This window comes from Streptomyces sp. NPDC048664 (assembly GCF_040650555.1).
Lineage (GTDB): Bacteria > Actinomycetota > Actinomycetes > Streptomycetales > Streptomycetaceae > Streptomyces.
The window spans coordinates 170,031-226,700 of record NZ_JBEZHK010000005.1; the positions used below are offsets into that span (position 1 = coordinate 170,031).

Sequence of the window (56,670 nt, forward strand, 5' to 3'; positions counted from 1 at the left end):
ATGCTGCGCCCGCCGAGTCCCACATCCGCGCGGGCGGAGCCTTGAACACCGTACGTCCGCCGCCGTCGACAGCCGCGAGGTTCCCCAACGGACCCTCATGGACCTCAAGACCCTCCGTCTTCAGGCCGAACGTGAGCTTCTTCAGCTCCTCTCCAGCCGCAGCCTCAGGGGTCTTGACAACGAACACCGGCTGGAAACTCTCCGGCGTCGCCGTCACCTTCAGGTCGACACCCGGCAGCACATCGGCATACACGGCGCTCGCACCCTCCAGCGCCGGCACCGGCAGCTCACCCGGCCACGTCAGCGCCAGGGACCGGCCCTGATCGGCGATGCTGGCCAGCGGCACCGCGCGCCCGCCACCGGAGAACGACATCTCCGCCGCGGCCGCCTTCGGACCCACCGAACCGTCGGAACGCTTCTCCAGCGTCGCATCCGGTGCCTGCCATCCACCGGACGGCTTCGCGACCCGCACCGGGACCACGGACTCCTCCAGCGTGAACGTGTAGCCATCAGGGTTGGCGTACACCGTGGTCCGCTCCGTACGCTCCCCCGACACCTCCACCCGCTGACCGGACTGGCGAGCCTGCGCCAGTGCCTCCTGCCCCTGAGGCAACGGTGAAGCCTCCGACTCGGCAGCAGCGGCGGTCGCCTGCTGCGCCGGTAGCACCAACAGCGTTGCCACCAAAGGCAACACCGTCACCACCACACCCGCCAACTCACGTCGCCCTCGAACTCGACGCCTCACAGCGTCACGACGAGCCCACCCCAGCAACACCAAACCCGCCCCCGAGTTCATAAGTTATGCATAAACTTCACAACATCCAACCCATAGGCAAAGGATCTGTCAAGGACACGCCATCTCGACCGGACTGACCACGTTCCCACCGCGCACAGGCGCGCTGCCCGCATAGCGGCACCACCGCAGCCCGTCGCGCCCAATTGTCCGGAGGCGGTCGAAAAGGATGAGCAGATGTTGCTCGGGGCTGGTGCAGGTTCGGGTGACAGGTCGGTCACGCGGCCTGGAGGGCCGGTGTGGTCATGACGGTCTCGAATTCGACTGGTGTCAGCCGGCCGAGCGCAGCTTGTCGACGGCGCCGGTGGTAGGTCCTCTCGATCCAGGACACGATCGCGATCCGCAGTTCCTCGCGGGTGGCCCAGGTCCGGTGGTCGAGGACGTTCTTCTGCAGCAGGCTGAAGAAGGATTCGATGGCCGCGTTGCCGCCGGCTGCCCCGACCCTCCCTGTCGATCCGACCATGCGGTGCCGGTCGGGGGCCCGGACGCACTTCCGGGACCGGAACTGCGAGCCGCGATCGCTGTGCGGGATGCACCCCTCGATGTGTCCACGCCGGGCCACGGCGTGATCCGGCGACGCGCTTCCCGCAGTTCCGCACTCTCCTGGCTGGAGATCCCGGGCTTGGACCCGTCATTGATGTCCACCCGGCGCATCCACTTCCACAACGTCATCGAGTGGACCCCGAAATCAGTGGCCACCCGCTCGACCGTCACCCCGGGCCGCGGTTCCTCGCGACTCGCACGACGTCCTGGCGGAACTCTTCCGGACAGGGCTCGGTCACAGCGACATCCTTCCCACCCGCCCCTCAGGGCAAGGCAGTTCAGATGTCAACCATTCGTGCAGCAGACCCGCCGACCACTGGCAGGCATCGACTTGATCAAGCCACTGACGCACGACAGGTCAGCAAGTAGCGCGGGTGACCGAGCAACTCGTCCGCCCGGCTACTCGCGCTCCGGATACGCCACAGACCTACGCCGCAGCGGCGCTTGAGGCTGCTCGCGGCTGCGGGTCGGGGGGCCTGCCCCATCATCCGATCGATCACGATCCGGATGACTACCCGCTCAGGGTCCGGAGCCGGCATACGCCCGTATCGCTCTCCGTACATAGCAACGACCTCCGCGACTTCCTCAGCATCGGTGGAGACTTCCACCGCACCTTCGAGAGCTGCCCACCTGCCGCCCTCCACCTGACACATCGCGACTGGGGCGGCATCACCGTCCGCACGAACCTTGGGATCGACGAACCCCTCGCCCCTTGATCCACCCCGGCGGCCATTGCTGTCCGTGACCGTTGGCAAGGTCGCGGAGTCGTTCCGCCGCCCCCTTGTCGTCGAAGGTCCCCCGCTGCCGACCCCCCGATCAGGCGCCGCCGGCACACCACTTGACGGTGCAGGAGCAAGCTCCGCCCTGGAGCCGGTTCGTCACAATGAGGCCATGGAGGGAATCGCACGAGGGCTCGGTGTGTCGGCCGTATGTCGTTCGCCGCGACGGTGCTAGCGTGAAACCTGCGTTTCCGCAGGTCACGACGTTCCCTGAGTGGGGCGGGTGGGACTCGAACCCACGGCCGACGGATTATGAGTCCGCTGCTCTAACCGGCTGAGCTACCGCCCCGTTACGGCGCGCCGCGCACAGGTGTGCGCGCCGTCTGCCGCAGCATAGCCGCTCATACGATCTCCTGCCTCGGCTGGGGCGGCTACTCATGACCTTGAAGACTCCGCCGAGGGCGCGACGGTTCCTGCGGGCATGTGTCGGGCATGAAAAAGGACCCCGGAGGGTCCTCGTTCTGCAAGCTCCCCCGACTGGACTCGAACCAGTAACCTGCCGGTTAACAGCCGGCTGCTCTGCCAATTGAGCTACGGAGGACCGAGCTCCCCCGACTGGACTCGAACCAGTAACCTGCCGGTTAACAGCCGGCTGCTCTGCCAATTGAGCTACGGAGGAATGCCTCGTTGCATCGAACGTACCTCCCTGGGTATCCGCCAGGGGGCGCTCGCTCGCTGCGACACATACATTAGCGCAAGCAGGGGGGTGCTCCGCCAATCGGTACCTCGCGCCGCGCGCCCCCGCACGGGACGGACACGGACGCAGGCGAGACACAAAGGGAAGGGTGGCCACCATGCGCTATCGGCTCACGTTTGTCACCGGGCTGGTCCTGGGCTACGTACTGGGCACGCGCGCCGGGCGGGAGCGGTACGAACAGCTGAGGAAGGCCGCCCGGCAGTTCGCGCAGAACCCGGCGGTGCGCAACACCGCCGAGACCGCCGCCCAGCAGAGCCGCGAGATCGCGGGCAAGGCGATCCACACCATGAGCCACAAGGTCGGCGACCGCATGCCCGACTCGGTCGCGGGCCGCGTCCGCTCGCTGCGGGAGCGCAACGCGAACGGCAGCGTGGACGACGACTGGGGCACCAGCAACACCTGAGCGACGCCCGGGGCGGCGGACAGGAGCGTTCACCCCCCTGCGTACGGCAGAATTTCCACCATGGGGATAGTCGCCGGGTTGGACAGTGCGTCCGATTTCACTCGTATCGTCGTCTGCGACGCGGACACAGGTGCCGTACTCCGGCAGGGGTACGCACCGCATCCGGTGGAGAGCCCCGAGGGGGGCGGCCGCCTCTCCGACGTCGATCCGCAGGCCTGGCTGCTGTCCCTCGGGGAAGCGGCCGGCGGCGGTCTTCTGGAGGGCGTGCAGGCCATCGGGGTCTCCGCCCAGCAGAACGCGCTGGTCCCGCTCGACGGCCAGGGTTCCGGCGTGCGGCCCGCGCTGGTCGGCGCGGACAAGCGGGCCCAGGTGGCGGCGGCCGAACTCGTCGACGGTCTCGGCGGCCGGCAGGCCTGGGCCGAGGCCGTCGGCTGCGTGCCGCAGGCCGGACAGCCCGTCACCAAACTGCGCTGGCTCGCCAAGGCCGAGCCCGACAACGCGCGGCGCACCGCCCTGCTGATGCAGGCCCACGACTGGCTCGTGTGGCAGCTGCTGGGGCGGCCCGCGCGCAGGACCACGGACCGCGGCGGCGCCTCGGGCACCGGCTACTGGTCGGCGGCGACCGGCACCTGGCGCCCGGACCTGGTCGAGCTGGCGCTCGGCCATCCCGCCGCCCTGCCCGACGTGCTCGGCCCGTCCGAGGCGGCCGGCATGACCCCCGAGGGCCTGCTGATCTCCGCCGGCACCGGTGAGACCATGGCCGCCGCCCTGGGCCTCGGCATCCGGCTCGGCGACGCGGTCGTCTCGCTGGGCGCCTCCGGCTCCGTGATGGCCGTGCACCCCGAGGCCCTGGTCGACTCGACCGGCATGATCACCTCACTCGCGGACGCCACCGGCATGCACCTGCCCGTGGTGACCACCCTCAACGCCGTGCGCACCCTGCGCGGCGCCGCCGAACTCCTCGGCGCACCCGACCTGGAATCGCTGTCCGACCTCGCCATGAAGTCGACGCCCGGCTCCCACGGGCTCGTCATGCTGCCCTACCTGGAGGGCGAGCGGACCCCCAGCCTGCCGCACGCCGCGGGCACCCTGTCCGGGCTGCGGCGCGAGTCGATGAAGCCCGAGCACCTGGCGCGCGCCGCGTTCGAGGGCATGCTGTGCGGGCTCGCGGACGCGCTGGACGTCCTGCGCGGGCGCGGGGTGGACGTGCAGCGGGTCTTCCTGCTCGGGGCCGCCGCGGAACTGTCCGCCGTGCAGACCGTGGCGCCCGCGCTGTTCGGCGCGCAGGTCGTGGTGCCGCAGCCCGCCGACTACGCGGCGATCGGCGCGGCCCGGCAGGCGGCCTGGGCGCTCGGCGTGTCGCAGGGCGCCCTCGATCCGCGCACCCCGCCCGCCTGGCAGGGCGCCGCGGCCCAGGTGCTGGAGCCGGGCGAGGATCTGGCGGTCGGCCAGGCGGTGCGCCAGCAGTACGTGTCGGTCCGGGAGCAGACCCACCCCGGGGCATTCCGGGCATAGCGCGCGAAACGTCGCCCTTGGTCCATTAATGGGTTGAGGTAACGCGGGTGGGGTGTCCGACGATAGGGGGGTGGTGCACCACCCACCGCCACGCCGTCCGTGACGACTCCGAGAGATCTCGCGTGCTCATACGACTCCTCAGGGCCCACCTGCGCCCGTACAAGAAACACATCACCCTGCTGGTGCTGCTGCAGTTCCTGCAGACCTGCGCCACCCTCTACCTGCCCACCCTCAACGCGCACATCATCGACAACGGCGTGGTGAAGGGGGATACGGACTACATCCTGGCCTTCGGCGGCCTGATGATCGGGATCTCGCTCTGCCAGGTCGTCTGCAACATGGGCGCCGTCTACTTCGGCGCCCGTACCGCCTCGGCGGTGGGCCGGGACATGCGGGCGGCGATCTTCGACCGTGTGCAGTCCTTCTCCTCCCGTGAGGTGGGCCACTTCGGCGCGCCCTCGCTGATCACCCGCACCACGAACGACGTCCAGCAGGTGCAGATGCTGGCCCTGATGACGTTCACCCTGATGGTGTCGGCGCCGATCATGTGCGTGGGCGGCATCGTCCTGGCGCTCGGCCTGGACGTTCCGCTGTCCGGCGTCCTGGTGGCCGTGGTCCCGGTGCTGGGCGTCTGCGTCACGCTGATCGTGCGCCGGCTGCGTCCGCTGTTCCGTTCCATGCAGACCCGTCTCGACACGGTGAACCGGGTGCTGCGCGAGCAGATCTCCGGCAACCGGGTCATCCGCGCGTTCGTCCGCGACGACTACGAGAAGGACCGCTTCCGGGGCGCCAACGGCGAGCTCACCGAGGTCTCCCTCGGCACCGGCCGCACGCTGGCGCTGATGTTCCCCCTCGTGATGACGGTCGTGAACCTGTCGTCGATCGCCGTGGTCTGGTTCGGCGCGCACCGCATCGACAGCGGCGGGATGCAGATCGGTGACCTGACGGCGTTCCTCGCGTACCTCATGCAGATCGTGATGTCCGTGATGATGGCCACCTTCATGTTCATGATGGTGCCGCGTGCCGAGGTGTGCGCCGAGCGCATCCAGGAGGTGCTGGAGACGGAGTCGAGCGTCGTGCCACCCACCGCGCCGGTGACCGAACTGCGTCGGCACGGCCATCTGGAGGTCCGCGGCGCCGGGTTCCGCTACCCGGGTGCCGAGGAGCCGGTGCTCCGGTCCATCGACCTGGTGGCCCGGCCCGGCGAGATCACGGCCGTCATCGGGTCCACCGGCAGCGGCAAGTCGACCCTGCTCGGGCTGATCCCGCGCCTGTTCGACGCCACCGAGGGCGAGGTGCTCGTGAACGGCGAGCAGGTCGACCGGGTCGAGCCGCGGCTGCTGGCCAGGACGGTCGGGCTCGTCCCGCAGAAGCCGTACCTGTTCGGCGGTACCGTCGCCACGAACCTGCGGTACGGCAATCCGGACGCCACCGACGAGGAGCTGTGGCACGCGCTGGAGGTGGCGCAGGCCAAGGAGTTCGTCCAGAAGCTGGAGAACGGCCTCGACTCCCCCATCGCCCAGGGCGGCACCAACGTGTCCGGTGGTCAGCGCCAGCGCCTGGCCATCGCCCGCACCCTCGTCCAGCGGCCGGAGATCTACCTGTTCGACGACTCGTTCTCCGCGCTCGACTACGCGACCGACGCCGCCCTGCGCGCCGCGCTCGCCCGGGAGACCGCCGAGGCGACCGTCGTGATCGTCGCCCAGCGCGTGGCGACCATCCGGGACGCCGACCGGATCGTGGTCCTGGACGAGGGCCGGGTCGTCGGCACCGGACGCCACCACGAACTGATGGCGGGCAACGAGACCTACCGGGAGATCGTGCTCTCCCAGCTCACGGAAGCGGAGGCTGCCTGATGGCCGGGCCCATGCGCATGATGGGCGGGGGCGGCCCCGACCAGCGCTCGATGGACTTCAAGGGGTCCGGGAAGCGGCTGCTCGCCCAGTTCAAGCCCGAGCGCGCCACCATGTACGTCATGCTGGCGTGCGGTGTGCTCAGCGTCGGACTCTCGGTGGTCGGGCCGAAGATCCTCGGCAGGGCGACCGACCTCGTCTTCGCCGGGATCATCGGCCGCCGGATGCCGGCGGGCCTGACCAAGGAGCAGGTCCTGGCGTCCATGCACCAGCGGGGCCAGGGCGGCATGGCCGACATGCTCTCCGGCACGGACTTCACCCCCGGCAAGGGCATCGACTTCACGGCCGTGGGCGACGTGCTGCTGCTCGCGCTCGCCACGTTCCTGGTGTCCGGACTGCTCATGGCGGTCTCCACCCGGCTGTCCAACCGGGCCATCAACAAGACGGTCTACCGGCTGCGCGAGCAGGTGCAGGCGAAGCTGTCACGGCTTCCGCTGTCGTACTTCGACCAGCGGCAGCGCGGTGAGGTGCTCAGCCGCGCCACCAACGACATCGACAACATCGGGCAGACGCTCCAGCAGTCGATGGGCCAGCTCATCAACTCGCTGCTGACGATCATCGGTGTGCTCGCGGTCATGTTCTGGGTGTCGTGGATGCTGGCGCTGGTCGCGCTCGTGACCGTGCCGCTCTCGTTCGTCGTGGCCACCCGGGTCGGCAAGCGCTCGCAGCCGCACTTCGTGCAGCAGTGGCGCACCACCGGCAAGCTCAACGCGCACATCGAGGAGATGTACACGGGGCACACGCTGGTGAAGGTGTTCGGCCGGCAGGACGAGTCGGCGGCGCAGTTCGCCGAGCAGAACGAGAAGCTGTACGAGGCCGGGTTCAAGGCGCAGTTCAACAGCGGTGTGATGCAGCCGCTGATGATGTTCGTGTCGAACCTGAACTACGTGCTGGTGGCCGTGGTCGGTGGGCTGCGGGTCGCCTCCGGCGCCCTGTCCATCGGTGACGTGCAGGCGTTCATCCAGTACTCCCGGCAGTTCTCGATGCCGCTGACGCAGGTCGCCTCGATGGCGAACCTGGTGCAGTCGGGTGTCGCCTCCGCCGAGCGGGTCTTCGAGCTGCTGGACGCGGAGGAGCAGGACGCCGACCCGGAGGAGGGTCTGCGACCCGAGGAGCTGCGCGGCCGGGTGGCGCTGGAGAACGTCTCCTTCCGCTACGACCCCGAGAAGCCCCTCATCGAGGACCTCGCGCTGAAGGTGGAGCCGGGGCACACCGTCGCGATCGTCGGCCCGACGGGCGCCGGCAAGACGACGCTGGTGAACCTGCTGATGCGGTTCTACGAGGTCACCGGCGGGCGGATCACGCTCGACGGCGTCGACATCGCCAGGATGTCCCGCGACGACCTGCGGGCCTCGATCGGCATGGTCCTCCAGGACACCTGGCTGTTCGGCGGCACCATCGCCGAGAACATCGCCTACGGCGCCTCGCGCGAGGTCACGCGCGGGGAGATCGAGGAGGCGGCGCGGGCCGCGCACGCGGACCGGTTCGTCCGGACGCTGCCGGACGGCTACGACACCGTGCTCGACGACGAGGGCAGCGGGGTGAGCGCCGGTGAGAAGCAGCTCATCACCATCGCCCGGGCGTTCCTGTCCGACCCCGTGATCCTCGTCCTGGACGAGGCCACGAGTTCGGTGGACACCCGCACGGAGGTCCTGATCCAGAAGGCGATGGCGAAGCTGGCCCACGGCAGGACGTCGTTCGTGATCGCCCATCGCCTGTCGACCATCCGGGACGCGGACACGATCCTGGTGATGGAGAACGGGTCGATCGTGGAGCAGGGCTCGCACACCGAGCTGCTGGCCACGGACGGGGCGTACGCCCGGCTGTACAAGGCGCAGTTCGCGCAGGCCGTGGCCGAGGTCGACTGACCGGCCTCTCGCCGGCCCGTCGCCGGCTCATCGCCTGAGGGGCCGCTCCGCTGTCGGGGCGGCCCCTTCGTCGGCATCTCAGTCCAGGTAGCCCCGCAGCTGGTCCGCGAAGGCGTGGTCGCGGAGCTTGTTGAGGGTCTTCGACTCGATCTGGCGGATCCGTTCGCGGGTCACCCCGAAGAGCCGGCCGATCTCCTCCAGGGTGCGCGGGCGGCCGTCCACGAGTCCGTAGCGCAGCTGGACCACCTTGCGCTCGCGCTCCCCGAGCGTGGAGAGGACCGCTTCCAGATGTTCCCTCAGCAGCAGGAACGCGGCGGACTCGACCGGGCTCGCGGCGTCGCCGTCCTCGATGAGGTCGCCGAGGGCCACCTCGTCCTCCTCGCCCACGGGGGCGTGCAGCGAGACGGGTTCCTGCGCGAGTCGCAGGACCTCGCTGACCCGCTCGCCGGTCAGGTCGAGCTGGGCGGCGACCTCCTCCGGCGTCGGCTCGTAGCCCTGCTCCTGGAGCATGCGGCGCTGCACGCGGATGACGCGGTTGATCAGCTCCACGACATGGACCGGGACGCGGATGGTACGGGCCTGGTCGGCCAGGGCGCGGGACATGGCCTGGCGGATCCACCAGGTCGCGTAGGTGGAGAACTTGTAGCCGCGGGCGTAGTCGAACTTCTCCACGGCCCGGATCAGCCCGAGGTTCCCCTCCTGGACCAGGTCGAGCATGGTGAGCCCGCGGCCCACGTACCGCTTGGCGACGGAGACGACGAGGCGCAGGTTGGCCTCGATCAGCCGGCGCTTGGCCATCCGGCCCATGACCACCAGCCGGTCCAGGTCCTGGGCGAGTCGGCTGTCCAGGTCGGGCGTGCCGCCGAGCTTCTCCTCGGCGAAGAGCCCGGCTTCGACACGGCGAGCCAGCTCGACCTCCTCGGCGGCCGTGAGCAGGGGGATGCGGCCGATCTCGCGCAGATACTGGCGGAAGAGGTCGGCGGAGGGGCCGCCGGTGTCGGCGCGCGCGCCGCGTTCGGCGCGTTCGACCTGCTCGGCGTGGTCGAACCGATCGGCGCGGTCGGCGTGTTCGGCGCGTCCGGTGTGTTCCGCGAGGGGGGCGGCGGGCTCGTCGTCGTGCTCCTCGCCCTCGGCGTCGATGCTCTCCACCTCCCCGGCGGGCGGTTCGTCCGGCTCCGGGCCCCGCTCGGGGTGGTGCGCGGACTCCGGTCCCAGGGGGCGGACTCCGGTCTGTGTGAGGGTCTGGGTCTGCACGGGGGCGACCTCCAGGGATGTCGCTGCTGTGGCAGGCGGCAGTGGTGGGTAGGGGGCGGGGCCCACCGCACTCCAGTGTGGGGTACGACACATCGCGCCCACGAGGGGCGTGCGGCCACTTTTTGAGTCCGGTCCGTGACCGGGCGGTTACCCGGGCGGGAATCGTGGGGGCCGTGGGCACCCTCGCGACGGTCGCGCATATGCCGACTGCCCGTGACCTGACGGCCACTCCGCTCGTTCGATCATCAGATGGACCGGTCTCGGACATCGAGGACATATCCACGACATGGGGAAAGGGTCGATCGGGCAGGATGGGGACCATGAGCGAGTACGACGAGCTGCGGCATCGACTTGAGGCGGTCGAGACACGCGTGGACGAGGTCGCGCAGCAGCAGGCGTCGACACGGCGCCTCGCCGTCGGCGCCGACCAGGACGTGGCGGCCCTGCAGCAACAGCGCCGCGCCGACATGCAGGTGATCCGCGCCCTGCGGGACACACAGCTCGAACAGGGCAGAACCCTGAAGCAGCACGGGGAACTGCTGGGCGCGCTCGTGGCCGGGCAGGTCGAGCACGGCAGGATCCTGGAGGAGCACAGCAGGGTCCTGGGGGAGCACGGCAGGACTCTGGAGGAGCACGGCGGGCTGCTGCGGTCCCTGGCCGAAGGTCAGGCTCAGCACAGCGAGATGCTGCGGTCCCTGGCCGCGGGCCAGACCGCCATCCTGGAGCGCCTGGGGCTCACCCCCGCCGTGCCGAAGCAGGGCCACCAGTAGCGCCCCGGGCGACGGTCCGCTACAGCGCCGCCGCTCCTCGTTCCCGCAGGGCCTGGTCGTACTGCCTGAGGACCCACAGCTCGTTCTCCACGGCGGACAGTTGCGCCGGATCCGCGTGGGAGCCCAGGCGGGCCAGGCTGCTCTGGACGTCGCGGACGCGGCGCTCGACCGCGCGGCGGCGGACGGCGACGAGCTGGGCACCCGCGTACACCTCGTCCGCCTCCTTGCGGAGCAGCATCGCCTCGACCGCCAGTTCCGTGACCATGGAGCGGACCGTGTTGTCCGGGGCCGCCTCGCGCACCCGGATCAGGTACTCCTGCGGGTCCTGGACGCCGTACTCCGCGCCCCCCGCCTCCAGGATCGCCTGGCGTACGGCCGCGTACGGCGCCGCCGTGAACTCGTCCACCCCGTAGGCGTCGAACGCCGGCGAGACCAACTCCGGTCGCTGGAGGGCGAGTTTGAGCAGTTCGCGCTCGGTGGCGTAGACCGGGTTGCGCAGGGTGAGCGCCGGGCCGCCCGCCGCGGACGGCCGGGACGCCCCCTGGTACTGCTGCGCGGACCGCTGCCCGGCGGGCGCGGGGCCCTTGCCGCCCCGATCGCGCGCCCAACGGGCCAGCTGCGCGACCCGCTTGACCACGAACTGTGTGTCGAGGATGCCGAGCATGCCGGCGAGCTGGACCGCGACCTCGTGCTGGGCGCCGCTGTTCTTGATCCGGGCGACGACGGGCGCCGCCTCGTCCAGCGCGGCGGCACGGCCGGCCGGGGTCTCCAGGTCGTAGCGGCCGACGATCTGGCGCAGCGCGAACTCGAAGAGCGGGGTGCGCGGCTCGGTCAGCTCGGCGACCGCGTCGTCGCCCTTGGCCAGCCGCAGCTCGCAGGGGTCCATGCCGTCCGGCGCGATGGCGATGTACGTCTCCGCGGCGAACTTCTGGTCGTCCTCGAAGGCGCGCAGGGCCGCCTTCTGACCGGCCGCGTCACCGTCGAACGTGAAGATCACCCGCGCCGAGCCGTTGTCCATCAGCAGACGCCGCAGGATCTTGATGTGCTCGCCGCCGAAGGCCGTGCCGCAGGTCGCGATGGCGGTCGTGACGCCCGCGAGATGGCAGGCCATGACGTCCGTGTACCCCTCGACGACGACCGCCCGGCTCGCCTTGGCGATCTCCTTCTTCGCCAGGTCGATGCCGTACAGCACCTGCGACTTCTTGTAGATCGCCGTGTCGGGGGTGTTCAGGTACTTCGGTCCGTTGTCCGCCTCGTACAGCTTCCTCGCGCCGAAGCCGACCACGTCGCCGCCGATGTCGCGGATCGGCCACATCAGCCGGCCGCGGAAGCGGTCGATGGGACCGCGGCGGCCCTCCTGGGAGAGACCGGACAGGAGCAGCTCCTTGTCCGAGAAGCCCTTGCCGCGCAGATAGCGGGTGAGGTGGTCCCAGCCCTGGGGGCTGTAGCCGACGCCGAAGTGGACCGCGGCGGCCTGGTCGAAGCCGCGCTCGGCCAGGAAGGCCCGCCCCGTCTCGGCCTCGGCGCCGGCACCGAGCTGCTCGGCGTACCACTCGGCGGCGATCTTGTGGGCCTCGATCAGGCGGATACGCTCGCCGCGCTGGTGGGTCGGGTTGTACCCGCCCTCCTCGTACCGCAGCGTGATGCCCGCGCGGGCGGCCAGGCGCTCGACGGACTCGGAGAAGGAGAGGTGGTCGACCTTCATCACGAACGTGATGGTGTCGCCGCCCTCCTGGCAGCCGAAGCAGTGGAACAGGCCCTTGCTGGGGCTGACCTGGAAGGAGGGGGACTTCTCGTCGTGGAACGGGCACAGGCCCTTGAGGTTGCCGCCGCCCGCGTTGCGCAGCTGGAGGTACTCGGACACGACGGCGTCGATCGGGACCGCGTCCCGTACCGCCTTCACATCCTCGTCATTGATCCGCCCTGCCACGCAAAGATTCTACGGCCCCCCACCGACACCCCAGGGCCCCGCGTGCCGCCGCGCGCCCGTCACGCCGAGAGGCGCTCCCACGACACCCCGGGATCGGCCAGGGCCTCCGCGTCCACCCGCTTCCGCGACCGGATCAGCTTCTGGATCGGCTCTGTGACGTCCCACACGTTCACGTTCATCCCCGCGAGCACCCTCCCCTCCTTCAGCCAGAACGCGATGAAAGCGCGCTTGCCCACGTCCCCGCGGATCACCACCTGGTCGTAGGACCCCGGCGGCGCCCAGCCGGAGTACTCCATCCCCACGTCGTACTGGTCGGAGAAGAAGTACGGCACCCGGTCGTACGCGACCTCCTGGCCGAGCATCGCGCGCGCCGCGGCGGGCCCGCCGTTCAGCGCGTTCGCCCAGTGCTCCACACGCAGCCGGCCGCCGAACAGGCCGAGCGGGAAGGACGCCACGTCCCCGGCCGCGTAGATGTGCGGGTCGGACGTGCGCAGCCCCGCGTCCACCGCGATGCCACCGCCGTGCGCCCGGTCGGCCAGCTCCAGTCCCGCGCTCTCCGCGAGGGCGACCCGCGGCGCGGCGCCGATCGCGGCGAGCACGTCGTGCGCGGGGTGCTCCTCGCCGTCGTCGGTGCGGGCGGCCAGCACCATGCCGTCCTGGCCGATGATCTCGGTCAGCCGCACCCCGAAATGGAAGCGCACGCCGCGCTCGCGATGCAGCTCGGCGAAGACGTTGCCCAGCTCCGGGCCGAGGACCGAGTGCAGCGGGGTCGGCTCGGGCTCGATCACGGTGACCTCGGCGCCGTACTCGCGGGCCGCCGCCGCGATCTCGAGGCCGATCCAGCCGGCGCCCGCGATCACGAGGTGGCCGTTGTCCCGGCCCAGGGAGGCCAGGACGTTCTTGAGGCGTTCGGCGTGGGCGAGGCGGCGCAGATGGTGCACTCCGGCCAGGTCCGTGCCCGGGATGTCCAGGCGGCGGGGCTCGGCGCCGGTCACCAGGAGCAGTTTGTCGTAGTGGACGAGCGTGCCGTCGTCACCGAAGCGGACCGTACGGGCGTCGCGGTCGATGGCGTCGACGCTCTGGCCGAGATGCAGTTCGACGTCGTTGCGCGCGTACCAGGCGGGCTCGTGGACGAAGACGCTGTCGCGGTCCTCCTTCCCGAGCAGATAGCCCTTGGACAGGGGCGGCCGCTCGTAGGGGTGGTCGCGTTCGTCGCAGATCAGTATCACGCGGCCGGTGAAGCCCTCCGCTCGGAGCGTCTCGGCCGCTTTCGCGCCGGCGAGACCGCCTCCGACGATGACGAATGTCTGATCCGCGTCGACCACTTGATGCCTCCTCGTAAGGATGTCGCCACTTCGGAGCCTCCCGCACCGGACGTGGTGCGGGAAGAGGGGGTGGCCCGATCAGGCCACGCGAGGTCACCTCCAGGTCCGGGTCACGTACGTCCGTGTCCCGTCGTCTTCCCGCCACGGCCGTGTCTCATCCCGCCGCTGTGGTGAGCCGGGCGTGCAGGGAGCGCGCCGAGGCGTCCGTCAGCGACGCTATCTGGTCGACGATCACCCGTTTGCGGGCGCGGTCGTCGGCCGCCTCCTGGAACAGGGCCTGGAACTGCGGGTCCAGACCGTCGGGCGCGCGGGCGGTGAGCGCCTCGGCCAGTTCGGCGACCACGACACGCTGGTCGGCGCGCAGTAGCTCCTGTTCGGCGCGCTGCATGACGTACCGGTCCGCGACCGCCTTGAGGACCGCGCACTCCACGCGGCTGCGGCGCGGTACGACGAGTTCGGCGCCGTAGCGCGTCAGCCGCCCGCCGCCGTACGCCGCCCGGGTCGCGGCCTCGGCGGCCAGGCAGAAGCGCCCGATGAGCTGGCTGGTGGCGTCCTTCAGCCGGGCCTGGGCGACCGCGGAGCCGTCGTAGCCGCTCGGCCACCACTCCTGGGCGAGGAGCCGGTCCAGGGCCTCGGCCAGTTCACCGGGGTCGGTGTCCGCGGGCGCGTACCGCTCCCGCGCGACGGCGAAGACGTCCTGGCGTTCGGGCTCGGAGAGCAGGCAGGAGGGGTCGATGTGGCCGGCGTGCAGGCCGTCCTCGATGTCGTGCACCGAGTAGGCGACGTCGTCCGACCAGTCCATGACCTGGGCCTCGAAACAGGTGCGCCGCCCGGGTGCGTCCGCGCGGACCCAGTCGAAGACGGCGCGGTCGTCCTCATAGACCCCGAACTTGCGCGAGTCCGGGTCCTTGGGGTGACCGCCGCGCGGCCAGGGGTACTTGGTGGCGGCGTCCAGGGCGGCGCGGGTCAGGTTCAGGCCCACGCTGACGAGTTCGCCGGTGCCGTCGGCGCCGCGGACGAACCGCTTCGGTTCGAGGCGGGCGAGCAGGCGCAGGGACTGGGCGTTGCCCTCGAAGCCGCCGCAGTCCCGCGCGAACTCGTTGAGTGCCTGCTCGCCGTTGTGGCCGAAGGGGGGATGGCCGAGGTCGTGGGACAGGCAGGCGGCCTCGACCAGGTCGGGGTCGCAGCCGAGCGCGGCGCCCAGCTCCCGGCCGACCTGGGCGCACTCCAGCGAGTGGGTGAGCCGGTTGCGCGGGGTCGCGTCCCAGTCCGGGTTGCGGCTGCCCGGGGTGACGACCTGGGTCTTGCCCGCCAGGCGGCGCAGCGCGGCCGAGTGCAGCACGCGCGCGCGGTCGCGCTGGAAGGCGGTACGGCCCGGCCGCTTGTCGGGCTCGGGCGCCCAGCGCTCGATGGCCGCCGCGTCGTACGCCTCGGCCCCGGACGCGGAGCGGGCCGTGCCGTTCTCGGTGCGCGCGGTGGTCTCACGGGCCTTGGGTGCGGTGCCGTCCATGCACCGACAGTAGACGCAGGCGGTGACAATCGGGACGCGGGAGCCCCCGCACCGGAGCGGCGCCCTCCACCCCGGCCGCGCCTCGCGAGGGGTTCACTCCCCTGGCTGCCCGGGTCCAGGCAGGCACCCAGCGGATCGCCCCCGCCGACCCGGTGTCGCGAGGGGTGGTGCGGTCCCTCGCGGCGCCCGGTACGCTCCCCCAGGCTCTTCGAGCAGCTTCCGGCCACGGCACGCACCAGGAGCGCCAGGAACGGCACGGCCCGCCCCCCGTCCGGGGCTGATCGCCACCGGCGCGGGCGGCGGCCCTCAGGCTGATACCGGGGTGGCCGCCGCCGACCGTTCCCAGGTCGCCCGGGCCTGGTCGTAGCGGTGCACCACGAGGCGGGCCAGCGCCGGATGGGCGCCGAGCGGTTCGGCGGCGATCCAGGGTGCCGCCGCGGCGCACGCGGCGGCGAGGCGGCCGGGTGCGGCGAAGCAGGAGGCGACGGCGATCCGGTGGCGTCCTCGGGCGGTGAGCGCGCGCACCGCCTCGGGCACCGTGGGCGTGGCGGCGGACGCGTAGGCGGGGACGACCGGGACGCCGAGGCGTTCGGCGAGCAGCCGCGCGGTGCCGCGGGTGTCGGCGCCGGAGTCGGGGTCGCGGGGACCGGCGGCGGCCAGGACGACGGCGCTCGCCCGGCGGCGCGTCTCGCTGAGCGTGGTGGGCCAGCCCGCCTCGACCAGGCGGGCGTAGAGGGCCTCCACCAGCAGCGGGTGCGGGCCGAGCGGGGGCGCCGTGACCGTGTCCGCGGGTGCCGCCGCGACGGCCTCGGGGATGTCGTGCGTGACGTGGCGGCCCCGGGTGAGGAGCAGCGGCACGAGGACGGCGCGGCGGGTGCCGAGGCCGGCGAGGGTGCCGGGGAGCGAGGGCTCGTTCCGTTCGAGGTGGCCGAGGTGGACGGACAGGCGGGGCCGCAGTTCGCGGACCCGCTCGGCCAGGGTGCGCACGGTCCCCCGGTCGCGCGGGTCCCGGCTGCCGCGGGCGACGAGGACGAGCGCGGGCGGGGTCGGGGGCGGTGCCTTTCGCCGGGTTCCGTCGAGGGACACGAGGCTGAGCCGGCTGCCGAGTTCGGTGGTGATCCTGTCCATCAGCTGCGCCGTGGTGGCCAGATGGGCGCCCGGGAGCGGGCCGGGCAGCGGGCCCGGGATCGCAGGGCGGGCGTGGGACTCGTCGTACGGGGGTTTCGACGCCGTCATGGACCGATCCTGGCGGTACGAGGTTGCCGTGCCGTTGCGCGACCATGACCGTGTTGTGTTCCGTCGCGTCACGTCCCGGGCGGGAAAGGCGGGAGCCCGCGCGAACCGGATCCCCCCCGGGCCGCGTCCCACACCCCGACAATGGTGGGGTGAACGATGTGGGGGGACACGACACGATGGGCCGGTCACGCCTGAGTATCGGCAGACGGGTACGCGCACGGCTGCGGGGACGCGGTCCGTGGCTGCCGCGCACCCGGACCGGTCGGCGCCGGGCCGTGCAGGGCGTCGTCCTGCTGTGCGTGCTGGCGCTGCTGCCCGCGACCTGGCTGTTCCTGACCACCGGCGGTCGGCTGCGCACCACCGAGGACGCGCCGCGCACCGACGTCGCCCTGGTCTTCGGCGCGGGCCTGTGGGACGGCGAGCCGTCCCCGTACCTCGCCCGCCGCCTCGACGCGGCCGCACTCCTGTACCGGACGGGCCGGGTCAAGGTCGTCCTGGTCACCGGCGACAACAGCCGCGAGGACTACGACGAGCCGGACGCGATGCGCGCCTACCTGACGCGGCATGGCGTGCCGTCCGGGCGGATCGTCCGCGACTACGCGGGCTTCGACACCTGGGACTCCTGCGTCCGGGCGAAGAAGGTCTTCGGGGTGGACCGGGCGGTCCTGGTCAGCCAGGGCTTCCACATCCGCCGCGCGATCGCCCTGTGCCAGGCGGCGGGCGTGACCTCGTACGGGGTCGGCGTCGAGGACAAGCACGACGCGACCTGGTACTACGGCGGCACCCGCGAGGTCTTCGCGGCGGGCAAGGCGGCGCTCGACGTGCTGTTCGACCCGGATCCGCGCTTCCTGGGCCCGAAGGAGCGGGGCGTCACCGAGGCGCTGGCGACGGCGCGGCGCCGATGACGAATTCCACGGAACTGACGCCGGCCGAGCGCCGGGTCCGGGAGGCGTTCCCGCTCGGCGAGAGGGTCGACTTCGGCGAGGACGCCGACGACGACCCGGCGGCGGGCGCGTCCTGGGGCCCCGAGCGGACCCTGCGGGCCGAGGTGCTGCGGGCGCTGCTGCTGGGCGGCCCGGTGCGCCCGGACCGCACGGCCGGACTGAACGTGCGGGGCGCGCGGATCACCGGCGTCCTCGACCTCAAGTACGGCACGGTCCCCCACCCCGTCCGGCTGCGCGCGTGCCACTTCGACGAGGTCCCGGACCTGTACGGGGCGCGGGCGGTGACCCTGGTGCTGACCGACTCGGTGCTCCCGGGGCTCACCGCCGGCAACCTCCGCGTCGACAACGTGGTGCGCATCACCTGCTGCCGCATCCGGGGGCCGGTGCGGCTGGCGGGCGCGCGGATCGCGGGCGCGGTGTTCGCCAACCAGGCGCGGCTGGGCACTCCCGGCGAGCCGGCCGAGGAGCCCGTCCTCCAGCTCAACCACGCCGACGTGGGTACGGACCTGTGGGCCGAGGGGCTCGTCTGCCACGGCCGGCTGCGGATGAACGGCACCACCGTGGGCGGGCAGGTGAACCTGACGGACGCCCACCTGTCTGCTCCCGGCGACGTCGCCCTGCACGCCGAGACCCTGACGGTCGGCACCGACGTGCACGCCATGGGCCTCACCGCCCAGGGGCAGATCAATCTCAGCGGTGCCCGGATACCGCGCCATCTCAGCTTCAACCGGGCCCGGTTGTCCCACCCGGGCGGACAGGCGCTGCGGGCCACCAGCAGCGTCATCGGTGAACTGTGGATGCGGGAGGCGGTCCCCGTGGTGGGCGAGGTGACGCTGCGCCGTGCGCAGGTGGACGTGCTCCATGTGCCGCCCGGGGCCTGGCCCGGACCGGTCGGCTTCGAGGGGTTCGGCTACCGCGTCCTCGAACCGCGTCTGCCCGCCGCCCAGCGGCTGCCGATGCTGGAGCGCGAGGTGGCCGGATACCTTCCCTCCGTGTACGAGCAGCTGGCCGCGGCGTACCGCACCGTGGGCGACGACGCCGCCGCGCGTGCCGTGCAGTTGGCCAGGCTGCGCCGCCACCGCGGCACCCTGCCGTGGTACGCCCGGCTGTGGGGCCTTCTCCAGGACGCGGCGGTCGGGTACGGCTTCCGGCCGCTGCGGGCCGCGGGCTGGCTGCTGTTGCTGCTGTGCACGGGCACCGCCGCCTTCGCCCTGCACCATCCGGCCGCCCTGAAGCCGTCCGAGGCACCGGAGTTCAACCCCCTCTTCTACACGCTCGACCTGCTGCTGCCGATCATCGACTTCGGCCAGGAAGGCGCGTTCGCGCCGCGGGGCTGGTACCAGTGGCTGTCGTACGCGCTGATCGTCATGGGCTGGATCCTGGCGACGACCATCGCGGCGGGTGTCACCCGCTCCCTCAACCGGCAGTAGCTCACCGGGTCCCCTGGGCGCGGGCCAGCCAGTCCCCGCCCTCGATCGGCCGGCCGTGGGCGCGCAGGCGGGCCGCGACGGAGGGCGCCGCGACGTACACCCAGGCCCGTACGCGCCTGCCGTCGCCGGACGTCACCTCGCGCTCCACCCGCTCGTAGAGGTTGACCGAGCCGCCCGGCTCGTACTCCTCCAACCGGTCCAGGCAGGCGAGCAGTTCGGGGTAGGCCTCGGGCAGCGCGGTGACGATCTCGCCGTGGACCGTGCCGGTGGCCCGCTCCACGGCGTACGGGTAGCCGGGGCCGTCGTACAGCGCCGCACCGGACAGCGCCCCGGGCTCCTCGCGGTGGACGCGGCCGCGCAGGAAGAGGTCGTGGTTGGGCTCTCCCGGGCGCAGCGTGCCGTAGACGAAGAACGGCAACGGCGGTGCCGCGTCCTCGTGTTCGTGTTCGCTCATCATCGACCCCTGTGTCCCTTTCGTCCCGCTCGGGCGGTGGTTTCACGCCTCCACCAAAGCGTCACGGACCGATTCTCGCCAGACACAGCTCTCCACGCACATCTCCTCGAACGAGCTATGGACATGACATATGAGCGTCCCTTGAAATCGGAGGACGCCAGGGGTCGCCACCCCTGCCCCCACCAGCGCCCCCACGTGGGCCGTGCCCCCCGCGGCCCAGCGCGCCCTTTTCGAGGAGACCGATGAGTCGGATACGGCACCTGAGCACGTCCCGTCTCGCCGCCGCCGGCACCGCCGCGACCACCGCGGTCCTGCTGGCCGCGGTCTACGCCCCGGTCCCCGGCGCCGCCGCGGCCAGCCGGCCCAGCCGGGCCACCGCGATCGACAACGCCGCGACCGCGCTGCTGCACCAGGCCGCACGCCTCGGCCTGACGGCCGCGCAGGACACCAGCGTGCGCGACGTCGTCGTGGACCCGGACGGCAGCCAGCACGTGCGCTACGACCGAACCTACCGTCACCTCCCCGTCCTCGGCGGTGACTTCGTCGTCCACCTGGCGCCGAGCGGCTCCTTCCGCAGCGCCGACCGGGCCGTCAGCCGCGCCATCTCCGTGCCCACGACCACCCCCACCGTGCAGGCCCCCAAGGCCGCCGACCTGGCCGCGGCCGCGCTGCGCGCCGCGAACGCGGGCGAGTCGCTGAAGAGCGTGACCGCCGCACCCCAGCTGGTCGTGGACGCCCTGCACGGCGCGCCCCGACTGGCCTGGCGCACCGCCGCGAAGGGCAAGGACTCCCTCGGCAACCCCGTCGCCCGCACCGTCCTCACCGACGCGCGCACCGGGCACCAGATCGACGCCTGGGACAGCATCGAGACCGCGACCGGCGACGGCAAGTCCCTCTACAGCGGCACGGTCCCGCTGGAGTCGACGCAGTCCGGATCGACGTACCAGCTCAAGGACGCCACCCGCGGCAACACCTACACCGGTGACGCCGCCAACAAGACCGACCTGTGCTTCCTCACCATCTGCCTCTTCCGCGCCCCCGCGACCCTCTACACCGACACCGACAACCACTGGGGCACCGGCGCCGACACCGACCGCGCCTCGGCCGCGGTGGACGCGCAGTACGGCACCAACGAGACCTGGGACTACTACAAGAACGTCCACGGCCGCAACGGCATCGCGGGCGACGGCAAGGGCTCGTACAACCGGGTCCACTACGGCTCGAAGTACAACAACGCCTTCTGGGACGACGGCTGCTTCTGCATGACGTACGGCGACGGCGACGGGACGACGTTCGGACCGCTGGTCGCGCTGGACGTGGCGGGCCACGAGATGTCGCACGGCGTGACGTCGAAGACGGCGGCGCTGACCTACTCCGGCGAGTCCGGCGGCCTGAACGAGGCGACGTCCGACATCTTCGGCACGCTGGTGGAGTGGTACGCGAACAACTCCTCCGACCCCGGTGACTACCTCATCGGCGAGAAGATCGTCCGCTCCGGCTTCGGCAAGCCCGCCCTGCGGTACATGGACAAGCCGTCCAAGGACGGCAACTCGGCGGACTGCTGGAGCTCCTCGGTCGGCAACCTCGACGTCCACTACTCCTCCGGCGTCGCGAACCACTTCGCGTACCTGCTCGCCGAGGGCAGCGGCGCGAAGACCATCAACGGCGTCTCCTACGACTCCCCCACCTGCAACGGCTCCACGGTGACGGGGATCGGCCGGGACAAGCTCGGGAAGATCTGGTACCGGGCGCTGACGGTCTACATGACGTCGTCGACGAAGTACGCGGGCGCGCGCACGGCGACACTGAGTGCGGCGAAGGACCTCTACGGGGCCGGCAGCGCCGAGTACAACGCGGTGGCGGCGGCGTGGAGCGCGGTGAACGTGAGCTGATCCGGACCCGCCGGGTGCGGGACGCGGGAGTGCGGGGCTGCGCCGGTGACCGGCGCGGCCCCGCACGTCTTTCGTCTCCGTACGGGAGGTAAGCCCTTCGGCCGCGCACCCGGAACTTGCCGGTCGCACCCCCATGACCTGCCGGAACGGCGTCATGTTCACCCGTAGGGACCGTGCTCCCCGCACCCGTTCACCGTAGCCCCGACAGGCCGCCGGCATGCGGGCCTCGGCCGCCGCCCCGAACCTCGGAAGAGCAAGGGCGCGACCGAGACAGCGGCACACTGGGGGTGCCGCGGGCCGGGCCCTCCCGGAGGAGCACCACCATGCGACGAACGGCCCGCCTGCTCACCGGCTCCGCGCTCGCCGTCGTCGTCGCGGGGCTCACCTCCGTGTCCGCGTACGCCGCGGACACCACGGGCCTCGAGGTCTTCCCCGCGACCGCCGTGCCCGGCGCCGAGGTCACCGTCAACACGGCGGCCTGCGGCGCGGACGGTTCCGCGGCCGGGGACGCCACCGCGGTCGGGGCGGGCACGTTCACGCTCGTGCCCAGCACCCACGAGCAGGACGCGATCGGACGGTTCCGGGTGCCGCCCGGCGCCCAGCCGGGGACGTACGAGATCGTCGCGAAGTGCGCGGGCACCCGGCAGGCGACCGTGTCCGGCGACCTGATGGTGTCCCTCACCGCGCTCAAGGACCCCGCGCTCCCGCGAGGGAGCGTGCACACCGGGATCGGCGGCACGCTCGGCCCCGACCCCGTGAAATCCGCGGCCGGCGTGGCGGCCCTCGCCATCGCCGCCGCGGGCGGTACCTGGCTCCTGCACCGCCGTGTCAGGGAGGACAGGACCTGACGGCCCCGCCCGACGCCGGTACCGCCCCTCCCGCTCCCCCTCCGGGTCCGATGCCCCTCGCGGCCCGGAGGGGGCCCGATCCCTGAGGAGAGCGACGTGCGCAAGGTCGGCATATCCGGCACCCTCGGCGACACCGCGATAGCGACCCTCACCGTGGCCGCCCTCGGCTCCGGCATATGGCTGCTGCACAGCGGCACCGCGCCCAAGGCGCCCCCGCAGCCACCGGCCGCGCAGGCGGTGACGGCGACGGCGACGGGCGGGCAGGGTTCCGGGGCGCCCGCGCTGCCGCCCTCGACCCCGGACCGCATCCTCATCCCCTCGATCCGCGTCGACGCCCCCCTGACCGGCCTCGGCCTGACCGGCACCGGCCGCCTCCAGGCCCCGGTGGCCACGAACCGCAACCTCGCGGGCTGGTACCGCGGCGGCGCCACCCCCGGAGAGACCGGCACCTCCCTCGTCGCCGGCCATGTCGACACCGCGACCGGCCCCGCCGTCTTCTACAACCTCGGCGTCCTGCAGAAGGGCAACACGATCGACGTGCACCGCCAGGACGGCTCGACGGCCGTCTTCACCGTGTACGCGGTGCAGGTCTTCCAGGACAGCAACTTCCCCGACCGGACGGTGTACGGGGCCGCGGACCGCCCCGAACTCCGGGTGATCACCTGCGGAGGCGGCTACTCACGCGGGACGGGCTACCAGGGCAACGTGGTCGCCTTCGCCTACCTCACCGGCCGCCGCTGACGACGGCGGGAAGGCGGGAAGGTCGGACAGGCCCTACGCCTTGAGCCCGTCGTAGACGACCCCCGTCAGCTCCTCGGAGGCGGCCCAGAGCCGCTGCCCCTTCGCGTCGTCCAGGGTGCGGGGCGCCCGCCAGGACGGGGCGGGAGCGCCGCGCCACATCGCGAAGGAGGGGCCGGTGAAGGAGTCGGGGCGGACGCCGGGCGCGGTGGCGGCGTACAGCGTGGGCAGGGCCCCCGACTCGGCCGGCTGGGCCAGGACCCGGGTACCGAGACCCAGCACCCGCTCGGCGACCCGGCGCCCCTCGGCCCGCGGCGCGGCGGTCATGAGATTGGTGGAGGAGTATCCGGGGTGAGCGGCCGCCGCGACCAGGTCGGAGCCGCCGGCGCGCACCCTGCGCGCCAGTTCGTGGACGAAGAGCAGGTTGGCGGTCTTGGACCGGCCGTAGGCGGCCCAACGCTGGTAGCGGCGCTCGCTGTTGAGGTCGCCGAAGTCGATGTCGGCCAGGACGTGCATGAAGCTGGAGACGGACACGACGCGGGAGCCGGGCGCGGCGAGCAGCGTGGGGAACAGCAGTCCGGTGAGCGCGAAGTGACCGAGGTGGTTGACCCCGAACTGCGTCTCGAACCCGTCCGCCGTCGTCCCGTACGGCAGGGCCATCACCCCGGCGTTGTTGACGAGCAGATCGAGCCGGCCGTACGGAAACCAGTCGGCGAACTCCCGCACCGAGGCCAGGCTTCCCAGATCGAGCGGCGCGAACTCGACGTCGGCGCCGCTCACTTCCCGCCCGACCCGCGCGACGGCCTCCCGCCCCCGCTCCTCACTGCGGCAGGCGAGCACCACCCGGGCCCCGGCACGGGCGAGCTCCCGCGCGGCGACATACCCGATCCCGCTGTTGGCCCCGGTGACCACGGCCGTACGACCACCGAGCCCAGGAATATCGCGCACGCCCCAACCGGCCACCGACAACCCCCTCCAGAGACAACGGTGCCCCACCCTACGGCGCCGCTCCACCCGAGAGAAGGCACGCGGGCAGCGTCCGGCGAACGGGGCCGTCCAGGGCTTCCCGACTCAGCGGAACTCGTGGACCACCCGGATCTCGCCGACGATGTGGGCGTTGAAGTCGTCCAGCTCCTCGGCCGGAACCCAGAGTTCGAGGATAGTCCGCCCGCCGGCCTGTTGGACGGGATACCTGCTCAAGAACGTCGATTCGACCTCGAACCGGGTGACGAAACCGGCGCCGTCGTGCTTCACGTTCCAGTCCCGCGCGATCCTGACCGCGTAGTCCTCGTTGAGGACCGGGTAGAAGATCGGCTGCTCGGGCAGCCGGGGCGGCCAGGCCCGCCAGTTCAGCTCGCGGACCAGATCCAGCTCCTTGGGGCCGGTGGGGCGCCACAGGGTCGTCGTCGCTTGTCGGCTGGTCATCTCGTCTCACTCTGAACGCGGGCCGTCAGTACGGCGGATCGGGAAGACCGGACCCTACCGGCTCCGTGAACCCGCCAGCCACGCGGTTTCCGCACCGCCACCCACCCCGTGACCAGCGGCTACGGGATAACCCTTGCCCGCGAGAGTCACGGACTCCAGGGCGCCTGCCGAGCTTTCGGCGCTCGCGGCCCCACCGTGTGCGCGGTGGGGCCGTTCGGCAGCGGCTAGTCCCAGCCGCCGAGCAGACCGGAGTTCAGCTGCGTCTGGCAGATGTTGTAGCCGCCGGAGGCGTGGCCCTTCTTCGTCTTGCCACCGATGGTGACCGAGCAGTTGATGTCGCCGGACCCCTGGAGCTGCGCCGTGACGCTGTAGTACATGGCGTCCTTGTTCACCGGCAGGGTGGCTTCGAACTTGCCGTTGGCGAACTTGCCGTTGCGGTTGTCGGTGTCGGAGCCGTACGTGATGTCGAGCGATCCGAGAGCGCCGGCGGGCGCGGTTCCCCACACCTTGAACACGACGGATTTGCTGTCGCTGTCCTTCTTGGTGTCGGCGGCGTCGCTCTTGCTGCCGCTCTTGTCAGTGCCCTTGTCACCGCTCTTGTCGGCGGCCGCCTTCTCCTGCTTGGGCGCGGAGGTGGCCGACTTGGAGTCGTTCGACTTGTCGGAGCCACCAGCGGAGACTGCGGCGGCGACACAGATCAGGACGACGACCCCGAGGCAACCCAGGCCCGCGATCTTGCCCTTGCCCCTCTTCTTCGGCGGCTGAGGCGGCGGCGCGCCCCAGCCCTGCTGCGGATCGGGCTGCTGCTGATGCGGCTGATAGCTCACGGAGTCCCCTCGCTGCATGGCTCAAATGTGCGTGACTCGTGAATATTCTGTGCAGCTGCACGCCCGAGGCGACTTTACTCAATCGTGACCATGCTCGAAGCAACGTGCGCCTGCCAGACGGCATCCGGATCCGACAGTGCGGCTGGCGGCCTACTCCGCCACCGACAGCAAGCCGCACGGGGCGACTCACGACGGGGGGATGTTGCCTGATGCGGCACTAGAGCTCGTGGTCCCGGGCCAGTTCCTCCCAGGGAACGCCGCGAAGCGCGCGGTCGGCGTTCTCCTCCGACGGGACATCCGGCACGGGAGCGGCCTTCGCCGGGGCGGTGCGGGCTCGCGGCACAAGCATGGCTGCGGCCTCGGCGAGGGCGAGGTCGGTCTCGGGGAGCAGGCTCGTGTACGTGTCGGCCGTGATGGTGATCGAGGAGTGGCCGAACATCTCCTGCTTCTCGCCGGTGCGCTTCCAGTGAAGGTGATGAGCTGCTGGGAGATCGCGGCGTGCAGCGAGGCCCGCAGAGTGGAGCTGACGTCCACTCAGGATACGCAGCTCGCGCTTCCCGAGTGGACACGGAGCCCACCCACTCGGTGAACCCTGAACGCGGCCTCCCGCGGAGGCGCTCACCTCGCCATGGCGAGGTCCAGGGCAGCGTGGCGGATGAGGCGCTGGCAGACGGCCTCGGCAAGCTCCACGGGTTCTTCGCCCGTCAAGCGGACGTCGATCGCCAACCCGCCATCGGGAGAGAAGGCGCGGGCGCGCACGGTGTAGGTGACGGTGTTTCCGTCCTCGCGCGTGGTGCAGTACCCGGCGAGCGGGGCGTTGCAGAAGCCGCCCATCTGCCGCAGGACGAGGCGCTCGGCCTCGGCCTCGATTCCTGTCTCCAGATGGTGGAGTTTCGCGATCAGCCTGCGGATCTCCAGGTCGTTTTCGCGGGTCTGGAGGGCGATGATGGCAGCGCCGAGGGGCGGGCAGATGATCTCTGGGCTGATCCGCTCGTTGATCCGGTGGCGCAGGCCGAGGCGTTCCATGGAGCAAGAGGCCAGGATCAGCGCGTCCACGTCGTTCTGAAACAGTGCTCGCAGGCGGTCGCTGACCGGGCCGCGCAGGGGCACGACGTCGAGGTCCGGGCGGTAAGCCCGTAACGCGGCGGCGCGCCGCAGGGAAGCTGTACCCACGGTTGTGCCCGGAGGCAGCGTGTCGAGGCGGAGGTCCGGGTCGCGGGTGACCAGGCAGTCGCGGATGTCGTCGCGGCGCAGGTAGGCGGCCATCGAGAGGCCCGGGGCATCGTGTGTCGGGGCGTCCTTGAGGCAGTGGACCGCTACGTCGATCTCCCCGGAGAGGAGCGCGGCTTCGATCCCCTGTGAGAACACGCCTTCCTCTGCCAGTGCTGCCCGGTTCTCCTCACGGTCGCCCCCTTCGCCAGAGAAGGGCCGCAGGACCATCGGGACGGGCGCGAGGGCAGCGAGGATGGGTGCGGACTGAGACAGGGACATCAGCGAGGCACGTGCGCCGATACGCAGGGGCGTCATTCGAGGTTTCTCCTTTGGTGACAATCCGTCGGAAAGTGCATGGTTTCGTTGGACGTACGATGGATCGCCAACGAGCCTTGTAGGGCAAGGAGTTGATCCGAATGGGCGATGTGGTGCGCGTCGGTTCCCGAGCCAGCAAGCTGGCCCGGACGCAGGTCACGGAGTGGCTCACGCCGATCGCCGAGCGGTTCCCCGGTGTGACGTTCAAGCGGGAGATCATCCTCGAAGGCGGGGACCAGGATCGCGTGACCCCGACCCTCGCCGAGGTCGCCAAGACAGCCGGTGGGAGCGCCTTCTCCACGAACCAGGAAGCGGCCCTCGTCACCGGGCAGGTCGACGTGATCGTCCACTCGCTCAAAGACCTCCCCACCTCCGTGCACGAGGGCACGCTCCTGCTGACGACCCCCGGCCCGCGCGAGGACGTACGCGACGTGCTGTGCGGATCGACGCTGGCCAGCCTGCGGGAAGGCGCGCGGGTCGGCACCGGAGCCCCGCGCCGGGTCGCGCAGCTCCTCGCCCTGCGACCGGACCTGGACGTGGTGCCGATCCGGGGGAACGTTCCCGGGCGGCTCGCCCGGACGACCAAGGGCGGCCTCGACGCGGTGATCCTCGCGGCAGCGGGCCTGAATCGGCTCGGCCTGATGCCCGAGATCCACGAGGTCCTCGACCCTGCCCTCTTTCCCCCGTCTCCCGGTCAGGGCGCGCTCGGCATCCAGGTCCGCGCCGACTCTCCAGCCGCCGCACTCCTGGCACGGACCGGAGACCCACAAGCCGACGCGTGCGTACGCGCCGAACGCGCCCTGCTGGCCGAACTGCACGGAGGCTGCTCCGTCCCGGTCGGAGCCTGGGGCCGGATCGGGCCCGACGGACTTCTGCACCTCTCCGCCGCAGTGACCTCCCTGGACGGCGCCCAGCAAGCCACTGCGGCCGGAGAGGGGTTGGCCGACGACCCCGAGAAGCTTGGCGCCTCAGTCGCGGCCGACCTCCTCTCCCAAGGCGCGGCCGACATCCTGACGTCGATCAGGAGGCCCTGAGCTCGCGGCAGATCTCCAACGCGCCATAGGTGATGATCCGGGAGGCACCCGCGCGTTTGAGGACGGTGTACGCCTCGATCAGCCCCGTCACGTCCCGTCGTCCGTCATCGCGGCGGTCGGTCAGGCGCAGATACTCGCCCGACACCGAGAACGGCACCAGGGGAACGGGGATCTTGTCCTTCAGGTGGACGAGGGTGTCGACGGTATGCAGGGCCGGCTCTGTGAGGATCATGTCCGCGCCCTCATCGACCATCTCCCGCGCCACATGGACAGCCTGCTCGGGCCGAGCAGGGTCGATCTGGAACACGCGGGCGCCCGAGCGAGGAACGGCACCCATAGACTGCCTGTAGCCCTCATACAGGGACGACTCGAAGATCAGGTGCGGCATCACGCCCACCGCCTGGTGACCGGCCGCGTCGAGGGCCTCGCGTACGGCGCGCACGGAGCCCGGGATCATCGCCGCCGGACCCACGATGTCCGCCCCGACATCAGCCTGTGTCACAGCCTGGGCAGCCAGGACCCCGATCGTCTCCTCCAGGCCCATCTCCCCCCGCTCGTCGGGGAGCCAGCATTCACCGGAGTCGTTGTGCGAGCAGACGCACGTCTCCGTCATCACGAGCACGCCAGGGGCAGCCTTCTTCGCAGCAGCGATGGAGCGGGCCATCAGACCGGTGGGAGACACGCCCTGCGATGCGCGAGCATCCCTGACCCTGGACCCCGCGAAGATCTTCACCGACTTCACGCCGAAGGACGCAAGAGCCTGAACGGCCTCGGATACTCCCCGCACGGTCAGCGTCGGCATCGGACGCGGCTTCGTATCGTCGTCCTCCCGCATGAGGAAGACCATGGCCAAGTCTGCGGGGGTCAGTCTGGGGCCGTCGAGGAAGCTCCGGACGGCTAAGCGGTGGATGGGCATTGCTCCTCCTGGAAGATCCAAACCGATGGCAGTGTGCGTGGGTTCCTGGCCCCGCCCCGGCCGTGCCGCCCGTCCCGAGGGAGAACGACAGAGCGATCAGCAGCGCCGTCCGGAGCGGTTGCCAGATGATCTGCGGTCCGCTCTACGCCGCGAGGACGTCGCGCACGTCGAGCGACTCCGCGCTGTCGTCGTCACCCTCGTCGGGCGTGCCCGGCGCGGCCTCGGCACACCCGGTGTCGGTGTCGGCCCTCTCCGCCTCGGGCTCGTCGGCCTTGGTGATCCTCGGCATTCGCTGCCCCTTTCTTCTCGTTGGTCCCGGCCCGGATGAGCGCGGGAGATGCCCGTACGTCGCCACGGAGCAGGCTCCGCCCTGACTGAGCTGCCGGCCGCGATGGGTTACCGGCGCCCCGGGATGCCCCCACCGGAGCGGAAATCGTGGTCGCGTCGGACGCCGATGATCAGCGCAACCGTGAGCGCCGAAGCGGCGGCGGACGTGTGCCCGGCGGACGCGCGTGGGTCGCGCCGAGCAGCAGACGATCAGCGCGGGTGCCCGCTGCGAGGTATGCCTCGACCGCCTGCTCCGTCCCGTTGCCGAGCGGGTCGAGGCCGAGTGCGATCACGACGGGGCCGCCGGGTGCGACGAAGGCGCACCACAGGGGACCGACAGGAGCCTTCAGCATGAAGTCGCAACCACGTACGTCGAGCAGCGCGGTTCCACGCCCTCGTATGCGCAGACGCGACCCGAGGTCGGGGATCTTCGCAGACGCGGGAGCGAGATCAAGGGCGTCGGCCAGGCCACGCATGTCGGCCTCGATCGTCTCCGCGGTTTCGTCCTGGCGCCGGGCTGGGGGGTGCACGAGCATCAGGAAGGCGAGTGGGCCGTTGACCGTGACGTCGATCCAGGCCATGACCTGAACGGTTGCGAGCAGACCCGCGGTGAGGGGAGCGGGTCCCGCCGTCCGAGAAGTGGTCAGCATGGCAGGGGCTCGCGAACGGGCATGGAGATGAGCACTTTGAACTCAACCCAGACGATCTTGCCGAGCCCGTCCCGAGGAGCGGTCCCCCAGTCGTCCGCGAGAGCGGCAACGAGGACAAGGCCGCGCCCAGACAGATCATCGTCCTCCGGCGATCGAAGCTGCGGTCGGTTCTCGCCGGCGTCGTGCACCTCGATGCGCAGGAGGGTCTCGTTCACGATCACTCGTACGCAGAAGAGGTGACCGGCAGGGGTGCCGTGCTGCACCGCATTGTTGGCCAGCTCGGACACGCAGAGCGTGATGTCATCGATACGGTCGCGGAGTTGCTCGACGGGAAGTGCGGCCCGGATGAAAGCGCGCGCCTTGCCGACGGACGTGGCCGCACGGTTGAACTGGATTTCGCTCTGCTCCTCCACGCGTCCTCGTCTCCTTCCTGCTGGAGTGACGCCGCCGGACTGAGGGGCGGCGGGCGAGCGTGTTACTCGCGGGGGTGGGTGATGTCGCTCCGTGCCGGGTCCCCGCCGTAGATCCACAGCAACGGGTCTGCTTGAAGATCGTTGGTAGAAGCGAGCGCAGGTCGCGCGGTGCGGTCTGCTGGAGCAGATCCACAGAACCGCTCCCAGCCAGACGGAACCAGAGCAGAATTGGGGCGAGGGTGGGGCAACGATGGGGCGCACCCGGGCTCTACCAGGGATGTCGGTGCGCGGTGAGAACCGAGAACGACCAGGGAGAGATGACCCATGGCAGTGAAGAGGCACGCACTTGTGCGACGCCGTCGTGCCCTGGGCTACACCCAGGAGTCCCTTGCTGAAGCTCTTGGGGTTGAGCGTTCCACGGTCCGGCGCTGGGAGTCAGCCGAGTCGAGTCCCCTCCCGTTCCAACGTCCCCGCCTGGCACGACTCCTCCGCGTCAGCATCGACGAGCTGGAAGACCTGCTGACGTCGGCGCCGGCGACGGCATCCAGACGCACGGAGCGCGTGAGCCACGCGCTGCGGAACCCAGCGGAAGTCGACCTGATCGTGGCCGCAGAGCTGCGTTCCACGATGGAGAACCTGACGGACCGATACGACACCGTCCCCTCCGCGACACTCCTCGCCGACGCCGGGCAACAGCTCAACCAAGTCGCCCTCCTCGCGGATCAGGCACCCGCCGGACGCGTGCAGCGCGAACTACGCGCCCTGCAAGCGGACGCAGCTACGCTCATGGGCCAGCTGATCTGGGATGCGTCACAGCGGCGCGACCACGAGTCCGCGCGCGCCTACTACGCACAGAGCCTGGAAGTGTCGCGCCATCTCCAGGATCGCGCGGCCGAGGGGCATGCTCTGCTACGCACCTGCTACGTCGCCTTGTACGGAGCGAACGACTACCGCCAGGGCCTCGAAATTGCCCTCCAGGCAGCGCAGACCACCCGGAAGACGAGCCATGCCCTGACAGGTCTCGCACTGCTGCACGCTGCTGAGGCCCACGCGTTCCTCGGTGAACACAGCGCATGTGAGCGCGCTCTACTGGGTGCCGAGAAGCACCTGGAGCGCTCCGACGGGGCCGACGCCGCCCACGAACTGTTCACCCCGACCCACTTCGGGCGCCTCGCTGGCTCCTGCTACCTGTCACTCGGGATCTACGACAAAGCTCAGCGGTTCTTACGAGACACCGCCACCCACATGCAGCGTCGCCGCAAGTCACGCACGATCGTCCTGGGCAATCTCACGCTGACCGCGATCCGCCAAGGCGACCTCGATGCCGCGCTCGCTGTGTTCAACGAAGCCGTCGATGAACTCCACGGAACACGGGGAGGTGGTGGAATGAACATCGTCTTCCGTGCCGCACGCGAACTACGTCCCTGGCGAAGCGAGAACGCGGTGCAGGAAGCCCAGGATCGCCTGATGGCACTGATGGAGGCGGCATGAGCGAGAGCCAGATGTTCGCGGACGCGGACCGCGAGAAGCAGCGGGTACGCGAGCGCGTGTGGGATGCCCTGGACGCCGACGGCGCCGCCCACGACGTCACCGTCTACGGTCGCATCCCCGACTTCAAGGGATCCCAGGAAGCAGCCGCAAGACTCGCCGAGCTACCAGCCTGGAAGCACGCCACGGTGATCAAATCCGTGCCCGACAAAGCCCAGCTCGCCGTACGCGCGCTCGCGCTGTCCGAAGGCAAGACCGTCTTCATGGCCGTGCCCAAGCTCGCCGACCCGCACCCCTTCTACCTCCTTGATCCCGAAGCCCTCACCATCCCGCCGGCCGAAGCAGCCTCCAGTCAAGCCGCCGCTGACATCGCCCCCAAGGTGGGCGTGGATGACCTCCGGCCGGTGGACATGGTGGTGCTGGGCAGCGTCGCCGTGAACCGAGCAGGAGTGCGCATCGGCAAGGGGGCCGGCTACTCCGACCTGGAGTTCGCGTTCCTCACCGAAGCCGGACTCATCGGCAAGCACACCCTCGTCGTGACCACCGTCCACGAACTACAGGTCCTCGACGAAGAACTGCCCGCGACCACGCACGACGTCGGTATCGACCTCATCGTGACACCCGAGCGGACAATCACCTGCCCCTCGCCTCACCGGCCATCCGGACTGATCTGGGACCACCTGGACCGACGAAAGATCGCTTCCATCCCAGTACTCGCAGCGCGCGCCCCGCGCACTGACGGATAGATCGGGCAGGCCAGGGCTTGCTGCACAAGGCCACCACGGCACTGCGCGAGCGCTACGCGTACTTGGTCACGGTGCCGTCATCGTGCACTTCGCCCCAGAGGCGCTCCGACCATCGGCTGACCAGCCCGGCCGGCGCCCGTGCCGCGCATACAGCAATCAGCCCTCTGAGGTCAGATAAGGGGTTCATCATGGCTAGTGCCATCAGCCGAACGCCCCAACTTGTTGGAACCTGTAGACCGCACTGAGTCCGCGCTCTACTGTGTGACTGTAACCACTGAGCGTGCAGGGGGGTACATAATTAAGCGCGAGGTGCTAAAAGAATTTACGCTCGGAAAACGAGTGGCCGAGGACGAAGTCGATGAGCTTTCGACTTATTTCGTCGAGACAGAGCAGTGGAATCGCGTATGGCGCGGTGATGTAGACGTCGTATATGGCCCCAAGGGGTCGGGCAAGAGTGCAATCTACTCGACACTCGTCGCACGGGAAGATCAGCTGTTCGATCGCGGGATCCTAATCCGAGCCGCCGAGTCGCCGCGGGGAAATCCCGTCTTTAAGAGCCTAGTCGAGGACCCCCCGCTCGGAGAGCTTGAGTTCATGGGCCTATGGAAACTCTATTTCCTAGCTCTGATCGCAGACGCCTTTGAGGAATATTCGGTTCAAGGTGAAGATGCCAAACGGCTCATTAGGGCCCTGAACGATGCCCACCTTCGCCCGGGCGAGAGAATTTCACTTCGCACTCACGTCAAGAATGCACTGGATTACGTCCGCAGGATCTTCCATCCGACGGAGATGGAGCCGACGCTTGCGATCGACCCAGCAACAGGTGCAATCACTAGCCTCGGCGCAAGAATCAAATTCAACGAGCCAAGTTCAACCGAGCGCGCCAAAGGCGACATCTACATTGACGAGCTTTACGCGGCAGCGGATCGCGCCTTGGCGGATGACAATGTAGACATCTGGCTCCTTTTGGATAGGCTCGACGTAGCCTTCACAGGAAGTCCCGAATTCGAAAAAAACGCCCTTCGGGCGCTATTTAAGGTCTACCTGGACCTCAACGATCTCCAGCATGTCCGTCTCAAAATCTTTTTGCGGACCGACATATGGAAGGCAATCACTAGCACGGGGTTCAGAGAAGCCAGCCACATCACCCGCGAGCTGGTTCTGAAGTGGGATAGGGCTGCCTTGCTCCAGTTGGTGGCTCAACGCCTCGTCCGGAATCCACGCCTCGTCAAGCACTACAACGTATCGCCTGAAGACGTGAAGGCCGACACCCAGGAGCAAGCCAAGCTATTCAAGAGGGTCTATCCCCTCCAGGTCGAGGGCGGGCCCAACAAGCCCCAGACGTTCGATTGGTGCCTGAGTCGCACTCGTGACGGCAGCCGACTGACCGCCCCGCGCGAGTTGATTCACCTGCTCAGCGAGGCACGCGACGTCCAAATGAAGTGGCTAGAGATCGGCGAGGTAGAGCCAGAAGGCGAACCACTTTTCCAGCGCGGCGCTCTAAAGGAAGGCCTTCCGGCGGTATCAGATCTTCGCCTACAAAAAACCCTATACGCCGAATATCCGCATCTTCGAACGTACCTGGAGATGCTGGAAGGGCAGAAAACTAATCACAGCGTGAGGAGCTTGGCCAGCATCTGGAGAGAACCAGAAGCGAAGGCCAAGGAAATCGCACTAAGATTGGTAGATATCGGCTTCTTCGAGAAGCGGGGCACGTTCATCGACCCAGAGTTCTGGGTGCCTTTTCTGTATCGACCTGCATTGAACTTGGTGCAAGGCACCGCAGAAGGAGTAACGGTCGAGGTAAATGATGAAATCGAAGAGAAAGCCTAGCTAAGCCTGAGAGTGACTCAGGCACGTCAGCTCGTGCCGGCTGGCGCGGCTTGCCCTGGTCGACGGCACTGGCAGCGTGGTGGAGGCCAGTGGGGGTGCAGCGAGACATACGCGCGCCTGGTCGATCGGCGCGCCCATCGTCGTGGCTGACTGTCGTCGGCTGAGGCTCGTGCCACAACGTCGAGAGCCCCGCTGCCTAATCACGGCAACGGGGCTCGACTCGTCACGGTGGCCCGCGACCCGTTCGCTTGAGCATCACCGGCGCCTCCCCTCAAGCATCCGGAGGATGCGTTCGGCAAGGAGGCGTGCATCTCGTCTACGAGCAGGCATGCGCGACCAGACAGCCGGCAGGAAGACCGCAGCTATCACGATCAGTGGCAGGCCCAGCAGGAAGACAACGATCCACCAGGGGGCGGCTGCGATCGACGCCGACACAGCTCCTGTGGTCAGTGCGATCAGCAACCTGCGGGTCACGGGTCGATGGTGCTGGCCATCGCACATAGTCCTTTCGAGTCGACCGGAGTTGGCGGCCTCCAGTTCGGGGTGGTCAGAGCTCCGTGCCGTGACAGGCGGCGACGCGAAGCAGAGAGGCCAGGGACCGATAGTCAAGTCCGCGAGTTCCGTACGAGAGCTTGGCCTAGCCCTTGATCGGTAACTCGTGCATGGACATGCCGTTTGGTATAAGCACTTCCGCTCAGGATTCTGCACTGCGGCGCAGAGTAGAGAGGACACGTCCTGGTCTCTGTTACGGAGTTGTGAAGCTCCACCAACTCCCGCTGAGCGTATGGGTCCGCCAAAGTCCTCACCTAGCGGTGTGGTGGCCTCGCGAGGTCAGTGCCTCCGCGCGTCGAAGCCTTGCGACTGCACCACAACCGCACCAGGTCGGGCGGTGAATCACGGTCAAAGCAAGCAAGCACCACATGCCGATGCCCCAACCGTTTACGCAGGTCAGTGGCGAGACCGCCCAGAATGGATCTCAGCTTCCCAAGCTGCGTCACCTTGGACACAGCAGAGGCCTTGGCACCGGAAACCGGCATCAAGGCCCCTCCGGTCGTCAGCTCAGACAGGAAGCAGCAGACCAGCCGCGGAACCTTCTGCGACCGCCGCGGCCACCATCAGAACGGCCTCAATTGACTTTCGCATTTTACTCATGGTGCTCTCCCTTCGAGTAGCGCGGGCAGTTGCGTTACCTGACATAGTGCTTCCTAGGACCAGTGCAACGAACCTCAGTGCCAACGCGGCCGAAGCGAGTACGAGGAAGGGCGCAAGGGGAATCGAACCCCAAACTCCTGCCCCTAGTCTCAACTGACGACGCGCCGAGCATACATGGCCACCCACCACGAGTGTGGGCGAACAGTGCCGTCCAGAACAGCCGTGCCAGGTCGTGCGGGGAACAGCGGGTACCGAAGCGGGAGGCATGTGGCGATTGAGGCGCTCCGCCGCAGGTCAACAAAGCATGCCCGGCCGGAGAACCCAAGCTTCCCAAGCTGAGAGCGTCATGCAAGATCGAGGCTAGGAGACTTCGACAGTCTTGCCGAACACAGCATGGACCAGACTGGCGTCTCCGGTGTAAACCCTCATGCGCTGCACGCTCCCGTCGGCAAGCGTGAGATCGAATCCGGCAGTGCCCATGGATTTGTGCTTGGCCGCAGGGGCGATAGTGGTGGTGGCAAGCGGGATCGTCAGCGCATCCTTGCCGAGCTTGGATTCCCATGTGGCGTCCGCGGAGTTCGACAGACGCAACTCGCCCCACTGCGCCTTGACTCTGCTGTCCGGGGTGACGAACAGTGCACGTAGCCGGAGTTCGATGCCCTGGTGGAAGTCGGCAACGTCCTTCGCCGAGCTGACCGGGGCCTTACGGATAGCGGCTACCCAGCGGAAGAGCGGAGCCGTACTGCCAAAGGATGATCTGGAGGAGATTGTCACGGGCGCATGCTCGCACTTCGCGCACCTGCTCTACAAGCGGCGTTAGCCGCAGGCTTGCAGGGCCCCCTAGCAGCTGCCTCAGTCTGTCCGCCGCCGGTGCGGACATCGTCAAGTGAGCCCGACTTGTCGTCTCCTCGCGTCATCTGCGTGCGATGCCAGTCAGGGAATCACGGGAGAGGACAGAGGCAGCGACGTCCTGCCGTAGGTCAGCGAAGCGGCGTGCGGCAGCTGACACCAGTGGCTGACACCAACAAGCACGAACGGCAGCGGCCGGCGCTGGCTCTCAGGGGACGATTGACCGAGGAGCAGGCCCGGTTGACCGACGTCGACGGTCCCTGTCATCGACCTGATAGGGACGAGGCCAGACCTCAAAGCCTTGACCCAAGTAGGGCCGTCGGCTTTCGTGGCCGCCCGTCGTCTTGACTCAGCCATAGAGAGTGGTATGCGCGCTAGGCTCGGCTGACAGCACCGAAACCGGGGGTACGTGTGAGCCAAGCAATGCGGTTACTTGAGTGTCCACAGTGCGAGAAGACGTCCCTTTTCGACGAATGGGTCATAGATTGCGACGGTCGACCAGACCTCGCTGACCGCCAAGCTGACTTCAGGCTCTGGGGGTGCCTGGCGTGCGGACAACCCCAGCTCTGGAACGAGCCCGACGATTCCGCCGACTCAACCGGGCCTCAGCGGTTGTGGCCTCAGGTTTCCGCACTTGCTCCGGGCATCCCATCCTCGATAGCGCGCGAGATGGTGGAAGCGCGCGCGTGCTTCGATGCCAAATTTTATACAGCAGCTGCCGTCATGGTCCGCCGTACGCTGGAAGGCATGTGCGTCGAGCAGGGCACGCAGAAGAAAGCCCTCTTCCAGGCCCTCCAGGAGCTCCGCGATAGCGGGAAGATCGAAGGCCGCCTCTTCGAGTGGGCACAGGCCTTGCGGGTGCTAGGCAACCAAGGCGCGCACTTCAGCGAGGAATCGGTGAGACGGGAAGACGCAGCGGATGCGTTGTCGCTTGCCGAGGCTCTACTGAACTACATCTACGTCTTCACAGCTAAGTACGAGGAGTTTCAAAAACGTAGGCAGGCGTCAGCGAACTGAGGTCTGACATCTACAGGTGACATCAACGACGCCAGACAGAGCTGTACGTCGGCGTCTCTGTCCGATCGCCGCACCAGTCGACGGCAGCCGCCGGAGCAGACTCAGATCGAACTCCTCAAGCGGTGCTCATCCAGCTGCCGTGGGTGTCTGCCCAAACCCCTCGCCGCAGCTCTGTTTCCCCCAGGTGTCCGCCGGCGCCTGGCGGTACACGGAAGGCCGCAGGTGGTAGAGGGTGAACAGTCTCCGGGCCGACCGGTGACCAACGGCGACCGCTGATGACCAACAACCACAAGGAGGGCGCGGCCGTACGCCGCGCCCTCTTCGTGTATCCGCCCTGCTAGATCCAAGTGTCGAGCCACACCTGGAGGGCACAGCGAGGGCACAACAGCTTCGGACTGGTCCGGCAACAGCCAACGCCGCCAAACATCGTCTCGCCTGTTCAGCGGCTCAACTGGACAGTCTCCGCAACTGATGCAGGAGGAGGCGGCACCCCCGCACAGGGTGCCGCCTCCTCGACGTGCCGGGAGTGGGGGCCGGTTCGTGAGGGTGGAGAGGACCGGCCCGGTCCCGGGAGGCCCCTGGGTGGGGCCTCTCCTTCTGGTGTGGCTCAGGTTCAGCGGTGGTCGCTGCCCTGGGACTGGGACGCCGCCCGGCCGGCCTCCAGGCGGGCCACCGGGATGCGGAAGGGGGAGCAGGACACGTAGTCCAGGCCCACCTCGTGGAAGAAGTGCACCGACTCCGGGTCACCGCCGTGCTCGCCGCAGACGCCGAGCTTGAGGTCGGGGCGGGTGGCTCGGCCGGCCTGGGCGGCCAGCTTCACCAGGGAGCCGACGCCGTCCCTGTCGATCGTCTCGAACGGGCTGACCCCGAAGATGCCCTTCTCCAGGTACGCCGTGAAGAACGAGGCCTCCACGTCGTCGCGGCTGAAGCCCCACACCGTCTGCGTCAGGTCGTTCGTGCCGAAGGAGAAGAACTCCGCGGCCTCCGCGATCTGGCCGGCGGTCAGCGCGGCGCGCGGCAGCTCGATCATCGTGCCGATCGCCAGCTTCAGCTGCGTACCGGTGGCGGCCTGCACCTCGGCGATGACCCGGTCCGCCTCCTCGCGCACGATCTCCAGCTCCTGGACCGTGCCCACCAGCGGGATCATGATCTCGGCGCGCGGGTCGCCCTTGGCGGCCTTGCGCTCCGCGGCCGCCTCCGCGATGGCCCGCACCTGCATCGTGAACAGGCCCGGGATGACCAGGCCCAGGCGCACACCGCGCAGGCCCAGCATCGGGTTCTGCTCGTGCAGCCGGTGCACGGCCTGGAGCAGACGCAGCTCGTTCTCGTGCGGCTCCTGGCGGGACTCGGCGAGCGCCACACGCACCGACAGCTCGGTGATGTCGGGCAGGAACTCGTGCAGCGGCGGGTCCAGGAGCCGGACGGTCACCGGCAGCCCGTCCATCGCCTCGAACAGCTCCACGAAGTCCTGCTTCTGGAGCGGCAGCAGCTCCTTGAGGGACTCCTCGCGCTCGGTCTGGGTGTCGGCCAGGATCAGCCGCTCGACCATCTCGCGCCGGTCGCCGAGGAACATGTGCTCCGTGCGGCACAGACCGATGCCCTGCGCGCCGAAGCGCCGTGCCCGCAGCGCGTCCTCGGCGTTGTCCGCGTTGGCGCGCACCCGCAGCCGCCGCTTGCGGTCGGCGAACGCCATGATGCGGTGGACGGCCTCGACCAGTTCGTCCGCGTCGTCGGCGCCCGCGTGCATGCGGCCCTCGAAGTACTCCACGACCGGGGAGGGAACGACCGGCACCTCACCGAGGTACACCTTGCCGCTCGACCCGTCGATCGAGATGACGTCGCCCTCCTCGACCACATGGCCGCCGGGCACGGTCATCCGCCGCCGCTTGGTGTCGACCTCCAGCTCCTCCGCGCCGCACACACAGGTCTTGCCCATGCCGCGCGCGACCACGGCCGCGTGGGAGGTCTTGCCGCCGCGCGAGGTCAGGATGCCCTCGGCCGCGATCATGCCGTCCAGGTCGTCGGGGTTGGTCTCGCGGCGCACCAGGATGACCTTCTCGCCCGAACGCGACCACTTCACGGCCGTGTACGAGTCGAAGACCGCCTTGCCGACCGCCGCGCCCGGCGAGGCCGCGATGCCCCGGCCGACCTGCTCGACCTTCGCCTTGTCGTCGAAGCGCGGGAACATCAGCTGCGCGAGCTGCGCGCCCGTCACCCGCTGGAGTGCCTCGGCCTCGTCGATCAGCCCCTGGTCCACCAGCTGCGTGGCGATGCGGAACGCCGCGCCCGCCGTGCGCTTGCCGACGCGCGTCTGGAGCATCCACAGCTGGCCGCGCTCGATGGTGAACTCGATGTCGCAGAGATCCTTGTAGTGGTTCTCCAGCGTCTCCATGATCTGCATCAGCTGGTCGTACGACTTCTTGTCGATCTGCTCCAGCTCCGCGAGCGGGACGGTGTTGCGGATGCCCGCCACGACGTCCTCGCCCTGCGCGTTCTGCAGGTAGTCGCCGTACACGCCCTGGTGGCCGGAGGCCGGGTCGCGGGTGAACGCCACGCCGGTGCCGGAGTCGGGGCCGAGGTTGCCGAAGACCATCGAGCAGACGTTGACCGCGGTGCCCAGGTCGTGCGGGATGCGCTCCTGACGGCGGTAGAGCTTGGCCCGGTCGCCGTTCCAGGAGTCGAAGACCGCCTTGATGGCGAGGTCCATCTGCTCGCGCGGGTCCTGCGGGAAGTCGCGGCCCGCCTCGGTCTTGACGATCTTCTTGAACTTGGTGACCAGCTTCTTGAGGTCGGCGGCCTCCAGCTCGGTGTCGACCGTGACCTTCTTGGCCACCTTCGCCGCGTCCAGCGCGTCCTCGAACAGCTCGCCGTCGACGCCCAGGACCGTCTTGCCGAACATCTGGATCAGACGGCGGTACGAGTCCCACGCGAAGCGGTCGTCGCCGGCCTGCTTCGCCAGACCCTGGACAGACTTGTCCGACAGGCCGATGTTCAGAACGGTGTCCATCATGCCCGGCATCGAGAACTTCGCACCGGAACGCACCGAGACCAGCAGCGGGTTGTCGGCCTGGCCGAGCTTCTTGCCCATCCGCTTCTCCAGCGCGTCGAGGTGTGCACTCACCTCGTCACGCAGTGCGGCGGGCTCCTCACCACTGTCGAGGTAGACCTTGCAGGCCTCGGTGGTGATGGTGAAGCCGGGAGGGACGGGAAGACCCAGGTTGGTCATCTCGGCGAGGTTGGCACCCTTGCCGCCGAGGAGGTCCTTGAGGTCCCTGTTGCCCTCGGTGAAGTCGTAAACGAACTTCACGTCCTCAACGCTGTTCTCAGCTACGTGGGTGTCTTTGTTTTCCGACACGGTCTCGACTCCTCGAGGACGCGATGGCTGCCCTGACGTCGAGGAACATACCCAGATCGAAGGCGCCTGGGTACGTCTACTTGTGCGTCATGCGCATGTAACCACTCGTCCGCCACCGGATTGAAAGTCAAAGCACGGCAACGGTTCACCCCTCCATGTTTTCAACTCTTGAACACAAGACTCCCCTCAGGCCCAGTTTTGCGCTCATCTGAGCGTCATTTGTCACGTCTGAGTTCGATCGATGAACGATCATCGAGTGGCACTGAGTGCCAACCTTTGAGAAGTGCAGCCACCCAAGATCTGCTCATCTGAGCGCTATCCCTATCAAGGGTGGCGAGAATCACGCCTCGCGAAGGGCCGGAATTTCATCATGCGGACCCGTCCTGAGACCGTCGCGGACCCTCGGAGCGTTCGCCGTCCGCCGGCGGCTCCCGATCAGCTTCCCGATCGGCTTCCGATCGGCTTCCGATCCGGGTTGACCTGGGGTTTGCCGGGTGTTTGCCGGGCTCTGGGGTGACCTGGTGAACGTGCGCGGCCGCTGCCCCGTACGGGAGGGCGGCGGGCCCTCAGCCTCCCCAGCGTGGCCCGCCTCCTACGCCACGGGCTTCGCACGGAAGGACCCTCGGGTTGCCTCTCAACACAGAACAGGCCGAAAAGCCGGACTCCGCCCCGGCCCCGGCCGACGACGAGAGCCCCGGCGCCGACACCTCGGCAACGGAGCGGCCCAAAGGGACCCTCGCGGGGACACCCGAGGGGAGGGAAGAGCCCGGCCGGACGGCCGAAGGGGCGGACGGCTCCGAGGGGGCGGCCTCCGAAGGGGCGGAAGGGCCCGACGGGACGGCCGAAGGGACGCGCGAGTCCGAGGTCGAGGCCGACGAGGTCAAGGCCGAGGCCGATGCCGATGCCGGTGGGCGCGGCGAGCCCGGGAGCACGTCCGCGAAGGCGGCGGAACCGGCGCACGCGCCCGAGGAGACGACGGGGCCCGAGGCCACGCCCGGAGGGGCGAAGGCGGACCCCGAAGCCGCGCCCGGAGAGACGGCCGATCTCGAGGCCACGCCCGAGGAGACGAAGGTCGACCCCGAGGCGACGAAGGCGGGCCCCGCAGTCGATCTCGAAGACACGAAGGCCGACGCCGAAGCCGCGCCTGAAGAGACGGCCGACCCCGCAGCCACGCCCCCGAAGACGACCGCCCCCGAGGCGACGCCCGAAGGGACGAAGGCCGACACCGAAGCCATGCCTGGAGAGACGAAGGCCGACCCCGAAGCCACACCCGAAGGGGCGGCCGATCCCGAGGCGACACCCGCGGAGACGGCCGACCCCGAAGCCACGCCCGTGAAGGCGGCCGGCTCCGAGGGCGCATCCGAGCAGGCGGCCGGCTCCGAGGGCGCATCCGAGCAGGCGGAGGGTTCCGTGAGTGCGCCGGCCGGACGGTGGCGCCCGTTGCGTGCCTGGCGGGCCGCTCACCCCACGGCCACCCGCGTGATCGGCGTCGTCGTCACCGTTCTCGCCGGGGTCTTCGTCGTCGCCTCGCTCGTCCTGCCCAACCGGCCGGAGGACATCCGGCCGGCCGAGTTCGTCCGGCTCCCGGTGGAGGCGCTCATCGGAGCGGTCGTCCTGTCCGCGCTGCCGCGCCGGCCGCGGCTGGCGCTGGCCTGGGTGGGCGGCGTCGCGCTCGGGCTGCTGTCCCTGCTCAACCTGCTCGACGTCGGCTTCAACCAGTACCTGGGCCGCGGCTTCAACGTCATCCTCGACTGGCCCCTGTTCACCGACGCCTACTCCTACCTCCAGGACACGCTGGGCGGCTCGGGCGCCCTCGGCGTCCTGTTCGCGGCGGTCGCGATCGTGCTGGTCGTGCTCGCCCTCTCCGCGCTGTCCGTCGTACGGCTGAGCAACCTCATGGCACGGCACCGCGCCACCACCACCCGCGCCGTTCTGGTCCTGAGCATGGCGTGGATGACCTGCACGGCGCTCAGCCTCCAGGTCAGCGGGGTGCCGCTGGCGTCCGAGCGCACCGTCACCACGCTCCAGTCACGTACCGACGCGATCCGCCAGACCGTGCGCGACGAGCGGGAGTTCTCCAAGACCGCCAGGATCGACGCGTTCGGCGCCACCCCCGCCTCCCAGCTCGTCCCGGACCTGCGCGGCAAGGACATGATCTTCACGTTCATCGAAAGCTACGGCCGTAGCGCCGTCGAGGACCCGATCATGGCGCCCGGCGTCGACAGGACGCTCGACGGCAGCACCGAGGCGCTCGCGAAGGCGGGCTTCCACGCCAAGAGCGGCTGGCTGACCTCGGCGACGTACGGCGGCAGCAGCTGGCTCGGGCACTCCACGTTCATGTCGGGCCTGTGGGTCAACAACCAGAACCGCTACCGGACCGTCTCCGCGAGCGACCACCTCACCCTCACCGACGCGTTCAAGAAGAGCGGCGCCTGGGACACCGTGGGGGTCATGCCCGGTGTGCAGAAGGGCTGGCCGGAGGCGAAGTGGTACGGCCTGGACAAGGTCTACAACGCCTTCCAGCTCGGCTACCAGGGACCGAAGTTCGGCTGGTCCACGATGCCGGACCAGTACACCCTGGAGCAGTTCCAGAAGCGGGTGCACGGCAAGAAGCACGCCAAGCCGCTGACGTCGTTCGTCATCCTGACCTCCAGCCACCAGCCCTGGGCGCCGATCCCCAAGATGGTCCCCTGGGACAAGCTGGGCAACGGCTCGATCTTCGACGCCATCCAGAAGGCGGGCAACAAGTCGTCCGACATCATCGCCGACTCCACCCGCTCCAAGGAGGAGTACGGCAAGACCGTCCAGTACTCGGTGACCGCCCTGACCCAGTGGCTCGAGCGCTACGGCAACGACAACACGGTCCTCGTCTTCCTCGGTGACCACCAGCCGATCTCCCGGGTGAGCGGCAACCACGCCAGCCGTGACGTGCCGTGCGCGATCGTCGCCAAGGACCCGAAGGTGCTCGACAAGGTCGCCGACTGGGGGTGGACGGACGGCCTGCGGCCCGCGCACAACGCGCCGGTGTGGAAGATGAGTTCGTTCCGCGACCGCTTCCTGACGGCGTACGGCTCGACCCCGCACCCGTCGAAGAACTAGAGGAACCAGCAGCGCGGCAGGCCGCGTCCACCCCGTCGCGGAGTCGGGCGCGGCCTTCCTACACTCACCGCATGGACAACCACACGTGCACCCACTGCGGCACCGTCGGCCTGGTGGAGGGCTTCATCGAGGACTCCGGCCAGGGATCGCGCGGGTACGCGCGCTGGATCGAAGGGGCCCTGGAGCGGGGGTTCTTCGGGGGCGCGAAACGGCTGGGCCGGCTCCGGCGGCAGATAGAGGCGTTCCGCTGCCCCCGGTGCGGGCGCCTCGAACTGTTCGCCACCGAGGAGGCGTAGCGGCCCGGCGGGGACGCCCGACCGGGCCGGTGGTGTCAGCCGCCGGACGTGTCCAGTTCCGCGTCCTCGCTGATGCCCGCGCAGTCGTACGGGTCCTTCAGCCAGCCGTCCGGCAGGACCACCCGGTTGTTGCCGGACGTACGGCCGCGGGGGCCGTCGGCGCCGGTCGGCCAGGGCTGGTCGAGGTCGAGTTCGTCCAGGCCCGCCCGCAGTTCCTCCAGCGAGGAGGTGATCGCGAGCCGCTTGCGCATCTCGGAGCCGACCGAGAAGCCCTTCAGGTACCAGGCCACGTGCTTGCGGAAGTCGATGACCCCGCGCGACTCGTCGCCGATCCACTCGCCGAGCAGGGTGGCGTGCCGGACCATGACGTCCGCGACCTCGCGCAGGACGGGTCGCGCCAGCTCCTCGGCGCGCCCCTCGAAGGCCGCGACCAGATCGGCGAACAGCCACGGCCGGCCGAGGCAGCCCCGGCCCACGACGACCCCGTCGCAGCCCGTCTCGCGCACCATCCGCAGGGCGTCCTCGGCGGACCAGATGTCGCCGTTGCCGAGCACCGGGATCTCGGGGACGTGCTCCTTCAGCCGGGCGATGGAGTCCCAGTCGGCGGTGCCGCCGTAGTGCTGGGAGGCGGTGCGGCCGTGCAGCGCGATGGCGGTCACGCCCTCCTCGACGGCGATGCGTCCGGCGTCCAGGAACGTGATGTGGTCGTCGTCGATGCCCTTGCGCATCTTCATGGTGACCGGGAGGTCGCCGGCGCCGCTGACCGCCTCGCGCAGGATCGCCCGCAGCAGGTTTCGCTTGTAGGGGAGGGCGGAGCCGCCGCCCTTGCGGGTCACCTTCGGGACCGGGCAGCCGAAGTTCAGGTCGATGTGGTCGGCGAGGCCCTCTTCCGCGATCATGCGGACGGCCTTGCCGACGGTCGCCGGGTCCACGCCGTACAGCTGGATCGAGCGGGGCTGCTCGCTCGGGTCGAACGTGATCAGCTGCATGGTCTTCTCGTTGCGCTCGACCAGGGCCCGGGTCGTGATCATCTCGCTCACGAACAGGCCCTTGCCACCGCTGAACTCCCTGCACAGGGTGCGGAACGGCGCGTTCGTGATCCCGGCCATGGGGGCGAGGACGACGGGCGGCTGGACGGCGTGGGGGCCGATCCGCAGCGTCGAGGGCATGGTGCGGGTGCTCGGGGTCGTCGGCGTGGGCATTCCCCCATTGTCACGCACACCGAGGGGTACCCGGTGCACATGATCGTGTACCAGTCATTAGTTAGACGCACTATCGATATCGGCGTACGATGAACGACATGCCCGAGCTGAGCCATCGCCGACGCGTCCTCGTGCTCGCGATCTGCTGCATGAGTCTGCTGATCGTGAGCCTGGACAACACCGTCCTGAACGTCGCCCTGCCCACCATGCAGAAGGAACTGCACGCGAGCGTGTCCGGCCTGCAATGGACGATCGACGCGTACACCCTGGTCCTGGCCTCGCTGCTGATGCTCGCGGGCTCGACCGCGGACCGCGTCGGCCGCCGCCGGGTCTTCCAGGCCGGGCTCGTGATCTTCACGATCGGCTCGGCGCTGTGCTCCCTCGCCCCGAACCTGGACTCCCTGATCGTCTTCCGCATGGTCCAGGCCGTGGGCGGCTCCATGCTCAACCCGGTCGCCATGTCGATCATCACCAACACCTTCACCTCCCCGCGCGAGCGCGCCCGCGCGATCGGGGTGTGGGGCGGCGTCGTCGGCATCTCCATGGCGGCGGGCCCCATCGTCGGCGGACTCCTGGTCGACTCGATCGGCTGGCGCTCGATCTTCTGGCTCAACCTGCCGGTGGGCCTCGCGGCGCTGCTGCTCACCATGGTGTTCGTCCCCGAGTCCCGCGCCCCCAAGGCCCGGCGGCCCGACCCGGTGGGCCAGCTCCTGGTCATCGCGCTGCTGGGGTCCCTGACCTACGCGATCATCGAGGCGCCCAGCTCGTCCGCCGCGCACACCCTGGCCTTCGGCGCGGTGGCCCTGGCCGCGCTGGTCGCCCTGCTGTGGTACGAACCGCGCCGCGCCGAACCGCTCATCGACCTGCGCTTCTTCCGCTCGGTGCCCTTCAGCGGGGCGACGGTGGTCGCGATCAGCGCGTTCGCGGCGCTCAGCGGCTTCCTGTTCCTGTCGACGCTCTACCTCCAGAACGTACGCCGTCTCGACGCCCTGCACGCGGGCCTGTGGATGCTGCCCATGGCCGTCATGTGCTTCGTGTGCGCGCCGGTCTCGGGGCGGCTGGTCGGCAGCAGGGGCCCGCGCTTCTCCCTGCTGACGGCGGGGATCGCCATGACCGCGAGCGGGCTGCTGTTCGCGGCCTTCCAGGCCGAGACCTCGAACGTCACCCTCGTGATCGGCTACGTCCTGTTCGGCCTCGGCTTCGGCTTCGTGAACGCGCCCATCACCAACACGGCGGTCTCGGGCATGCCCCGCGCGCAGGCCGGTGTCGCGGCCGCCGTCGCCTCCACCAGCCGGCAGATCGGCGGCACGCTCGGGGTCGCCGTGATCGGCTCGGTCCTGGCCTCCGGCGTGGGCAGGGGCCCGTACCAGGAGGTGTTCGTGTCCGCCGCCCGCCCCGGCTGGTGGATCCTGACCGCCTGCGGCCTCGCGGTCCTGGTGCTGGGCGCCCTGACGACGGGCCGCTGGGCCCACCGGACGGCGGAGCGCACGGCCGACCAGCTGCGCACGGCGGAGATACGGGACACGGCGGGCGTAGGCGCCTGACGCGGGGGCGCGGCGGCGCGGACGCGGCGGCCGGTGTCAGGCCGCCGTCCGCTCCCGCCCGCGCTCCCGGCGGAGCGCGATCTCCTGAAGCCGTTCGAGACGCTCCCGCGTCTCGTCGTCGGCGGGTGCGTACGACACCATCCGCGCGCCGTTGGTGGGCGCGAGCCACAGGTCCGTGTGGTCCAGCCTCAGCAGGCCCACATGGGCGTTGAGGAACTTCTTGCGCTTGCCGACGGAGCCGACCACCTCATGCCGCTCCCACACCTCACGGAACTCGGCGGACTGGGTCGTCAGCCGCTTCAGCAGCGTCTTCCACGCGGGCTCGCCGAGGTGGCCGGCCATGTTGGCGCGGAACTTGGCGGCCATGACCCGCATCGACGCCTCCAGGTCCACGGTGGCCGCGCGCCAGTCGGGGTGGGTGTAGCAGAGCACGAGGCAGTTGCGGTCCTCCGGGGGGACGGCGTCGAGGTCGCACAGCAGCAGCCCGTAGGTGCGGTTGTAGGCGACGATGTCGTACCGGCTGTTGGTGATGCAGGCCGGCAGCGGCTCCAGCTGCTCCAGCAGGATGCGCTGGGCGTCGGTGACCGGTGTGCAGCTGGCCCCGGGCGCCGGGTCCACGGCCCCGGCCAGGTTGAACAGGTGGGCGCGCTCGCTCGCGTCGAGCAGCAGGGTGCGCGCGAGGGCGTCCAGGACCTGGACGGAGACCTGGATGTCGCGCGCCTGCTCCAGCCAGGTGTACCAGGTGACGCCGACCGCGGAGAGCTGCGCGACCTCCTCGCGCCGCAGCCCCGGTGTGCGGCGGCGCCTGCCGCGGGGCAGTCCGACCTGCTCGGGGGTGATGTGCTCGCGGCGGTGCCGCAGGAAGGCCGCCAGCTCGTGCCGCCGGATGTCGGACGCGGGCGGGGCGTCGCGGTCCGTCGCCTGGCGCCCCTCGTCCGGCCTGCGCGCCGCTGTCCGCTGCACCATGGTCGTCATGCTCCCAGCCTGCCGCCTGCCCGACCCTGTTGCCAGGTAGTGCTTGTACCAGGATAAGGAGACTCTGGTACCACCCTGGGAGTCGGTGGAACCTCAGGGTGTGACCGAAACTCTCACTGCGCGCACGGTCCGCTCCCCGGTGCAGGAAACACCCCGGCTGAGCGGACTCGGACTGTTCACGGTGCTGCTGGGCGCCGCACTCCCCCTCATCGACTTCTTCATCGTCAACGTCGCCCTGCCGACCATCGGCGGGGACCTGCACGCGAGCGAGTCCGTCCTCGAACTCGTGGTGTCGGGCTACGGACTCGCCTACGCCGTCCTGCTCGTGCTGGGCGGCCGGCTCGGCGACCTGTTCGGGCGGCGCGAGTTCTTCCTCGGCGGGATGGCCGCCTTCGGCGTGACCTCGCTGGCCTGCGGCCTCGCCCCGAACGCCTGGACGCTGGTCGCGGCCCGTGTCGCGCAGGGCGCCGCGGCCGCCGCGATGCTGCCCCAGGTCCTGGCCACGATCCAGGCGGCGACCAGCGGCCGGCACCGCGCCAAGGCGATGAGCCTCTACGGCGCGACGGCCGGGCTGTCCATGGTCGCCGGACAGATCCTCGGCGGTGTGCTGGTGGCCGCGGACATCGCGGGCACCGGCTGGCGCTCGGTGTTCCTCGTCAACGTGCCGGTGGTGGTCGTCGGACTGTTCCTGGCCGCGCGCGCCGTTCCCGAGACCCGTGCCCCGCGCCCCGAGCCGGTGGACGTGCCCGGCACCGTGCTGCTGGCCGTGTCGCTGGTGACGCTGCTCGCACCGCTCACCGAGGGCCGTGCGGCGGGCTGGCCGCTGTGGACGTGGCTGTCGCTGGCGGTGTTCCCGTTCGCGGCGTGGGCGTTCTACGCGGTGGAGCGCGGAGCGGACCGGCGGGGCCGCACGCCGCTGGTGCCGCCGAGCCTGTTCGCGCTGGTGTCGCTGCGGCGCGGGCTGATCATGCTGGTGCCGTTCTCGATGGGGTTCAGCGGGTTCATGTTCGTGATCGCGGTGGCGCTTCAGCGGGGTGCGGGGCTGGGGCCGGTCCCGGCGGGGCTCGCGCTGACGCCGATGGCCGGGGCGTTCTTCCTCGTGTCGCTGTGCGGCCCACGTCTGGTCGCCCGCTTCGGCACCCGCGTGGTGAGCGCGGGCGGGCTTCTCCAGGGGATCGGTGTGGTCCTGATGGCGCTCGCGGTCTGGCGGTCCTGGCCGCACCTGGGCGTGGCGGAACTGCTGCCCGGTGCGGCGGTGGCGGGCGCGGGCCAGTCGCTCCAGCTCCCGATCGTGATGCGGATCATCCTGTCCGAGGTGCCGGCCGCCCGCGCGGGTGTGGGCGGCGGGGTCATGGTGACCACCCAGCAGTCGGCGCTGGCGCTGGGCGTGGCGACCCTCGGCTCCCTCTTCCTCGCGCTGGTGCCCGCGATGGGGATGCGGGACGCGCTGGTGACCACGCTCCTGGTCCAACTGGGCGCGGTCGCCCTCACGATCGCCCTGAGCCTGCGTCTGCCCCGCACGATCATCTGACGCCCGGGCGCCGACGCGGCGGGGCGCGGGGGCGGGGCGGCGCCGAGGGACTCCGGGTGGAATCCCTCGGCGTCGAGGCGCGCGGGGGCGCGGGGGCGGTGAACCCGTCTCGGACAAACGGTCGTTCGAGCGGGTTCCGCGGGCCGCGTCAGGGCACTCGGGGCGCTCAGGGCACGAAGACGTGCACCATCACCGTCTCGCCGGTGGGGTCGAGGGTGACCCAGCCGCTCGCCCGCCTGAACGACCTCGTGCCGCCCGTGATCGCGTCCTCGCCGTTCGCCCGGGAGTTCATGCCCTGCGCCGTGATCTGGCCGTAGGGCGTGTCGAACACGCCGGTCTCCTGCTCCTCGAGCGTGCCGCCGTCGACGGCCGTCACCACGCCCTGGTAGCCCCATGTGCCGTACGGCTGTCCCGTCCTGGTGAGGACGGCGGTGCCGAACTCGGTGAAGACGTCTCCGGCGACCGGGTTGGCCGGCAGGTCGGCGCCGCCGGTCCGGGTCAGGGTCAGCTCGAAGGTCCGCTCCCTGCCACCGCCCCAGCCGTGGTCGCCGGCCGAAGCGGCGGTGGCCGAAGGCATGGCCATCGCCACCAGGCCGGCCGTGGCGGCGGCGACCCCTGCGGCACGTCGAACTGATCGTTTCGCGAACACGAATGCTCCTTCGCTGCTTCGTCCTGTGCGAGGTCCGCCGTGAGGAGGCGGTTCGGCAGCGGTGATCATCACAGCCTGCCCCGGCCGCTAAACCCGTCGCGCCCCGGGCTACCCGAATGGCACCGGGAGGCGGGCCGGGCGCCACAGGAGGCGACACGCCGCGCGGGGGTGTCCGCGCCCTATATAACGGCTCCCATGGCAGCACTTGACTGGAAACTGGTCGTCGACGCGCGCGACTCCCTCGTCCTCGCGGACTTCTGGGCCGCCGCGCTGGGGTACGAGATCGAGGACAACAGTGCGTTGATCGCACGTCTGTTGGACGCGGGCCAGTTGCCCGAGGCGGCGGTCATCGAGCATGCCGACAGGCGCTACTTCCGGGGCTTCGCGGCGATCCGGCATCCCGAGGACCCCTACGACAAGGAGACCGGGATCGGCCAGGGGCGGCGCATCCTGTTCCAGGACGTCCCCGAGCCGAAGGCCGTGAAGAACCGGCTGCACATCGACGTCCACGCCGGGGCCGGGACGGAGGCGCGCGACGGGACGGTCGCACGGCTGGAGTCCCTGGGCGCGGCGCGCGTCGAGGAGTTGGACAAGGGCCCCGCCGGCCACTGGGTGGTCATGCGGGACCCGGAGGGCAACGAGTTCTGCGTGGCCTGAGCCACCCCCGCACACCACCGGGGCCGTGACCACCCGCCGGAACCCGGCGGGCCCACCGCGGGAACCGGGCGGCGGTGTGGGGTGGTTCGGTGGGGTGGCGTTCGGTTCGGTGAGGGGCATGGCGCCGGTGCGACGGCTTCAGTGGGTCGGGCGCAGTCCCTGGAGGAGCAGGTCGACGACCGCTGTGAACTCGGCGTCGATGCCGGGCCGCGCCCACTCCCGGTGGTAGCCCGGGTCGTGGAAGCGGCCCGTCGCGTGGAAGACGGCGCGGGCGGCCGTCGCCGGGTCGGCCATGGCGAAGGCGCCGGACTCCGCACCGGCGCGCAGGATCGTCTCGATCTGGCCGGTCAGGTCGTCGATGTGCTCACCGACCGCCGCACCGGCCTCCTCGGTCAGCACCATGTACGTGGCGAACAGCTCGGGGTCGTCCCCGGCCTTGCGGCGCTTGGCGTCCAGCAGGGCCGCCAGCCAGTCGCGCAGCCGCGCCCGCGGGTCCCGGTCCTCGTCGACGATCTTCGCGAGTACCTCGGACGTACGGTCCAGCCACCGCTTGGTGACCGCCTCCCGCAGCGCCGCCTTGGTCCGGAAGTGGCGGTACACGCTGCCGTGGCTGACGCCGAGCGCGCGGGCCACGTCCACCACGGTGGCCTTGGCCGGGCCGTGGCGGCGCAGCACCTCCTCGGTCGCTTCGAGGATGCGCTCGGCGGTCAGGGTCTCGGTGGTCGGTGCCATGGTCTCGACGGTACCCGGCGCCCGGGTCAGTGCTCGCTGTCGAGGTGGGCCATCTGCGCCCGGGGGTAGCGCTCCCCAGCAGCAGCGTCCGCGGGCACGGCCGCCTCGATGGCCGCGAGGTCGGCCTCGTCCAGGGTCACGTCCAGCGCGCCGAGCGCCTCCGCGAGGCGTTCGCGGGTGCGGGCGCCGAGCAGCGGGACGATGTCGTCGCCGCGCGAGAGCACCCAGGCGATGGCGAGCTGCGCGACGCTCGCGCCCTTCCGCTCGGCGATCTTCCTCAGCTGCTCGACCAGGTCGAGGTTGTGGTCGAGGTTCGCGCCCTGGAAGCGGGGCGAGTGGGCGCGGAAGTCGTTCGCGCCCAGCTGCCGGTCCCGGGTGAAGTGGCCCGAGATCAGGCCGCGGGAGAGCACGCCGTATGCGGTGATCCCGATGCCCAGCTCACGGGTGACGGGCAGGATGCGGTCCTCGATGCCGCGCGAGATCAGCGCGTACTCGATCTGCAGGTCCGTGATGGGGGCGGTGGCGACGGCCCGGCGGATGGTGTCCGCGCCGACCTCGCTGAGGCCGATGTGCCGGACGTACCCCTTCTCCACCAGTTCGGCGACGGCGCCCACCGTCTCCTCGATGGGCACGTCCGGGTCCAGGCGTGCGAGCCGGTAGACGTCGATGTGGTCGACGCCGAGGCGCTGGAGCGAGTAGGAGGCGAAGTTCTTCACGGCCGCAGGTCGGCCGTCGATTCCGATCCAGTCGCCGCCGGGGCCGCGCATGGCGCCGAACTTGACGCTGACCAGGGCCTGTTCCCGGCGGGCCGCGGGGGCGGTGCGCAGGGCCTCGCCGACCAGCATCTCGTTGTGGCCCATGGCGTAGAAGTCGCCGGTGTCCAGCAGGGTCACGCCCGCCTCCAGGGCGGCGTGGACGGTGGCGAGGGACTCGGCGCGGTCCGCGTCGCCGTACATGGCGGACATGCCCATGCAGCCGAGGCCGATCGGGAAGACGCGGGGGCCGGTGCTGCCGAGGGGGCGGGGGGTGGGGGTGCTCATGGGGACTCCTTGGGTTTCCTCCGTGGTGACTCCACCTTCGCATGACAGCTGACAGATTTCAATATCTGTCATTTGATAGTTGTCGCGTGTCCGGAAACGACGGACGCCGGGCGGGCTGCCGATGCAGCCCACCCGGCGTCCGGGAGGTCGTTCAGGCGGTACCGGCTAGCAGCCGATCAGCCGCGCGGCGAGGTAGCCCTCGATCTGGTCCAGCGACACGCGCTCCTGCTTCATCGAGTCGCGCTCGCGGACGGTCACCGCGTTGTCGTCCAGCGTGTCGAAGTCGACCGTCACGCAGAACGGCGTACCGATCTCGTCCTGGCGGCGGTAGCGGCGGCCGATGGCGCCCGCGTCGTCGAACTCGATGTTCCAGTGCCCGCGCAGCGCCTGGGCCAGGCCCTTGGCCTTCGGCGACAGTTCGGGGTTGCGGGACAGCGGCAGGACCGCGACCTTCACGGGCGCGAGGCGCGGGTCGAGCCGCAGCACCGTGCGCTTCTCCATCTTGCCCTTGGCGTTGGGCGCCTCGTCCTCGACGTAGGAGTCGAGCAGGAACGCCAGCATCGTGCGGCCGACACCGGCCGCGGGCTCGATGACGTACGGCGTCCAGCGCTCCTGGGCCTCCTGGTCGTAGTAGGCGAGGTCCTGGCCGGAGGCCTTGGAGTGTGCGGAGAGGTCGTAGTCCGTGCGGTTGGCGACGCCCTCCAGCTCACCCCACTCGTTGCCGCCGAACTGGAAGCGGTACTCGATGTCGGCGGTGCGCTTGGAGTAGTGGGAGAGCTTCTCCTTGGGGTGGTCGTACCACCGCATGTTCTCCTCGCGCAGACCGAGGCCGGTGTACCAGTTCCAGCGCTGCTCCATCCAGTACTCCTGCCACGTCTCGTCCTCGCCCGGCTTGACGAAGAACTCCATCTCCATCTGCTCGAACTCGCGGGTGCGGAAGATGAAGTTGCCGGGCGTGATCTCGTTGCGGAAGGACTTGCCCATCTGCGCGATGCCGAACGGCGGCTTCTTGCGGGCGGTCTGCTGGACCTGGCTGAAGTTGGTGAAGATGCCCTGCGCGGTCTCGGGGCGCAGGTAGGCGACCGAGCCGCTGTCCTGCGTGGGGCCGAGGTGGGTGGAGAGCAGCCCCGAGAACTGCTTGGGCTCGGTGAACTGGCCCTTGTTGCCACAGTTGGGGCAGTTGACGTCCGCGAGGCCGTTCTCCGGCAGGCGGTTGTGCTTGGCCTCGTAGGCCTCCTCCAGGTGGTCCGCGCGGAAGCGCTTGTGGCAGGAGGTGCACTCGGTGAGCGGGTCGGTGAAGGTGGCGACGTGACCGGAGGCCACCCAGACCTCGGTCGCCAGGATCACCGAGGAGTCGATGCCGACGACGTCCTCGCGGGACGTGACCATGTAGCGCCACCACTGGCGCTTGATGTTCTCCTTGAGCTCGACACCCAGCGGTCCGTAGTCCCAGGCGGCCCGCTGACCGCCGTAGATCTCGCTGCACGGGAATACGAAGCCACGGCGCTTGCTCAGGCTGACGATGGTGTCGATCTTGTCGGCGGCCACGGTGCTCTCTTCATTACGACGACGGGCGACGAAGCTGCCGCTTCAGGGCGGTGTGCTGCCCCAGGGCAGTGCACCGCCTCAGCGTTGCTTCAGAGCGAATGCTTCAGGTTACCGGCGGGGGCTCCCCTCCAATCAAATCGGTAGGCAGACCGCGGGCCTGAAGCGGGGTCCCCCGGATCCGCGAGCCGGGCCGGCACCCCGGCTTATTGACAACCGTTTCCATCTTTGTTGAAAATGAATGTCATGAACCCACGTCGTCGACGCCCCATACGCGCGGCCGCCCTGACCGCGGTCGCCGCCCTCACCCTCGCGGGCACCTCGGGCTGCCGCTCCGACAGCCAGGCCACGGGGTGCAGCCACGGGAAGAACGAGAACGACGGGACGCTCGACGTCGTCGCGTCCTTCTATCCGATGGCCTTCCTCGCCGAGCAGGTCGGCGGCCCCCACGTCCGGGTCAGCAGCCTGACCCAGCCCGGCCAGGAACCGCACGACCTGGAGATCAGCGCCCGGCAGACCGCGTGCCTCCAGGAGTCCGACGCGGTCCTCTACCTCAAGGGCCTCCAGCCCTCCGTCGACGACGCGGTCGCCCAGTCCGAGGTGCGCACGAAGATCGACGCGGCCTCGCTGACCACCCTGGAGAAGCACGGCAACGAGGTGGGCGGGCACGCCGCCGCCCACGACGACTCCCCGGGCGAGGAGGAGGGCGGCGGCAAGGACCCCCACCTCTGGCTGGACCCGGTGCGCTACGCCCAGGTCGCGGCCGGCGTCGGCAGGGCCTTCGAGAAGGCCGACCCCGACCACGCCGACGGCTACCGCGCCCGCACCAGGACACTGACGGCCAGGCTCCACGCCCTGGACACCCGGTACGCGGACGGGCTGCGCAGCACCCGGAGCAAGGTCTTCATCACCACCCACGCCGCCTTCGGCTACCTCGCCGAGCGCTACGGCATCACCGAGGAGGCCATCAACGGCCTGGACCCGGACTCCGAGCCCAGCGCCGCCCGGGTGCGCGGCCTGGAGTCGATGGCCCGCGCCGACGGGGTGTCCACGGTCTTCTACGAGACGCTCGTCAGCGACGCCACCGCCAAGACCGTCGCCAAGGACGCCGGGCTGCGCACCGACGTGCTCGACCCGATCGAGGGCATCACCCCCAAGTCCCGCGGCAGGGACTACTTCCAGGTCATGGACGCCAACCTGACCGCCCTGCGCACCGCCCTGGGGGCCCGATGAGCGAGGCGGTCCTGACCCTGTGCGGCGTCCACGCCGACCTCGGCGCACGCCCCGTCCTGCGCGGCGTCGACCTCGAGGTGCGGCGCGGCGAGGTGGTGGCGCTGCTCGGCGCGAACGGCTCGGGCAAGTCCACCGCCGTGCGCACCGCCGTCGGACTGGTGCCGGTGGCCTCCGGCGCGGTCGAGCTGTTCGGCGGCCCGCGCGAGCGGTTCCGCGACTGGCGGCGCGTGGGATACGTGCCCCAGCGCACCACGGCCGCGGGCGGCGTGCCCGCCACGGTGGCGGAGATCGTCGCCTCCGGCCGGCTCGCCCGCAGCCGCTTCGGCAGGGCGCGCAAGGCCGACCGCGACGCCGTACGGGCCGCCCTGGAACTGGTCGGCATGGCGGACCGGGCCAAGGACCGCATGGACGCGCTCTCCGGCGGCCAGCACCAGCGCGTCCTGATCGCCCGGGCGCTCGCCTCACGGCCCGAACTGCTCATCATGGACGAGCCGTTGGCGGGTGTGGACCTGGCGAGCCAGCAGACGCTCGCCCACACGCTTCAGGGCCAGGTGGCCGGCGGCACGAGCGTCCTGCTGGTCCTGCACGAGCTGGGGCCCCTGGAACCGCTCATCGACCGGGCGGTCGTGCTGCGCGACGGCCGCGTCGTGCACGACGGCCCGCCCGACCGGTCCCCCGAGGGCCACGACCCGGTCCACCACGCACACCCCCCGCACCACGTCGCCCGCGACGGGCACCTGGCGACCTCACCCCTTCCGACAGGAGAACGGGCCGACTGATGGACTTCCTGGACTACGCCTTCATGCAGCGTGCCCTGCTGGCCGCCGTGCTGGTCGGTATCACCGCGCCCGCCGTCGGCATCCATCTCGTGCAGCGCCGCCAGGCCCTGATGGGCGACGGCATCGGCCATGTCGCCATGACGGGCGTCGGCCTCGGCTTCCTGCTCTCCACCTCCCCGGTGTGGATGGCGACGGCCGTCTCCGTCCTCGGCGCGGTGCTGATGGAACTGATCCGCTGGTACGGCCGCACACGCGGGGACATCGCGCTCGCCCTGCTGTTCTACGGCGGTATGGCGGGCGGCGTGATGTTCATCAACCTGGCCCCGGGCGGCTCCAACGCGAACCTCACCTCCTACCTGTTCGGTTCGCTCTCGACCGTCTCGCAGGAGGACCTCACGGCGATCTGCGTGCTGGCCGCGTTCGTCGTCCTGGTCACGGTCGGCCTGCGCCGCCAGCTGTTCGCGGTCGGCCAGGACGAGGAGTTCGCGCGGGTGACGGGGCTGCCGGTGCGCGCCCTCAACCTGCTCACGGCCGTCACGGCGGCCATGACCGTGACGGTCGCCATGCGGGTGGTGGGCCTGCTCCTGGTCTCCGCCCTGATGGTGGTGCCCGTCGCCGCGGCACAGCAGCTCGGCCGCGGCTTCACGGCGACCTCGGTGATCTCGGCCGTGATCGGGGTGGGTGTGACCCTCGGCGGCACGATCACGTCGTACTACCAGGACGTGCCGCCCGGCGCGACGATCGTGCTGCTGACGATCGCGGCGTTCCTCGCGCTGACCGCGCTCGCCGCGCCCCTGGCCCGCCGGCGGGCCCGTGCGGCGGCCGCCGCGGACCTCGCGGGGGGCCTCGCGGCGGGCCGCGCCCAGGACGCGCCGACGGGTGCGGTTCCGGCCGCCCGGGAGGCGGCCGACGGGGCCGGAGTCTGACCGCGAGCCGTCTGGACTGGCACAATGGCCCGGCAAGGCGCAGGCCTGGACTGCGCGAGAG

47 protein-coding genes, 3 tRNA genes and 2 pseudogenes (1 of these 52 cut by a window edge) are annotated in these 56,670 nt (G+C 70.1%); 24 read left to right on the plus strand and 28 right to left on the minus strand.

Annotation, left to right across the window (positions count from 1 at the left end; genetic code table 11):
* The 5 genes and pseudogenes from AB0C59_RS07785 to AB0C59_RS07805 all read right to left on the minus strand — a co-directional run.
* A protein-coding gene (locus AB0C59_RS07785) for a LamG domain-containing protein (RefSeq protein ID WP_363001713.1) crosses the window boundary here: on the minus strand, window positions 1-796 show its 5' portion. 3,011 nt of this gene lie to the left of the window's left edge; the window shows 796 of its 3,807 coding nt (coding positions 1-796); the start codon lies at window positions 794-796; its stop codon lies beyond the left edge, outside the window.
* A 214-nt stretch (window positions 797-1,010) separates the two neighbouring features.
* Window positions 1,011-1,373 (minus strand): annotated as a pseudogene (locus AB0C59_RS07790) (IS3 family transposase); the annotation flags it as partial.
* Between the two features lie 957 nt (window positions 1,374-2,330).
* Window positions 2,331-2,404 (minus strand) — tRNA-Ile (locus tag AB0C59_RS07795).
* Between the two features lie 179 nt (window positions 2,405-2,583).
* Window positions 2,584-2,656, minus strand: a tRNA-Asn gene (locus AB0C59_RS07800).
* A 5-nt stretch (window positions 2,657-2,661) separates the two neighbouring features.
* Window positions 2,662-2,734: transfer RNA gene (locus AB0C59_RS07805), tRNA-Asn, on the minus strand.
* Window positions 2,735-2,909: 175 nt separating this feature from the next.
* Here AB0C59_RS07805 and AB0C59_RS07810 point away from each other — a divergent pair.
* The 4 genes from AB0C59_RS07810 to AB0C59_RS07825 all read left to right on the plus strand — a co-directional run bounded on the left by AB0C59_RS07810 (window position 2,910) and on the right by AB0C59_RS07825 (window position 8,511).
* Window positions 2,910-3,215 carry a YtxH domain-containing protein gene (locus AB0C59_RS07810; protein WP_363001715.1) on the plus strand — a complete coding sequence of 102 codons (306 nt, stop codon included), beginning with the start codon at window positions 2,910-2,912 and terminating at the stop codon, window positions 3,213-3,215.
* Between the two features lie 60 nt (window positions 3,216-3,275).
* Window positions 3,276-4,730, plus strand: a complete 1,455-nt coding sequence (locus AB0C59_RS07815) for an FGGY family carbohydrate kinase (RefSeq protein WP_363001717.1) — start codon at window positions 3,276-3,278, stop codon at window positions 4,728-4,730.
* A 122-nt stretch (window positions 4,731-4,852) separates the two neighbouring features.
* The gene (locus AB0C59_RS07820; RefSeq protein ID WP_363001719.1) at window positions 4,853-6,586 is read left to right on the plus strand and encodes an ABC transporter ATP-binding protein; all 1,734 of its coding nucleotides are present in this window, start codon (window positions 4,853-4,855) and stop codon (window positions 6,584-6,586) included.
* A complete protein-coding gene (locus tag AB0C59_RS07825; RefSeq protein ID WP_363001721.1) occupies window positions 6,586-8,511 on the plus strand; it encodes an ABC transporter ATP-binding protein in 1,926 nt (641 codons plus the stop codon). The genes AB0C59_RS07820 and AB0C59_RS07825 overlap by 1 nt, the downstream gene beginning before the upstream one ends.
* A gap of 78 nt (window positions 8,512-8,589) precedes the next feature.
* Here the strand turns inward: AB0C59_RS07825 and AB0C59_RS07830 are convergent, their stop codons facing one another.
* A complete protein-coding gene (locus AB0C59_RS07830; protein WP_363001723.1) occupies window positions 8,590-9,858 on the minus strand; it encodes an RNA polymerase sigma factor in 1,269 nt (422 codons plus the stop codon).
* Window positions 9,859-10,085: 227 nt separating this feature from the next.
* Between AB0C59_RS07830 and AB0C59_RS07835 the strand changes: the two genes are divergently transcribed.
* Window positions 10,086-10,535 (plus strand): hypothetical protein, encoded by a 450-nt coding sequence (locus tag AB0C59_RS07835; protein ID WP_363001724.1) that lies wholly within the window; start codon window positions 10,086-10,088, stop codon window positions 10,533-10,535.
* Window positions 10,536-10,554: 19 nt separating this feature from the next.
* Here the strand turns inward: AB0C59_RS07835 and dnaG are convergent, their stop codons facing one another.
* From dnaG to AB0C59_RS07855, 4 genes are all read right to left on the minus strand, one after another.
* The gene (gene dnaG / locus AB0C59_RS07840) at window positions 10,555-12,465 is read right to left on the minus strand and encodes a DNA primase (protein WP_363001726.1); all 1,911 of its coding nucleotides are present in this window, start codon (window positions 12,463-12,465) and stop codon (window positions 10,555-10,557) included.
* Between the two features lie 59 nt (window positions 12,466-12,524).
* A complete protein-coding gene (locus AB0C59_RS07845) occupies window positions 12,525-13,790 on the minus strand; it encodes an FAD-dependent oxidoreductase (protein ID WP_363001728.1) in 1,266 nt (421 codons plus the stop codon).
* Between the two features lie 154 nt (window positions 13,791-13,944).
* On the minus strand, window positions 13,945-15,300 hold the full coding sequence (locus AB0C59_RS07850) for a deoxyguanosinetriphosphate triphosphohydrolase (RefSeq protein WP_363001730.1): 1,356 nt from the start codon (window positions 15,298-15,300) through the stop codon (window positions 13,945-13,947).
* A 306-nt stretch (window positions 15,301-15,606) separates the two neighbouring features.
* A complete protein-coding gene (locus AB0C59_RS07855) occupies window positions 15,607-16,536 on the minus strand; it encodes a sirohydrochlorin chelatase (RefSeq protein ID WP_363001732.1) in 930 nt (309 codons plus the stop codon).
* 176 nt (window positions 16,537-16,712) lie between these two features.
* Between AB0C59_RS07855 and AB0C59_RS07860 the strand changes: the two genes are divergently transcribed.
* The gene (locus AB0C59_RS07860; protein WP_363001931.1) at window positions 16,713-17,441 is read left to right on the plus strand and encodes an ElyC/SanA/YdcF family protein; all 729 of its coding nucleotides are present in this window, start codon (window positions 16,713-16,715) and stop codon (window positions 17,439-17,441) included.
* Window positions 17,438-18,910 (plus strand): membrane-associated oxidoreductase, encoded by a 1,473-nt coding sequence (locus tag AB0C59_RS07865; protein ID WP_363001734.1) that lies wholly within the window; start codon window positions 17,438-17,440, stop codon window positions 18,908-18,910. The genes AB0C59_RS07860 and AB0C59_RS07865 overlap by 4 nt, the downstream gene beginning before the upstream one ends.
* Window position 18,911: 1 nt before the next feature.
* Here AB0C59_RS07865 and AB0C59_RS07870 read toward each other — a convergent pair whose 3' ends face one another.
* Window positions 18,912-19,367 (minus strand): gamma-glutamylcyclotransferase family protein, encoded by a 456-nt coding sequence (locus tag AB0C59_RS07870; protein WP_363001736.1) that lies wholly within the window; start codon window positions 19,365-19,367, stop codon window positions 18,912-18,914.
* A gap of 239 nt (window positions 19,368-19,606) precedes the next feature.
* Here AB0C59_RS07870 and AB0C59_RS07875 point away from each other — a divergent pair, with 239 nt between their 5' ends.
* From AB0C59_RS07875 to AB0C59_RS07885, 3 genes are all read left to right on the plus strand, one after another.
* Window positions 19,607-21,256: a M4 family metallopeptidase gene (locus tag AB0C59_RS07875; protein WP_363001737.1), complete on the plus strand. Its 1,650-nt coding sequence runs from the start codon at window positions 19,607-19,609 to the stop codon at window positions 21,254-21,256.
* Between the two features lie 323 nt (window positions 21,257-21,579).
* Complete coding sequence (locus AB0C59_RS07880; RefSeq protein ID WP_363001739.1) at window positions 21,580-22,104, plus strand: hypothetical protein; 525 nt, start codon at window positions 21,580-21,582, stop codon at window positions 22,102-22,104.
* Window positions 22,105-22,200: 96 nt separating this feature from the next.
* Complete coding sequence (locus tag AB0C59_RS07885) at window positions 22,201-22,845, plus strand: class F sortase (RefSeq protein WP_363001741.1); 645 nt, start codon at window positions 22,201-22,203, stop codon at window positions 22,843-22,845.
* A 33-nt stretch (window positions 22,846-22,878) separates the two neighbouring features.
* On the opposite strand, the gene AB0C59_RS07890 is transcribed toward AB0C59_RS07885, so the two are convergent.
* The 5 genes from AB0C59_RS07890 to hemC (AB0C59_RS07910) form a co-directional block, all read right to left on the minus strand.
* A complete protein-coding gene (locus AB0C59_RS07890) occupies window positions 22,879-23,805 on the minus strand; it encodes an oxidoreductase (protein WP_363001743.1) in 927 nt (308 codons plus the stop codon).
* A 108-nt stretch (window positions 23,806-23,913) separates the two neighbouring features.
* Entirely contained in the window at window positions 23,914-24,267 is a 354-nt protein-coding gene (locus tag AB0C59_RS07895; RefSeq protein WP_363001745.1) for a hypothetical protein, read from the minus strand.
* Between the two features lie 224 nt (window positions 24,268-24,491).
* Window positions 24,492-25,094, minus strand: coding sequence for a hypothetical protein (locus AB0C59_RS07900; protein ID WP_363001747.1), 603 nt, complete (start codon window positions 25,092-25,094; stop codon window positions 24,492-24,494).
* A 217-nt stretch (window positions 25,095-25,311) separates the two neighbouring features.
* Window positions 25,312-25,533 (minus strand): hypothetical protein, encoded by a 222-nt coding sequence (locus tag AB0C59_RS07905; protein ID WP_363001749.1) that lies wholly within the window; start codon window positions 25,531-25,533, stop codon window positions 25,312-25,314.
* 179 nt (window positions 25,534-25,712) lie between these two features.
* A complete protein-coding gene (hemC, locus tag AB0C59_RS07910) occupies window positions 25,713-26,621 on the minus strand; it encodes a hydroxymethylbilane synthase (RefSeq protein ID WP_363001751.1) in 909 nt (302 codons plus the stop codon).
* Window positions 26,622-26,722: 101 nt separating this feature from the next.
* Here hemC (AB0C59_RS07910) and hemC (AB0C59_RS07915) point away from each other — a divergent pair, with 101 nt between their 5' ends.
* The gene (gene hemC / locus AB0C59_RS07915; RefSeq protein ID WP_363001753.1) at window positions 26,723-27,655 is read left to right on the plus strand and encodes a hydroxymethylbilane synthase; all 933 of its coding nucleotides are present in this window, start codon (window positions 26,723-26,725) and stop codon (window positions 27,653-27,655) included.
* Here hemC (AB0C59_RS07915) and AB0C59_RS07920 read toward each other — a convergent pair.
* The 4 genes from AB0C59_RS07920 to AB0C59_RS07935 form a co-directional block, all read right to left on the minus strand.
* Window positions 27,642-28,571 carry a hypothetical protein gene (locus AB0C59_RS07920; RefSeq protein WP_363001754.1) on the minus strand — a complete coding sequence of 310 codons (930 nt, stop codon included), beginning with the start codon at window positions 28,569-28,571 and terminating at the stop codon, window positions 27,642-27,644. The two genes, hemC (AB0C59_RS07915) and AB0C59_RS07920, sit on opposite strands and share 14 nt — an antisense overlap.
* Before the next feature lie 142 nt (window positions 28,572-28,713).
* The gene (locus AB0C59_RS07925; RefSeq protein ID WP_363001756.1) at window positions 28,714-28,860 is read right to left on the minus strand and encodes a hypothetical protein; all 147 of its coding nucleotides are present in this window, start codon (window positions 28,858-28,860) and stop codon (window positions 28,714-28,716) included.
* 169 nt (window positions 28,861-29,029) lie between these two features.
* Complete coding sequence (locus tag AB0C59_RS07930) at window positions 29,030-29,479, minus strand: hypothetical protein (RefSeq protein WP_363001758.1); 450 nt, start codon at window positions 29,477-29,479, stop codon at window positions 29,030-29,032.
* A gap of 62 nt (window positions 29,480-29,541) precedes the next feature.
* Window positions 29,542-29,961 (minus strand): ATP-binding protein, encoded by a 420-nt coding sequence (locus AB0C59_RS07935; RefSeq protein ID WP_363001760.1) that lies wholly within the window; start codon window positions 29,959-29,961, stop codon window positions 29,542-29,544.
* 324 nt (window positions 29,962-30,285) lie between these two features.
* Here AB0C59_RS07935 and AB0C59_RS07940 point away from each other — a divergent pair.
* The 4 genes and pseudogenes from AB0C59_RS07940 to AB0C59_RS07955 all read left to right on the plus strand — a co-directional run.
* Window positions 30,286-30,468 (plus strand): annotated as a pseudogene (locus tag AB0C59_RS07940) (helix-turn-helix transcriptional regulator); the annotation flags it as partial.
* A 54-nt stretch (window positions 30,469-30,522) separates the two neighbouring features.
* Complete coding sequence (locus tag AB0C59_RS07945) at window positions 30,523-31,452, plus strand: transcriptional regulator (RefSeq protein WP_363001939.1); 930 nt, start codon at window positions 30,523-30,525, stop codon at window positions 31,450-31,452.
* Window positions 31,449-32,195 carry a 5-formyltetrahydrofolate cyclo-ligase gene (locus tag AB0C59_RS07950; protein WP_363001762.1) on the plus strand — a complete coding sequence of 249 codons (747 nt, stop codon included), beginning with the start codon at window positions 31,449-31,451 and terminating at the stop codon, window positions 32,193-32,195. The genes AB0C59_RS07945 and AB0C59_RS07950 overlap by 4 nt, the downstream gene beginning before the upstream one ends.
* Before the next feature lie 339 nt (window positions 32,196-32,534).
* Entirely contained in the window at window positions 32,535-34,028 is a 1,494-nt protein-coding gene (locus AB0C59_RS07955) for a hypothetical protein (RefSeq protein ID WP_363001764.1), read from the plus strand.
* Between the two features lie 1,512 nt (window positions 34,029-35,540).
* On the opposite strand, the gene AB0C59_RS07960 is transcribed toward AB0C59_RS07955, so the two are convergent.
* Window positions 35,541-35,954, minus strand: a complete 414-nt coding sequence (locus AB0C59_RS07960) for a hypothetical protein (RefSeq protein ID WP_363001766.1) — start codon at window positions 35,952-35,954, stop codon at window positions 35,541-35,543.
* Window positions 35,955-36,698: 744 nt separating this feature from the next.
* Between AB0C59_RS07960 and AB0C59_RS07965 the strand changes: the two genes are divergently transcribed.
* Entirely contained in the window at window positions 36,699-37,046 is a 348-nt protein-coding gene (locus AB0C59_RS07965) for a DUF4145 domain-containing protein (protein ID WP_363001768.1), read from the plus strand.
* Window positions 37,047-37,659: 613 nt separating this feature from the next.
* On the opposite strand, the gene ppdK is transcribed toward AB0C59_RS07965, so the two are convergent.
* Entirely contained in the window at window positions 37,660-40,401 is a 2,742-nt protein-coding gene (gene ppdK / locus AB0C59_RS07970) for a pyruvate, phosphate dikinase (RefSeq protein WP_363001770.1), read from the minus strand.
* Between the two features lie 1,233 nt (window positions 40,402-41,634).
* Here ppdK and AB0C59_RS07975 point away from each other — a divergent pair.
* Both AB0C59_RS07975 and AB0C59_RS07980 read left to right on the plus strand, forming a co-directional pair.
* Window positions 41,635-43,500 carry a sulfatase-like hydrolase/transferase gene (locus AB0C59_RS07975; protein WP_363001933.1) on the plus strand — a complete coding sequence of 622 codons (1,866 nt, stop codon included), beginning with the start codon at window positions 41,635-41,637 and terminating at the stop codon, window positions 43,498-43,500.
* Between the two features lie 71 nt (window positions 43,501-43,571).
* Window positions 43,572-43,796 (plus strand): hypothetical protein, encoded by a 225-nt coding sequence (locus tag AB0C59_RS07980; protein ID WP_363001772.1) that lies wholly within the window; start codon window positions 43,572-43,574, stop codon window positions 43,794-43,796.
* Window positions 43,797-43,831: 35 nt separating this feature from the next.
* On the opposite strand, the gene dusB is transcribed toward AB0C59_RS07980, so the two are convergent.
* Window positions 43,832-44,998 (minus strand): tRNA dihydrouridine synthase DusB, encoded by a 1,167-nt coding sequence (gene dusB / locus AB0C59_RS07985; RefSeq protein WP_363001774.1) that lies wholly within the window; start codon window positions 44,996-44,998, stop codon window positions 43,832-43,834.
* A gap of 98 nt (window positions 44,999-45,096) precedes the next feature.
* On the opposite strand from dusB, the gene AB0C59_RS07990 reads away from it, so the two are divergent.
* On the plus strand, window positions 45,097-46,542 hold the full coding sequence (locus AB0C59_RS07990) for an MFS transporter (protein ID WP_363001776.1): 1,446 nt from the start codon (window positions 45,097-45,099) through the stop codon (window positions 46,540-46,542).
* A 36-nt stretch (window positions 46,543-46,578) separates the two neighbouring features.
* Here AB0C59_RS07990 and AB0C59_RS07995 read toward each other — a convergent pair whose 3' ends face one another.
* A complete protein-coding gene (locus tag AB0C59_RS07995) occupies window positions 46,579-47,517 on the minus strand; it encodes a helix-turn-helix transcriptional regulator (RefSeq protein ID WP_363001778.1) in 939 nt (312 codons plus the stop codon).
* A 100-nt stretch (window positions 47,518-47,617) separates the two neighbouring features.
* On the opposite strand from AB0C59_RS07995, the gene AB0C59_RS08000 reads away from it, so the two are divergent.
* The gene (locus AB0C59_RS08000; RefSeq protein WP_363001780.1) at window positions 47,618-49,048 is read left to right on the plus strand and encodes an MFS transporter; all 1,431 of its coding nucleotides are present in this window, start codon (window positions 47,618-47,620) and stop codon (window positions 49,046-49,048) included.
* 166 nt (window positions 49,049-49,214) lie between these two features.
* Here AB0C59_RS08000 and AB0C59_RS08005 read toward each other — a convergent pair whose 3' ends face one another.
* Window positions 49,215-49,697 carry a hypothetical protein gene (locus AB0C59_RS08005; protein ID WP_363001782.1) on the minus strand — a complete coding sequence of 161 codons (483 nt, stop codon included), beginning with the start codon at window positions 49,695-49,697 and terminating at the stop codon, window positions 49,215-49,217.
* Between the two features lie 195 nt (window positions 49,698-49,892).
* On the opposite strand from AB0C59_RS08005, the gene AB0C59_RS08010 reads away from it, so the two are divergent.
* Entirely contained in the window at window positions 49,893-50,354 is a 462-nt protein-coding gene (locus AB0C59_RS08010) for a VOC family protein (protein WP_363001784.1), read from the plus strand.
* A 138-nt stretch (window positions 50,355-50,492) separates the two neighbouring features.
* Here the strand turns inward: AB0C59_RS08010 and AB0C59_RS08015 are convergent, their stop codons facing one another.
* The 3 genes from AB0C59_RS08015 to AB0C59_RS08025 all read right to left on the minus strand — a co-directional run bounded on the left by AB0C59_RS08015 (window position 50,493) and on the right by AB0C59_RS08025 (window position 53,674).
* Window positions 50,493-51,086, minus strand: coding sequence for a TetR family transcriptional regulator (locus AB0C59_RS08015; RefSeq protein ID WP_363001786.1), 594 nt, complete (start codon window positions 51,084-51,086; stop codon window positions 50,493-50,495).
* A 26-nt stretch (window positions 51,087-51,112) separates the two neighbouring features.
* Complete coding sequence (locus tag AB0C59_RS08020) at window positions 51,113-52,126, minus strand: aldo/keto reductase (RefSeq protein WP_363001788.1); 1,014 nt, start codon at window positions 52,124-52,126, stop codon at window positions 51,113-51,115.
* 165 nt (window positions 52,127-52,291) lie between these two features.
* Window positions 52,292-53,674, minus strand: a complete 1,383-nt coding sequence (locus AB0C59_RS08025) for a glycine--tRNA ligase (RefSeq protein ID WP_363001790.1) — start codon at window positions 53,672-53,674, stop codon at window positions 52,292-52,294.
* Between the two features lie 243 nt (window positions 53,675-53,917).
* Here AB0C59_RS08025 and AB0C59_RS08030 point away from each other — a divergent pair, with 243 nt between their 5' ends.
* The 3 genes from AB0C59_RS08030 to AB0C59_RS08040 are packed head-to-tail and all read left to right on the plus strand — an operon-like array spanning window position 53,918 to window position 56,609.
* Window positions 53,918-54,904, plus strand: coding sequence for a metal ABC transporter substrate-binding protein (locus tag AB0C59_RS08030; protein ID WP_363001792.1), 987 nt, complete (start codon window positions 53,918-53,920; stop codon window positions 54,902-54,904).
* The gene (locus AB0C59_RS08035) at window positions 54,901-55,683 is read left to right on the plus strand and encodes a metal ABC transporter ATP-binding protein (RefSeq protein WP_363001794.1); all 783 of its coding nucleotides are present in this window, start codon (window positions 54,901-54,903) and stop codon (window positions 55,681-55,683) included. Before AB0C59_RS08030 ends, AB0C59_RS08035 begins: the two co-directional genes overlap by 4 nt.
* Window positions 55,683-56,609: a metal ABC transporter permease gene (locus tag AB0C59_RS08040; protein ID WP_363001796.1), complete on the plus strand. Its 927-nt coding sequence runs from the start codon at window positions 55,683-55,685 to the stop codon at window positions 56,607-56,609. Before AB0C59_RS08035 ends, AB0C59_RS08040 begins: the two co-directional genes overlap by 1 nt.
* The last annotated feature ends 61 nt before the right edge of the window (window positions 56,610-56,670 follow it).

Excerpts from the sequence above, each read along its gene's own strand:
- AB0C59_RS07905 (WP_363001749.1), bottom strand. The coding sequence starts at position 25,533 with ATGTTCGGCCACTCCTCGATCACCATCACGGCCGACACGTACACGAGC.
- AB0C59_RS07895 (WP_363001745.1), bottom strand. The coding sequence starts at position 24,267 with ATGACCAGCCGACAAGCGACGACGACCCTGTGGCGCCCCACCGGCCCC.
- AB0C59_RS07875 (WP_363001737.1), top strand. The coding sequence starts at position 19,607 with ATGAGTCGGATACGGCACCTGAGCACGTCCCGTCTCGCCGCCGCCGGC.
- AB0C59_RS07835 (WP_363001724.1), top strand. The coding sequence starts at position 10,086 with ATGAGCGAGTACGACGAGCTGCGGCATCGACTTGAGGCGGTCGAGACA.
- AB0C59_RS08040 (WP_363001796.1), top strand. The coding sequence starts at position 55,683 with ATGGACTTCCTGGACTACGCCTTCATGCAGCGTGCCCTGCTGGCCGCC.
- AB0C59_RS08035 (WP_363001794.1), top strand. The coding sequence starts at position 54,901 with ATGAGCGAGGCGGTCCTGACCCTGTGCGGCGTCCACGCCGACCTCGGC.
- AB0C59_RS07855 (WP_363001732.1), bottom strand. The coding sequence starts at position 16,536 with ATGACGGCGTCGAAACCCCCGTACGACGAGTCCCACGCCCGCCCTGCG.
- AB0C59_RS07850 (WP_363001730.1), bottom strand. The coding sequence starts at position 15,300 with ATGGACGGCACCGCACCCAAGGCCCGTGAGACCACCGCGCGCACCGAG.
- AB0C59_RS08010 (WP_363001784.1), top strand. The coding sequence starts at position 49,893 with ATGGCAGCACTTGACTGGAAACTGGTCGTCGACGCGCGCGACTCCCTC.
- AB0C59_RS07925 (WP_363001756.1), bottom strand. The coding sequence starts at position 28,860 with ATGCCGAGGATCACCAAGGCCGACGAGCCCGAGGCGGAGAGGGCCGAC.
- dusB (WP_363001774.1), bottom strand. The coding sequence starts at position 44,998 with ATGCCCACGCCGACGACCCCGAGCACCCGCACCATGCCCTCGACGCTG.
- AB0C59_RS07870 (WP_363001736.1), bottom strand. The coding sequence starts at position 19,367 with ATGATGAGCGAACACGAACACGAGGACGCGGCACCGCCGTTGCCGTTC.
- AB0C59_RS07980 (WP_363001772.1), top strand. The coding sequence starts at position 43,572 with ATGGACAACCACACGTGCACCCACTGCGGCACCGTCGGCCTGGTGGAG.
- AB0C59_RS07930 (WP_363001758.1), bottom strand. The coding sequence starts at position 29,479 with ATGGCCTGGATCGACGTCACGGTCAACGGCCCACTCGCCTTCCTGATG.
- AB0C59_RS07880 (WP_363001739.1), top strand. The coding sequence starts at position 21,580 with ATGCGACGAACGGCCCGCCTGCTCACCGGCTCCGCGCTCGCCGTCGTC.
- AB0C59_RS07830 (WP_363001723.1), bottom strand. The coding sequence starts at position 9,858 with ATGTGTCGTACCCCACACTGGAGTGCGGTGGGCCCCGCCCCCTACCCA.
- hemC (WP_363001753.1), top strand. The coding sequence starts at position 26,723 with ATGGGCGATGTGGTGCGCGTCGGTTCCCGAGCCAGCAAGCTGGCCCGG.
- AB0C59_RS07825 (WP_363001721.1), top strand. The coding sequence starts at position 6,586 with ATGGCCGGGCCCATGCGCATGATGGGCGGGGGCGGCCCCGACCAGCGC.
- AB0C59_RS07965 (WP_363001768.1), top strand. The coding sequence starts at position 36,699 with ATGGTGGAAGCGCGCGCGTGCTTCGATGCCAAATTTTATACAGCAGCT.
- AB0C59_RS07815 (WP_363001717.1), top strand. The coding sequence starts at position 3,276 with ATGGGGATAGTCGCCGGGTTGGACAGTGCGTCCGATTTCACTCGTATC.
- AB0C59_RS07995 (WP_363001778.1), bottom strand. The coding sequence starts at position 47,517 with ATGACGACCATGGTGCAGCGGACAGCGGCGCGCAGGCCGGACGAGGGG.
- AB0C59_RS07950 (WP_363001762.1), top strand. The coding sequence starts at position 31,449 with ATGAGCGAGAGCCAGATGTTCGCGGACGCGGACCGCGAGAAGCAGCGG.
- AB0C59_RS08020 (WP_363001788.1), bottom strand. The coding sequence starts at position 52,126 with ATGAGCACCCCCACCCCCCGCCCCCTCGGCAGCACCGGCCCCCGCGTC.
- AB0C59_RS07860 (WP_363001931.1), top strand. The coding sequence starts at position 16,713 with ATGGGCCGGTCACGCCTGAGTATCGGCAGACGGGTACGCGCACGGCTG.
- AB0C59_RS07920 (WP_363001754.1), bottom strand. The coding sequence starts at position 28,571 with ATGCCCATCCACCGCTTAGCCGTCCGGAGCTTCCTCGACGGCCCCAGA.
- AB0C59_RS08030 (WP_363001792.1), top strand. The coding sequence starts at position 53,918 with ATGAACCCACGTCGTCGACGCCCCATACGCGCGGCCGCCCTGACCGCG.
- AB0C59_RS07810 (WP_363001715.1), top strand. The coding sequence starts at position 2,910 with ATGCGCTATCGGCTCACGTTTGTCACCGGGCTGGTCCTGGGCTACGTA.
- AB0C59_RS08015 (WP_363001786.1), bottom strand. The coding sequence starts at position 51,086 with ATGGCACCGACCACCGAGACCCTGACCGCCGAGCGCATCCTCGAAGCG.
- AB0C59_RS07990 (WP_363001776.1), top strand. The coding sequence starts at position 45,097 with ATGCCCGAGCTGAGCCATCGCCGACGCGTCCTCGTGCTCGCGATCTGC.
- AB0C59_RS07975 (WP_363001933.1), top strand. The coding sequence starts at position 41,635 with ATGCCTGGAGAGACGAAGGCCGACCCCGAAGCCACACCCGAAGGGGCG.
- AB0C59_RS07865 (WP_363001734.1), top strand. The coding sequence starts at position 17,438 with ATGACGAATTCCACGGAACTGACGCCGGCCGAGCGCCGGGTCCGGGAG.
- hemC (WP_363001751.1), bottom strand. The coding sequence starts at position 26,621 with ATGACGCCCCTGCGTATCGGCGCACGTGCCTCGCTGATGTCCCTGTCT.